Source organism: Microcoleus harperi Pol14_C6, assembly GCF_036701295.1.
In the GTDB taxonomy this organism is placed as follows: domain Bacteria; phylum Cyanobacteriota; class Cyanobacteriia; order Cyanobacteriales; family Microcoleaceae; genus Microcoleus.
Genome location: NZ_JAUBQN010000003.1, coordinates 230687 through 288357, shown reverse-complemented (window position 1 = coordinate 288357; position 57671 = coordinate 230687). Strand labels below are relative to the sequence as shown.

At 45.2% G+C, this 57671-nt stretch carries 47 protein-coding genes and 3 pseudogenes (2 of these 50 running past the window's edge); 27 read left to right on the top strand and 23 right to left on the bottom strand.

What is annotated here, in order from left to right; genetic code table 11:
- A protein-coding gene (locus tag QUA27_RS04510; protein WP_333066614.1) for a translocation/assembly module TamB domain-containing protein crosses the window boundary here: on the bottom strand, positions 1 to 4663 show its 5' portion. The gene continues 2009 nt to the left of window position 1, outside the view; the window shows 4663 of its 6672 coding nt (coding positions 1-4663); the start codon lies at positions 4661 to 4663; its stop codon lies off the left edge, out of view.
- A gap of 458 nt (positions 4664 to 5121) precedes the next feature.
- Here QUA27_RS04510 and QUA27_RS04505 point away from each other — a divergent pair, with 458 nt between their 5' ends.
- Together QUA27_RS04505 and murQ are read left to right on the top strand one after the other, a co-directional pair.
- Positions 5122 to 5496 (top strand): DUF3110 domain-containing protein, encoded by a 375-nt coding sequence (locus tag QUA27_RS04505; RefSeq protein ID WP_333066613.1) that lies wholly within the window; start codon positions 5122 to 5124, stop codon positions 5494 to 5496.
- A gap of 181 nt (positions 5497 to 5677) precedes the next feature.
- Complete coding sequence (gene murQ, locus QUA27_RS04500) at positions 5678 to 6592, top strand: N-acetylmuramic acid 6-phosphate etherase (protein ID WP_333066647.1); 915 nt, start codon at positions 5678 to 5680, stop codon at positions 6590 to 6592.
- A 99-nt stretch (positions 6593 to 6691) separates the two neighbouring features.
- Here the strand turns inward: murQ and QUA27_RS04495 are convergent, their stop codons facing one another.
- Positions 6692 to 7219, bottom strand: coding sequence for a P-loop NTPase family protein (locus QUA27_RS04495; protein ID WP_333066612.1), 528 nt, complete (start codon positions 7217 to 7219; stop codon positions 6692 to 6694).
- 363 nt (positions 7220 to 7582) lie between these two features.
- On the opposite strand from QUA27_RS04495, the gene QUA27_RS04490 reads away from it, so the two are divergent.
- Positions 7583 to 9304 (top strand): putative bifunctional diguanylate cyclase/phosphodiesterase, encoded by a 1722-nt coding sequence (locus tag QUA27_RS04490; RefSeq protein ID WP_333066610.1) that lies wholly within the window; start codon positions 7583 to 7585, stop codon positions 9302 to 9304.
- Positions 9305 to 9527: 223 nt separating this feature from the next.
- On the opposite strand, the gene QUA27_RS04485 is transcribed toward QUA27_RS04490, so the two are convergent.
- From QUA27_RS04485 to QUA27_RS04470, 4 genes are all read right to left on the bottom strand, one after another.
- Positions 9528 to 10787: a CAP domain-containing protein gene (locus tag QUA27_RS04485; RefSeq protein ID WP_333066608.1), complete on the bottom strand. Its 1260-nt coding sequence runs from the start codon at positions 10785 to 10787 to the stop codon at positions 9528 to 9530.
- Positions 10788 to 10862: 75 nt separating this feature from the next.
- Positions 10863 to 11039, bottom strand: a complete 177-nt coding sequence (locus tag QUA27_RS04480; RefSeq protein ID WP_333066607.1) for a hypothetical protein — start codon at positions 11037 to 11039, stop codon at positions 10863 to 10865.
- Positions 11040 to 11298: 259 nt separating this feature from the next.
- Positions 11299 to 11973 carry a phycobilisome degradation protein NblB gene (nblB, locus tag QUA27_RS04475; RefSeq protein ID WP_333066606.1) on the bottom strand — a complete coding sequence of 225 codons (675 nt, stop codon included), beginning with the start codon at positions 11971 to 11973 and terminating at the stop codon, positions 11299 to 11301.
- Positions 11974 to 12187: 214 nt separating this feature from the next.
- Positions 12188 to 12649 carry a CBS domain-containing protein gene (locus QUA27_RS04470; protein WP_333066604.1) on the bottom strand — a complete coding sequence of 154 codons (462 nt, stop codon included), beginning with the start codon at positions 12647 to 12649 and terminating at the stop codon, positions 12188 to 12190.
- 245 nt (positions 12650 to 12894) lie between these two features.
- Here QUA27_RS04470 and QUA27_RS04465 point away from each other — a divergent pair, with 245 nt between their 5' ends.
- The 3 genes from QUA27_RS04465 to QUA27_RS04455 all read left to right on the top strand — a co-directional run bounded on the left by QUA27_RS04465 (position 12895) and on the right by QUA27_RS04455 (position 15859).
- Positions 12895 to 13221: a (2Fe-2S) ferredoxin domain-containing protein gene (locus tag QUA27_RS04465; protein ID WP_333066603.1), complete on the top strand. Its 327-nt coding sequence runs from the start codon at positions 12895 to 12897 to the stop codon at positions 13219 to 13221.
- Between the two features lie 81 nt (positions 13222 to 13302).
- Positions 13303 to 14745 (top strand): D-alanyl-D-alanine carboxypeptidase/D-alanyl-D-alanine endopeptidase, encoded by a 1443-nt coding sequence (gene dacB, locus QUA27_RS04460; RefSeq protein ID WP_445251472.1) that lies wholly within the window; start codon positions 13303 to 13305, stop codon positions 14743 to 14745.
- Between the two features lie 217 nt (positions 14746 to 14962).
- Entirely contained in the window at positions 14963 to 15859 is an 897-nt protein-coding gene (locus QUA27_RS04455) for an alpha/beta fold hydrolase (protein WP_333066601.1), read from the top strand.
- 149 nt (positions 15860 to 16008) lie between these two features.
- On the opposite strand, the gene QUA27_RS04450 is transcribed toward QUA27_RS04455, so the two are convergent.
- Positions 16009 to 16233: a response regulator transcription factor gene (locus QUA27_RS04450; RefSeq protein WP_333036912.1), complete on the bottom strand. Its 225-nt coding sequence runs from the start codon at positions 16231 to 16233 to the stop codon at positions 16009 to 16011.
- A 29-nt stretch (positions 16234 to 16262) separates the two neighbouring features.
- The gene (locus QUA27_RS04445; protein ID WP_333066600.1) at positions 16263 to 16736 is read right to left on the bottom strand and encodes a Coq4 family protein; all 474 of its coding nucleotides are present in this window, start codon (positions 16734 to 16736) and stop codon (positions 16263 to 16265) included.
- Between the two features lie 560 nt (positions 16737 to 17296).
- Between QUA27_RS04445 and QUA27_RS04440 the strand changes: the two genes are divergently transcribed.
- Positions 17297 to 18016, top strand: a complete 720-nt coding sequence (locus tag QUA27_RS04440; RefSeq protein ID WP_333066599.1) for a hypothetical protein — start codon at positions 17297 to 17299, stop codon at positions 18014 to 18016.
- A gap of 119 nt (positions 18017 to 18135) precedes the next feature.
- On the opposite strand, the gene QUA27_RS04435 is transcribed toward QUA27_RS04440, so the two are convergent.
- Positions 18136 to 19620, bottom strand: a complete 1485-nt coding sequence (locus tag QUA27_RS04435) for a NarK family nitrate/nitrite MFS transporter (protein ID WP_333066598.1) — start codon at positions 19618 to 19620, stop codon at positions 18136 to 18138.
- Positions 19621 to 19925: 305 nt separating this feature from the next.
- Here QUA27_RS04435 and QUA27_RS04430 point away from each other — a divergent pair, with 305 nt between their 5' ends.
- Positions 19926 to 20363, top strand: coding sequence for a hypothetical protein (locus QUA27_RS04430; RefSeq protein WP_333066597.1), 438 nt, complete (start codon positions 19926 to 19928; stop codon positions 20361 to 20363).
- Between the two features lie 168 nt (positions 20364 to 20531).
- Here QUA27_RS04430 and recA read toward each other — a convergent pair whose 3' ends face one another.
- Positions 20532 to 21671, bottom strand: a complete 1140-nt coding sequence (gene recA, locus QUA27_RS04425; protein WP_333066595.1) for a recombinase RecA — start codon at positions 21669 to 21671, stop codon at positions 20532 to 20534.
- 313 nt (positions 21672 to 21984) lie between these two features.
- On the opposite strand from recA, the gene QUA27_RS04420 reads away from it, so the two are divergent.
- Both QUA27_RS04420 and QUA27_RS04415 read left to right on the top strand, forming a co-directional pair.
- Positions 21985 to 23601 (top strand): glycosyltransferase family 39 protein, encoded by a 1617-nt coding sequence (locus tag QUA27_RS04420; protein WP_333066593.1) that lies wholly within the window; start codon positions 21985 to 21987, stop codon positions 23599 to 23601.
- 365 nt (positions 23602 to 23966) lie between these two features.
- The gene (locus QUA27_RS04415; RefSeq protein WP_333066592.1) at positions 23967 to 25502 is read left to right on the top strand and encodes a peptide ligase PGM1-related protein; all 1536 of its coding nucleotides are present in this window, start codon (positions 23967 to 23969) and stop codon (positions 25500 to 25502) included.
- Between the two features lie 186 nt (positions 25503 to 25688).
- Here the strand turns inward: QUA27_RS04415 and lepB are convergent, their stop codons facing one another.
- A complete protein-coding gene (gene lepB, locus QUA27_RS04410) occupies positions 25689 to 26297 on the bottom strand; it encodes a signal peptidase I (RefSeq protein ID WP_333066591.1) in 609 nt (202 codons plus the stop codon).
- An 89-nt stretch (positions 26298 to 26386) separates the two neighbouring features.
- On the opposite strand from lepB, the gene QUA27_RS04405 reads away from it, so the two are divergent.
- From QUA27_RS04405 to QUA27_RS04395, 3 genes are all read left to right on the top strand, one after another.
- Positions 26387 to 27709 (top strand): dihydroorotase, encoded by a 1323-nt coding sequence (locus QUA27_RS04405; protein WP_333066590.1) that lies wholly within the window; start codon positions 26387 to 26389, stop codon positions 27707 to 27709.
- Positions 27710 to 27770: 61 nt separating this feature from the next.
- Complete coding sequence (locus QUA27_RS04400) at positions 27771 to 28112, top strand: DUF433 domain-containing protein (protein WP_333066589.1); 342 nt, start codon at positions 27771 to 27773, stop codon at positions 28110 to 28112.
- 3 nt (positions 28113 to 28115) lie between these two features.
- The gene (locus QUA27_RS04395; protein ID WP_333066588.1) at positions 28116 to 28412 is read left to right on the top strand and encodes a DUF5615 family PIN-like protein; all 297 of its coding nucleotides are present in this window, start codon (positions 28116 to 28118) and stop codon (positions 28410 to 28412) included.
- Positions 28413 to 28454: 42 nt separating this feature from the next.
- On the opposite strand, the gene tsaE is transcribed toward QUA27_RS04395, so the two are convergent.
- Positions 28455 to 28904 carry a tRNA (adenosine(37)-N6)-threonylcarbamoyltransferase complex ATPase subunit type 1 TsaE gene (tsaE, locus tag QUA27_RS04390; protein WP_333066587.1) on the bottom strand — a complete coding sequence of 150 codons (450 nt, stop codon included), beginning with the start codon at positions 28902 to 28904 and terminating at the stop codon, positions 28455 to 28457.
- Positions 28905 to 29025: 121 nt separating this feature from the next.
- Positions 29026 to 30426 carry a gluconeogenesis factor YvcK family protein gene (locus QUA27_RS04385; RefSeq protein ID WP_333066586.1) on the bottom strand — a complete coding sequence of 467 codons (1401 nt, stop codon included), beginning with the start codon at positions 30424 to 30426 and terminating at the stop codon, positions 29026 to 29028.
- A 164-nt stretch (positions 30427 to 30590) separates the two neighbouring features.
- Between QUA27_RS04385 and QUA27_RS04380 the strand changes: the two genes are divergently transcribed.
- The 3 genes from QUA27_RS04380 (at position 30591) to QUA27_RS04370 (ending at position 33369) form a co-directional block, all read left to right on the top strand.
- Entirely contained in the window at positions 30591 to 31373 is a 783-nt protein-coding gene (locus QUA27_RS04380; protein WP_333066584.1) for an ABC transporter ATP-binding protein, read from the top strand.
- A 93-nt stretch (positions 31374 to 31466) separates the two neighbouring features.
- On the top strand, positions 31467 to 32945 hold the full coding sequence (locus QUA27_RS04375) for an MlaD family protein (RefSeq protein WP_333066583.1): 1479 nt from the start codon (positions 31467 to 31469) through the stop codon (positions 32943 to 32945).
- 217 nt (positions 32946 to 33162) lie between these two features.
- A complete protein-coding gene (locus tag QUA27_RS04370; protein ID WP_333066648.1) occupies positions 33163 to 33369 on the top strand; it encodes a hypothetical protein in 207 nt (68 codons plus the stop codon).
- Here QUA27_RS04370 and QUA27_RS04365 read toward each other — a convergent pair.
- A protein-coding gene (locus QUA27_RS04365) for an IS630 family transposase (RefSeq protein ID WP_333066582.1) occupies positions 33335 to 34290 on the bottom strand; the annotation gives its coding sequence in 2 pieces (ribosomal slippage) (positions 33335 to 33966 and positions 33966 to 34290; 957 coding nt in all). The genes QUA27_RS04370 and QUA27_RS04365 overlap by 35 nt on opposite strands.
- Positions 34291 to 34451: 161 nt before the next feature.
- On the opposite strand from QUA27_RS04365, the gene QUA27_RS04360 reads away from it, so the two are divergent.
- From QUA27_RS04360 to QUA27_RS04335, 6 genes are all read left to right on the top strand, one after another.
- On the top strand, positions 34452 to 34787 hold the full coding sequence (locus QUA27_RS04360; protein WP_333066581.1) for a hypothetical protein: 336 nt from the start codon (positions 34452 to 34454) through the stop codon (positions 34785 to 34787).
- 21 nt (positions 34788 to 34808) lie between these two features.
- Positions 34809 to 35090: a hypothetical protein gene (locus tag QUA27_RS04355; RefSeq protein WP_333066580.1), complete on the top strand. Its 282-nt coding sequence runs from the start codon at positions 34809 to 34811 to the stop codon at positions 35088 to 35090.
- A gap of 115 nt (positions 35091 to 35205) precedes the next feature.
- Positions 35206 to 35817, top strand: coding sequence for a Uma2 family endonuclease (locus QUA27_RS04350; RefSeq protein ID WP_333066578.1), 612 nt, complete (start codon positions 35206 to 35208; stop codon positions 35815 to 35817).
- Between the two features lie 419 nt (positions 35818 to 36236).
- The gene (locus QUA27_RS04345) at positions 36237 to 36650 is read left to right on the top strand and encodes a tetratricopeptide repeat protein (RefSeq protein ID WP_333066577.1); all 414 of its coding nucleotides are present in this window, start codon (positions 36237 to 36239) and stop codon (positions 36648 to 36650) included.
- Positions 36651 to 36683: 33 nt separating this feature from the next.
- Positions 36684 to 40577 carry an FkbM family methyltransferase gene (locus QUA27_RS04340; protein WP_333066575.1) on the top strand — a complete coding sequence of 1298 codons (3894 nt, stop codon included), beginning with the start codon at positions 36684 to 36686 and terminating at the stop codon, positions 40575 to 40577.
- 631 nt (positions 40578 to 41208) lie between these two features.
- A complete protein-coding gene (locus tag QUA27_RS04335; protein ID WP_333066573.1) occupies positions 41209 to 42201 on the top strand; it encodes a hypothetical protein in 993 nt (330 codons plus the stop codon).
- 64 nt (positions 42202 to 42265) lie between these two features.
- Here the strand turns inward: QUA27_RS04335 and QUA27_RS04330 are convergent, their stop codons facing one another.
- The 3 genes and pseudogenes from QUA27_RS04330 to QUA27_RS04320 form a co-directional block, all read right to left on the bottom strand.
- Positions 42266 to 44500: an O-linked N-acetylglucosamine transferase, SPINDLY family protein gene (locus QUA27_RS04330; protein ID WP_333066572.1), complete on the bottom strand. Its 2235-nt coding sequence runs from the start codon at positions 44498 to 44500 to the stop codon at positions 42266 to 42268.
- A gap of 103 nt (positions 44501 to 44603) precedes the next feature.
- Positions 44604 to 45119 (bottom strand): type IV pilin-like G/H family protein, encoded by a 516-nt coding sequence (locus QUA27_RS04325; protein ID WP_333066571.1) that lies wholly within the window; start codon positions 45117 to 45119, stop codon positions 44604 to 44606.
- 113 nt (positions 45120 to 45232) lie between these two features.
- Positions 45233 to 46541: pseudogene (locus QUA27_RS04320) on the bottom strand (class I SAM-dependent methyltransferase).
- A gap of 51 nt (positions 46542 to 46592) precedes the next feature.
- Between QUA27_RS04320 and QUA27_RS04315 the strand changes: the two are divergent.
- The 4 genes from QUA27_RS04315 (at position 46593) to QUA27_RS04300 (ending at position 51186) form a co-directional block, all read left to right on the top strand.
- Positions 46593 to 46826: a hypothetical protein gene (locus QUA27_RS04315; protein WP_333066570.1), complete on the top strand. Its 234-nt coding sequence runs from the start codon at positions 46593 to 46595 to the stop codon at positions 46824 to 46826.
- A gap of 77 nt (positions 46827 to 46903) precedes the next feature.
- Positions 46904 to 49078, top strand: a complete 2175-nt coding sequence (locus QUA27_RS04310) for an O-linked N-acetylglucosamine transferase, SPINDLY family protein (RefSeq protein WP_333066568.1) — start codon at positions 46904 to 46906, stop codon at positions 49076 to 49078.
- Positions 49079 to 49213: 135 nt separating this feature from the next.
- Positions 49214 to 49831, top strand: a complete 618-nt coding sequence (locus tag QUA27_RS04305) for a Uma2 family endonuclease (protein WP_333066567.1) — start codon at positions 49214 to 49216, stop codon at positions 49829 to 49831.
- A 179-nt stretch (positions 49832 to 50010) separates the two neighbouring features.
- Positions 50011 to 51186, top strand: coding sequence for an AI-2E family transporter (locus QUA27_RS04300; protein WP_333066566.1), 1176 nt, complete (start codon positions 50011 to 50013; stop codon positions 51184 to 51186).
- 138 nt (positions 51187 to 51324) lie between these two features.
- On the opposite strand, the pseudogene QUA27_RS27300 reads toward QUA27_RS04300, so the two are convergent.
- Positions 51325 to 51934 (bottom strand): annotated as a pseudogene (locus QUA27_RS27300) (Uma2 family endonuclease); the annotation flags it as partial.
- Between the two features lie 188 nt (positions 51935 to 52122).
- Between QUA27_RS27300 and QUA27_RS04285 the strand changes: the two are divergent.
- A complete protein-coding gene (locus QUA27_RS04285) occupies positions 52123 to 53298 on the top strand; it encodes a homocysteine biosynthesis protein (protein WP_333066563.1) in 1176 nt (391 codons plus the stop codon).
- Positions 53299 to 53363: 65 nt separating this feature from the next.
- Here QUA27_RS04285 and QUA27_RS27295 read toward each other — a convergent pair.
- From QUA27_RS27295 to QUA27_RS04265, 5 genes and pseudogenes are all read right to left on the bottom strand, one after another.
- Positions 53364 to 53443, bottom strand: a pseudogene (locus QUA27_RS27295) (IS1 family transposase); the annotation flags it as partial.
- A gap of 339 nt (positions 53444 to 53782) precedes the next feature.
- Entirely contained in the window at positions 53783 to 54592 is an 810-nt protein-coding gene (gene cobA / locus QUA27_RS04280; RefSeq protein WP_333066562.1) for a uroporphyrinogen-III C-methyltransferase, read from the bottom strand.
- On the bottom strand, positions 54589 to 55332 hold the full coding sequence (locus QUA27_RS04275; protein WP_333066561.1) for a sirohydrochlorin chelatase: 744 nt from the start codon (positions 55330 to 55332) through the stop codon (positions 54589 to 54591). The genes cobA and QUA27_RS04275 overlap by 4 nt, the downstream gene beginning before the upstream one ends.
- A 240-nt stretch (positions 55333 to 55572) precedes the next feature.
- Complete coding sequence (locus tag QUA27_RS04270; RefSeq protein WP_333066559.1) at positions 55573 to 56256, bottom strand: manganese catalase family protein; 684 nt, start codon at positions 56254 to 56256, stop codon at positions 55573 to 55575.
- 197 nt (positions 56257 to 56453) lie between these two features.
- Positions 56454 to 57671 carry the 3' portion of a protein kinase domain-containing protein gene (locus QUA27_RS04265; protein ID WP_333066557.1) on the bottom strand. It continues 309 nt past the right edge of the window, so 1218 of the gene's 1527 nt are visible here — the last part of the coding sequence; its start codon lies beyond the right edge, outside the window; its stop codon occupies positions 56454 to 56456.

Here is a 57671-nt window from a genome sequence, read left to right as displayed (position 1 = left end):
AACCGGCGACAGCAATTTCGGCGCCAAAAGTGCCTTGCAATTGAGATAAGGGAGGCAATTTTTCTGATGCTTTTACTGCCTGCTGCTGCTGCAAAATTGTTTCAATTTCTGCCAAGCGGCGCAACTGTTCGATTAGCGGGGCATCCGGTTCTCCCACTGCTACAGTTTGCACGTCACCACTGTCGCCGTAAACCGGAGGTTTTAAGCCTCTCGCCAAGTCGCCTAAATTGAAATATTGCAAAGCGGCTAAAACCTGCTGCAAATTGCCTTGCTGGACGTTAACTTTCCCGGCAAATTGTGGGTTTGCGCCTGTTTGAACATTGCCGGAAATTAAGTATTGACCGCTGCCTTGGCGGAATATGCCATTTGTGAGAGTGGCGCTGCCGTTAGCGTAGCTGAATTCGGCTTGGAAACTGTCACCTTTAATGTAGCCGATCGCCGGTTGGGCGATCGCAATTTGTCCGCTTGCTTGCAAAGTCGCCGGATTTAACGGCATCTTCCAACCGGGCACATTTACTTGTCCCGAAACCGTACCGGTTATCGGCCCCAAACCGACCTCTTTACCGGGTGATAGATTCAAAGCCGCGAGGGGAAAATCGCTTAAATTAACTCGCAAAGTTTCTCCCTCGGTTTGGCCGCTAGCCACAGATTCCCCGCGTTGAATTAAGAAAGATGTCGGCAGAAAAGATTGATTTAAAGCTACTTCAATTTTGTCGCTGGCGCCGGCCAAACGCAAATCTACACTTTTCCCAGCATCCGCATTCACAGTCCCCGCCAGTACCGGGTCAAAAGCGATTTGATTTACCGCTAAATCCCGCACTTCCACGTCGCCAACTAAGCTGAGGGCGGCGAGGGTTCCGGTGAGGCTGCCGGTAAAATCGACATTGCCGCGCAGGGGCTGGTTTTGCTGTGAGGAATTTTTGTCCGCAATTCTAGACAAAAATCCTAGTTGTTCTGCTGGTAAAGCTTCCAGGTTAAAGTTGGCGAGTCTGACATCCAAATCTAAGTTGGAAATTGAGGGCCCTCCTTTACCTGTGAGTTCAACGTTAACAAAGCCGTTTGCTGTCAAACCCGGAGTTGTGGCGTTCTCAATTTCCACCCGTTTGCCGTCCCAATTAAATACTGCCTCAAAAGGTTGTTTCAAAAACGGCAATTCCGAAATGCGGAAACTGCCGCCGGCGCGAACTGTTTGTGGGGAAGCGGCAATCGGGCCGGATAAATTGATATTGCCGTTAAACAGTCCTCTAAGCTGGGGGAGATTTTGGGCACCAGAGGCTACACCTTGGGCTTGCAAGCTTTGTCGCTGCGACTCAAAGGCTTGCTGGAAGCGACTTAGAGCAATTTGCTCCCCCTCAATAGACGCGCGCCAATTCCCCGATGCCGCGCTGCCTTTAGCATTGACAATTCCTCCGCCGTTGGCGAGTCGAATTTGTCCGTCGCCGTTGGCGGTAATGCCGTTGGCGGTTAGATTATCTACTGTTCCCAAAATGCGGACTTTTCCGTCGAGGGTTCCGTTAATTTCTGGCGGTAAATCCGCTGTCAGCAAACCTGTTTGTTTGAGGGTTTGTTCTAAATTACTGACGGCAATTCCGTTTGTTTCCAGCAATGCTTGCAAGTTGCCGTTTTCTAATTTGGCAGTAGTATCGATCGCCCCGAGTCGATCAACCAAAATCCGTCCTTCTCCGCTACCACTAATTCCCTTGGCTGTCAAGTTATCCAAACTGCCCGCTGCTTGGAATTCGCCGTTAACTCTGCCGTCAAATCCTTTCGGCAAAGTCGCCGTCAGCGGAAACAGTTGGAGATTGCGAACAGTTTGTTCTAAGCGACTGAGAATAACTCGATCGGCATCGGCGAAAGCTTGCCAGCGTCTGTCTTCTAATTTACCTCTAAAAGCAACAGTACCGTCCCCTATATTGAGTTTGCCGCTGCTGCTGACGCCTATGTCAGCGGCGGTTGAATTATCCAGACTGCCCCTAGCTTGAATTTGATTAGATATTTGTCCGTCAAGCGATTGGAGATTTTGGATTTTGGATTTTAGATTGTTGATATTGGCGACTGTTTGGGGATTGTCAGCAGCGAAAGCTAAGCCAACATCTAACAGGGGCAATCCTAAATCTCCTAAGCGCCTGATGGAAGTGCGATCGGTTTCTGCCGTTCCCTGCCACTTTCCGGCTACCAATTCTCCTTTTAAATTAACATTGCTGCCAGCAAGATTGAGTCTGCCGCTGCCACTGGCATTGATGCTGCTAGCAGTCAAATTGTCAAGACTTCCCGATGCTGTAATTTGACTCGATAGCAGTCCGTCGATTGATTTTAGATTTTGGATTTTGGATTTGAGATTGTTGAGATTGGCAGATTGCTGATTTTCGGGATTGAATGCTGAAACCACATCTAAAATCGGCCATCCTAAATCTACTAAGCGGCTGATGGAAGTGCGATCTGTTTGTGCTGTTGCTTGCCAGTTTCCCGCTACCAATTCTCCGTTTAAATTGACATTGCTGTCGGCCAAATTTAGCCTACCGTTGGCATTAACATTGATTCCGCCAGCAGTCAAATTGTCAACATTTCCCGCGACTTGAAATTCACCTGCTAGCTGTCCGCCGAGCGATTTGAGGTTTTGGATTTTGGATTTTAGATTGTCTTGATTGGCGGTCATTTCCCGTCTTAAAAACGGCAAGCCAATATCAATCAATTGATTGACAGCTACTTTTTCAGTGTTGCCAACAACTTGCCAGTTCCCCGATTCTAGTTCGCCATTAACATCAACAATACTGTCAGCAATATTCAGCGTTCCTTTGCCCGTCGCAGCGATCGCATTTAAACTCAAATCGTCCAGAGTTCCCGCAGCTTCGACGGTTCCGCTGAACAAACCCGCTACTTCAGGAGGCAAATTAAGCCCCGGCAGAACTTGCTGCAAACTGTTGAGGGCCACGCGATCGCCCTCAATCATAGCTTGCCACTGACGGTCTTTTAGCGCAGCATCTACGTTAACAGAAGCGTTGCCAATTTTCACAACTGTATTTTGCAAATCTGCCAAATTCCTTGTGGCTCGAATTTCGCCCGCTGCGGGGAAAGTTCCTTGCGGTGCTTGCCATTGAACTCTACCTTGAATGTTGTCTAACGGACCGAAAATTTGAGCTTTTGCGGAGACATTGCCAATATTAACACCAGCAGGAATTGGGAGAGCGTAAATTTGGGCGATCGCGTCTCCGGGTACATTTTCAACTTGGAAGTCAAACACCAAACCTGATGGCGAATTCTTACTTTTCAAAGCAATATCGAGTTCACCTTTACCGCCAATTTTACCCCCCGCCGCCGGCACTACCAAAATATCGCTCAAAGTCAAACCTAAAGAGGAAAACGGGGGAATAGAAGATTGAGAATTAGGAGTTGGGGTTTGAGCCATTCTCCCCCGTTCCAATTTGAAATTAGTGCTAATATTATTTAATTGAAGCCGATCGACCGTAGCGGGTTTTGTCGAGGCGATCGCACCTGTCAGCACCGGCATTGCAACTGTTCCAGTCAGCTTGGCATCCGCCTTCACTTCCCCCGCCACAGCCACGGGTAATACTACTTTCTTCCCTAACTCTGTCTCCACCGCACTGACAACACTTGCCAAGGCGACTGGTTGCACGTTCGTTGTCAGATTGAAGCTAGCGTTCTCCAAATTAAAATTGGTTCCAGTGGCAACTGTTCCTGCTATTCTAAGCGGAATTAAACCGTAATTAGCCGTTAGACTATCGACAATCACATTAGTTCCCTGAAACCGCAACTGACCGCTGCTATTTTGTACGATCTGTTTCAGCGGAGAAATACTCGCTTGCACTCCTCCAAAACTAGCGGTTCCGGTAATTTCCGATACTTTATTGTCTCGCAATTTTACGGTCAAATTGCCATTTGCCAGACCTTTTTGTAAATAAATGCGGGGAAGTTTCAGCAAGCGAGCAAGGTCGGGCAAAGGCAAATTTTGACCTTGCAACTGCACGTTAGTTTGAGCGGCAGGTAACAGAGAATCTGCTTTTACTATAAAATTATCGCTGTTAGTAAACTGACCGTTTAGTTCGTAGAGAACGCGCTGATTTTGGTCGCGAAAGAGAGCGCTGCCATTTTTCAAGCTTACAGAAATCGGAGCCGAAGTTTTCTGTCCGACTGCGGGACTCGGCACCAAAACTGCGGCGACATTTTCAGCTCGAATTGCCTCAACTTCAGTTTTAAATAAACCCGGAGATTTCCGCTCTGCAGTTGGAATATTAACCCAGCGGCCTTGAGCATCCTGTTCGATATAAGCGCTAGGTTTAACTAGGGTAATATCTAATTTGAGAGTGCGGTTGAACAGCAGTGGCAAAACCGAAAACTGCACTTCCACTGCTTCAGTAGAAGCGTAATCGGGATCGGTAGGAGTTGCAGGTAAAGTCGATCGGCCAAACCGCAAACCTGTCAGAGAAAATCCCTCCAAACGTCCGAGTTGCACAGGTCGCTTCAGCAACTGACTGACTTCCGTTTCCACCAAAGGAGCTAACTTTTCCCGCACCCACTGGTATCCTACCGCCGCCCCCACCAAGGCGAGAATACCTAATCCCGTACCGCTAAGCAGCAGCAGACGCCACCACCGGCGATGGGGACGGGGTGCGAGTTGATTTTTGTTATCGTCCGAGTTAGTCATGGGTGTTTCTCAAAAATCAGAGAATTCAGGAATTATAGGAAATCAGCCGATTCTAGACAGGTATAATCTCTGTGATTCGCCAGGGTGCCTTCTGTCTTTGGTAGACTCAAAAGTGAGGTCGGAAGTGCCGATCCCCAGATCAAACGCACGCAAAAGGCACGCCCCCACTCCAGAGTAGACTCCAGAAACCTTTACCGAACTTAATCAAAACACGCAACACCACCTAAAACCAAGTCGTCCAGCTCCCCCAAATCCCCTAGATTCCCCCCGCTGTGCGGGATGGGTGGTCAATCTCAAATCTCAAATATCAAACCAAGGCGTCCAAATGCCCCAATTCCTTTCGATCCCGCCAGTGCAGGATCGGTGGTCAATCTAAAATCTAAAATATAAAATTTAAAATCGGTTGCCCGATCGCTCCTAAGATAAAAAAACGGTGGTTAAGAAGGTCTTTAAAACTTATGCGAGTGTTCGTCTTACTCTTCAATGCCCGCACCGAGAATGAGGGAATTCATACCATTCAACTCGGCGATCGCAATAAAGTTCTGATGTTTGAGTCAGAAGACGACGCCACCCGCTTTGGCGTGATGTTGGAAGCTCAGGATTTCCCAGAGCCCACGGTTGAGGCGATCGACGAGGAGGAAATTAAGGAGTTCTGCGACAGTGTTGATTATGATTGGGAACTGGTGCCTGCCGGCGCGCTGGCGATCCCGCCAGAAGACAATGTAACACAGACTCAGTGGCAGCCGGAGCCCGAACCCGATCCAGATCCAGATTCTGACGTTTCCCAAAACGAACTGGATTCTATTCGCCGCCGACTCGAAGGACTTTTGTGAGAGTCAGCAGTCATTAGTCAGCAGTCATTAGTAGAGTCTAATTGCAAAAATAGCTCTGTAATCTTGAAAAGCATCTGCGTTTATCTGCGTTTATCTGCGGTTTCCCTCTAAATCAATGACCAATGACCCATAACCCATGACCCATGACCCATGACCCATGACCAATAACGCAGAAAAAATTATGAAGAATTTGGAAGAACGGGGCCATCTGCTGACGGAACAGGTGAATGTCAACAGCGAGAATTTAGACCAACTCAGTTCGATCGAATTAGTGGACTTGTTCAACCGGGAAGACGCCCAAACCTTAAGCGCGATCGCCCGTGCCCGCAAAGAGTTAGCCCAAGCCATCGACATTGCAGCCGAGTCTCTGCGTCTAGGAGGCCGCCTGTTTTACGTCGGTGCGGGTACTTCCGGGCGTTTGGGGGTGCTGGATGCGGCCGAGTGTCCCCCCACCTTCTGCACGCCGCCCGAACTCGTACAGGGCATAATTGCCGGGGGTGCGGGGGCTTTGGTGCGGAGTTCGGAGGATTTGGAGGATCGGGCTGAGGATGGGGCCGAGGCGATCGCCCACCGTCACATTACCAACTTAGATGTGGTTGTCGGGATTACGGCTGGAGGTACAACCCCGTTTGTCGCGGGCGCTTTGCAGGCGGCACGCCAGCGGGGGGCGAAAACTGTGTTTATGGCCTGCGTACCCGTCGAACAAGTCAATTTTGAGGCTGATGTTGATATTCGGTTGTTGGTTGGCCCGGAGGTAGTGGCCGGTTCGACGCGCTTGAAAGCGGGTACAGTCACAAAAATGGCTTTAAATATCATTTCGACTGGGGTAATGGTAAAGCTGGGGAAGGTTTACGGCAATCGGATGGTTGATGTGGCAGTGACTAATAAGAAATTGCGCGATCGGGCTGTGCGGATGTTGCAAGATTTGACTGATTTAAACCGGGATGAGGCGGGTTTTTTGCTCGAAAAAAGCGGCAAGTCTGTTAAATTAGCTTTGATGATGCACTGGACTAATTTAGAGAAGGAAGAGTGCGATCGCATTTTGGGAGAATTTCAAGGGAATTTGCGATCGGCTGTGGCATCAATTCGTCAATAGTCATCAGTCATTAGTGATTAGTGAGTGGTGATTTGTTAGCACAATGCCTTTCGCCGATCATGCCCCATGCCCCATGCGCCATTCCCCATTCCCAAGTCATTAGTGATTAGTCATTTGCAAGATCGAGTCAAAAAATTGTGAAATCTCTTCAGCGGATCTGATGTGATAAACACTTTTGGTATTTTGAGCGCGATCGACATACTCGCGATATCTGGGAGTCAAATACTTGTGACACAACCAAAGAGCGCGGTAACTATTAATTGAACTCTTTAATATCGGACTGTTTTCAGGCCAGCCTTCTGGCGGTATAAAACTACCTGAAATCAGCCGTTTAGTCACCCACCAAAAATGCACGTATAGCGGTAAATCGACAAAAACCAGACTATCCGCCTCATTGAGTCGCGGCCAGAGGGTTTCCATGCAACCAAACCCGTCTATAATCCATCGGTCAGTCGCCAAAATTTTTTCATGCGTATGCTTATATTCTTCATTGGGAACCTCAGCGCCCCCAGATTGATATTGAATTTTATCCAAGGGGTAAAGTGGCAAACCAGTGATTTCCGATAATCTCTTGCTGAGAGTTGATTTACCACCTCCAGCGTTGCCAAACACCGCTACTTTTTTCATAGTTACCCTTTTAGTAATTTAGTTATTAGTTATTAGTTATTAGTTATTATTAGCAGACTAAAAGCTGAAGCTCGCTCTAATTTATAGCTTTCAAAAAACTCTATTTCGGTAATTTTTGGCGCGGATCATTGACGTTCTTGAGAAAGGCGATTAGGGTCAGTATATATATTGGTTGTTTGGCGATCGCTTGGAGATTTTATCACACAAGCGGTCGCGGTTCGGTATTGTCGATCGATTTGTAAAATATCGGTCAAATCTAAGGCGCTCGCTCCTTAGTTAAAAAAGCCGTTTCTGAAGCCAACGCACCTAGTACCAGACTGCTGGATACTCTACCCACTTTGAAATTTCAAACCGAGTCCTATTATGCAACCAAAGCCTAACCTTAACCTATACTCATTCTTGGGGCATCTCCCCTGGCTGAAAAAAAGCTACACTGCCAAAATTATGGTGGTTGCATTTTTAGGCACGCACGTTCCTTTGCTAACCTTAATGGTCTGGTTTCTTACCTCAAATGCTTACTCTGTAGAGACATCAGTCCGGGTTCTGCTGATTGCTCTGCTGGCGACATTAGCGGGTACGGCAGCAACGCTTTATACGCTACGCTACCTCCTGGTTCCAGTAATCTTAACCTCGGAGGCTCTACAAAACTACCTCGATACAAGAACATTGCCGAACTTACCCACAGAGTTTGCTGATGAAGTCGGTACGCTGATGGCAAATTCCTCACAAACGCTTTACAAACTAGATGAATTGATTCATTACATTACCCACTACGATGAACTGACTGGATTGCCCAATCGTGACTTATTCTGCGATCGCCTGAATCAAACCCGATCTCAAAATCACTCACCCCTAGTCGCAGTGCTGGTATTGGGTATCGACGATTTCACGGGAATGCGCCATGGGTTGGAGCCTGGGATATGGGACTTACTAATTAGAGCCGTTTCCCAACGGGTGGTAAACTGCATGAATCGGTCAGATGTCTTGGCGCGTTTGGGCGACGGTGAGTTTGCGATCGCTCGCAGCGAACTCCCCTCGCTGGAGAGTGTGGTCAAGCTATCCCAACTGCTGCTGAGTACGCTAGCAAAACCTTTCTCTATAGAGGGCCAACCGATCCACCTCACCGCCAGTCTTGGCATTACATTGAACCATCTAGAAAATACCAATTCTGCAGAGCAACTTCTTCAGCAAGCTCACTTCGCACTTCATCAGGCAAACCAGCAAGGGCGGAGTCACTATCAGTTTTATTCACCCGAAATGAACGTTCAGTTACAGGAGCGACTGATCTTAGAAAATAGCCTGCGCGGAGCGCTGGAGCGTAACGAACTACTGGTTTTCTATCAACCGCTGATCGACCTCGACAGCGGACAGGTGACAGCAACGGAGGCGCTGGTTCGCTGGCAGCATTCTACAGAGGGTTTGGTCTCTCCGGCACAATTTATTCCGATCGCCGAAGCCAATGGCGAGATCGTGCCCATTGGTGAATGGATCTTGCGAACGGCTTGCGCTCAAACCCGTAGCTGGCAACTGGCTGGGCTGCCAGCCCTGCGGATTTCGGTGAATCTGTCGGCTCGACAATTTGAGCAAACGAATCTGGTTGAGATGGTTCGCCAAATTTTGGCCCAGACCGAACTCGAAGCTGCGTATTTAGAACTGGAAGTGACTGAAACTGCCTTGATGACTGACATTGAGCGATCGGTCAAAGTCTTGACGCAACTGCGAGAACTTGGCGTGTCCCTCGCCCTAGACGACTTTGGCACAGGTTATTCTTCCCTCAACTACCTGCAACGGTTTCCGGTTAATATGCTCAAGATCGATCGATCGTTTGTCCGAGATGTACTGTCTAACCCGAACAGCGCTACCATTACTGATGCCATCATTGCTCTTGCAAAAAGTCTGCGGTTAACGATCACCGCAGAAGGCATTGAAACCAAGGAGCAGCGTGACTACCTGCAAGCGCGAGGCTGCGATGAAGGTCAAGGGTTTTACTTCTGTCGCCCTGCTAACGCTGATACAATCACCAAACTGCTAAACGAGTCGTTTCAGTCTGATGCAGCATCTATGCCTCTTGCCAGCCACTGTTAAGCTGCACCATTGGCTTTCACTGGGAGTGCGATCGTAAACTCAGTACCCATGCCTGCGGTTAAGTTAACGGCGATCGTACCGCCGTGTTTTTCCGTCCAGGACTGTTAACAACCAATCTCTCAAAACAGCCACCCCGATGATACTCTTAAAATTAAACCTAAAGCGCTCTTGTTTTTAGATTCCCGACTTCTTGGAGAAGTCGGGAATCTCGATATGCTGTTTTTTAGGCGTTGACAAAAACAGAAGATGTAAGCTGACTTTGACTGACACCCTGCACGATTCCCAAATAATTACTACCAGACTTAATCGCCGTAGAAGCAACGCTTGCACCTCCATCCAACTGCAAACTCACCGCTTCAAAAGTCAAGTTTGCAAACCCGATACCGTCCGTCAAACCAATTTTATCCCCAGCCCCAAAATCGACAATTACATCGGCACTAATTAAAGTAGCCGAAGCAGACAAACCTCCTGCTAAGATAAACGTATCATTTCCGCCGCCGCCCGTCAGCATATCTTGCCCGCGATCGCCCGCCAACACATCGTCGCTGTTACCGCCAACCAAGACATCATCTTCTTTGCCGCCGCGAATAGTATTGTTACCGTCAGATCCGATTAGTCGATCGTTATCGTTATTGCCGCTGATAAAATCATTGCCAACACCGCCATCAATTGAATCGGATTCTTTGCCGCCCGATAAGCTGTCATTGCCGCCTGCGCCATTAATTGTATCCGCACCTTGCATTCCATTAATGCTATCAGCACCTTCTCCACCGGTGAGATTGTCTTTACCGGAAAGGGCAAAAATTGGCAATCCCGCAGCATTTGTCGGTATTTGACTATCGGCACTATCTGATAGGAAATAATTGCCGTCGCTGGCTGTATTTTTGGGTGCTGTCGTCGGGCTGCCGTCCCCTGTAGCATTGGGTATTGGCGAAGTAATAGATATAGTGTTTGGTGTGGGTGTCGGTGCGGGATTGACACTACCGTCAAGAGAAGTCGCAAAAACTTGTGTCCAATAGTGATTCCAATTTTCTGTGCCAGTATCGTCGGCTAAGAAATAGTAACCGATGCCAATTTCTTTGAGATTGGGGTTAAGAATGTTAGCGCGGTGGCCGCTGCTGTTCATCCAAGATGATACAACTTGTTCGGGTGTAGAAGAACCCGCAGCAATATTTTCTGCTGCAGTTGAGAATTGATAGCCTGTTGCAGAAATCCGACTTCCTAATGACGAACCATCTTTCCCGGTATGCGAAAAGAAGTCTTGCAGTGCCATATTTTGGCTGTGATTTTCCGCCGCATTTAGTAACTGAGTATTTAAGGTTAGCGGGGACAAACCTAATTTACTGCGTTCTAGGTTCGTAAGTTCTAAAACTCTATAAATAAAGTTTTGATTGGTTGGAGTTGGTGCGACTTGAGAGGCCGAGCGCTCTCCTGTTAAAATGTCCGAGGATTGAGAACCGGAATTTTGTAGTTGTTCAAGCATGGGGATGATCGAGAGTTTTAAGACTTGGTTTTGCAGGTAGATGGCTTACCGTCTTAACGATAGTTTCCCCGATCGCTAGTTGGCGGGGCACAATTCAATAATTGTGTTAATTCCTGCCGCTACTGTATTTGTTTTAATTATAGCTTTTGTTAAAGTGGGGATGTCAAGAGGCAGAATCTGGTTTGGATCGGGAAGAGTGCGATCGACTTTAAGGAGAGTTTCAAAGGAATTTGCGATCGCCATTGGCATCAATACAATTTTAGATTTTAGATTTTAGATTTTAGATTTTTCCTGATTAGTCAGGTTGGCACCTTCCACCCAGCCCGCTGGCTGGCTAGAAACCCGGTTTCTACGAGTTTTGCAGACAAAAACCAGCAATATAGGAAGAAACCGGGTTTCTGAATTCTGTGTGCGATCGCGAACGAAGTTGTTACTAGAATCCGCACAAAAAATTCTAAATGAATTCAAAATTCACAACCGCGCAGGGTTGTTCGCGATCGCCAAAGCAATCTCAAGATTTCAAACTATTTTCTTGTCCGGCTTTAGCCTCCTGAGCAACTTGTTCAACCTCATCTTTGGCGAGAATTTCCAAAGCTGTCTGTGCTTCTGCACCGCCCAACCGCCCCAGAGCTTGAGCTACTCTGTAACGGATCTGCCAATCTGCATTGGAAGCGTAGGGAAGCAGCAGCGGCAGCGCGCGTTTATCTCCCAATTCACCTAATGCGCTGATGGCAATGGTTTGGATCAATTCGTTTTCAGAAGTCAGGGCATTTTCTAACATCGGAAAGGCTTTCGGATCTCCCATTTCTCCCAAAGCCGCAACGATGCTCAGTTGCACCAACCATTCAGAGGTACTGCTATAAACTTGCTGCAAATCTTCTAAAGCCTCGGTTAATTTCAATGCGCCCAAAGCATCGGCTGCGGCTGCTTGCACGTCGGGTTCGGGGTCGTTGTTGAGGCTGTTTCGCAGTACCTCTAAAGCGTTCGGCAGATTCTGCGTACCGAGGGTTGATATTTGGCTGACTGCTGCGTAGCGAACCCGGACGTTTTTGTCTCCGATCGCAATTTGAATCAGTTTATAGGCAATCGCGGGTTCTAGTTGGCGCAGTTGGTTGACTGCTCGCAGTCTTTCGCCAAAATCCTCGGAATTCAGCAATTGTTCGACAGACTCAGGGGTAATGCTCATTCGATTTTAAATTTGATAATTGGGAATAAGGAAGAAGGAAGAAGGAAGAGGGAAGAAGGAAGAAGAAGAAGAAGCAAGAAAGAAAAAATTGCTCTGTGTCTATTCCTGACTTCCGTGTCCTCAATCTCGGTAATTGGTAATTGTCAAAAGTCAGCGAGATTGAAAGAGCGATCGACTAATTTTTTGATACAGCCCTGGAACTGCAACAGTTAATTTAAGATTCGGCAGCCATCGAGCGGATAATATCTCCCCTAGTGAGGATGCCGATTACTTTGCCCGTAGTATCGACCACTGGCAATCGGTGGATGCTGCGATCGTGCATCAGTTTGGCAGCTTCTTGGACAGATTTGTCGGGCCCGATGGTAACTGGTTCTTTACTCATCGCTTCTCCTACTGTTTGTCCTAAAGCCTTGTGCAGATCTCGCTCGTAACGAGATGGATTTTCCAAATAAATCACGCTGTCGAGCACCATAATGTAAGCGGGCGGAGTTACGCCAGTTTCCCGCCACATCAAGTCGGTTTCGGAGATAACTCCTACCAACAAGTCATTCTCATCTACGACGGGAAGACCGCTAATGCGTCGATCGGCTAAAATTTTAATTGCTTCGTTCAAGGGCATTTCGGGTCGCGCCAAAATCGGCTCGCGGCTCATTACATCGGCTACTGTTTTTGGCATGATTAGCGGTTGATTGAGTTGTTGCTCTAAATCGATCATATAGGGAAAGCGTGACACAGACTGAAGAAAGGCAGCTCTGCTGAAGGGATTAGTTAAGAAGGTAGAACGAAGGAAAAAGTTTGAATGCCAGAATTTTGCTATTTTTTTCGATCGCACTCTAAAATTCTGCCGTTGGTCTCCCTCCAGCGGGCGATCGACCTGACAATATTGTTAAGATATATTAAACAGCGGATAAATCTTTACTAATGCCACAATCTCCCACCTCAGAACCAGACTCCCAACCAGAAGCGCGCTGTGTATTGGTTTGCCAGTATCTATCTTGCCTAAAAAATGGTTCAGCAGCAGTGCTAGCTGCTTTTGAAGCTCAACAAGTTGCAGGGGTGAAAGTGGAGGCTACTAGCTGTCAGGGACAGTGCACGACTGGCCCGACTGTACGAGTTACCCCGGACGAAATTTGGTATTGTCGAGTTAAACCGAGTGATGTACCGTTAATTGTGGAAGAACACCTCAAAGAGGGAAAACCTGTAGAGGCGCTGTTCAATCCGAGAATTCATGCGCGTTATTATTATTAATATTGACTTGATTCGGTGAAACTTCCAAGCTCGGGCGCATCTAATTTTAATAGTTATTGTTAAGGAACTGCTACTTTGAAAATCCAAGGAATTGCGCTTAGTTTGTTAGTGCTGGTGCTGGGGCGTCCGTCGGCGGTTGCTGCTCAAACGTCGGCGGTTGCTGGGGATATTTGTCCTGGGGAATTGGGAGCGCAAGTAGATGCGATCGCCAATCGTCCCGAATTTAGTCGATCGCGCTGGGGCATTTTGATTCAACCTCTATCTTCTACTACTACTCTCTACAGCCGCGATGCCCAAAAATATTTTATTCCAGCATCAAATGCCAAGCTGCTAACTACAGCCGCTGCTTTGCAGAAACTCGGTGCAGATTTTCGGATTAAGACATCTGTTTACAGCGGCGAAAATGGAAGTTTGTACGTTGCCGGCCGAGGAGATCCCAGCATTGCTGAGGCTCAGTTGAAATCTTTGGCGCAGCAGTTGAAGCAGCGGGGAATCAGTCAAGTTAACCAGTTGATTGGCGATGACAGCTATTTTCAAGGCAGTGCAGTCAATCCGAATTGGGAATGGGAAGACGCGCAAGCAGGCTACGGAGCGCCAATTAACAGTTTAATTTTCAATCAAAACGCGATCGACCTTCTATTGTCCCCACAGGCAATCGGGCAACCTCTGAAAGTTACTTTTGCCGAACCAAAGCTGGCAAATCAGTGGCAACTTCAGAACAATTCAGTAACAGTCGCCCAAAGCGAATCTGAGTTTATTGAAGTTGGTCGGGAGTTCGATCGACCTATAATTCGAGTAAGCGGACAGTTGAAAGTTGGTGGCGAACCTGAATCAGCTTATGTCGCAGTTGTCAACCCCGCTAATAATTTTTTGCAGCAGTTTCAGCAAGTTCTGGCGGCTGAGGGGATTTCTGTTAAACAGGCTTTAGTTGCCTCGGCTTCTCGCAATTTAAATCAAGAATTAGCGACCGTTGAATCGCCGCCGCTGGCCCAATTGGTGAGAGAAACTAATCGCGAAAGCAACAATGTTTATGCAGAAGTTTTATTGAGATTGCTGGGAAAAGTTACAGACAAGATGCCCCAGCAGCAAGAGGATGCAGGTGAAATGGGTTTGAAAGAGTTAAAAACAGTTTTAACTCAATTAGGAGTAAATCCAAACAGCTACATATTAGCAGACGGTTCGGGCTTGTCCCGCCACAATTTAATTAGTCCAGAAGCTTTGGTCCAAACTTTGAGATTTATGGCCAATTCACCTGCTGCATCTATTTACCGCCAGTCACTGCCGATCGCTGGCGAGAACGGCACTTTGAAAAATCGCTTCAATAATACACCAAGCCGCGTAATTTTGCAAGCAAAAACAGGAACTTTGAGCGGAGTTTCGGCGCTGTCGGGATATATCGAAGTTCCCAATTACGAGCCGCTGGTGTTTAGCATTATCGTCAATCAATCTGACCTATCGGCTGCAAAAATGCGATCGGCAACGGACGAAATTGTGCTATTATTGAATCGCCTGCGCCGCTGTTAAAACAGTACATTTAAGGTAAAAAACGTCCGGTCAGTAATTACGCCTAAAAAACCGGACACCCAACAACCCTACAAGTTTTAAGTTTCATTAGATTGCAGCGGCGGGTATCGAAAAGCAGCTACAATAAAAGTAGAAAAATTAACACCATTGGGACGTTTTAGCCTGCTACCAGTCGGCGGGTTCTGTACTTCCCGAAAATAAGTCTAACTTTCCAACTATGAATTCTTTCGATTCCGAACAGCAACACATCTTTGTCGAAACCAATAACATCCGCCTGCACTGCGTTTCTCAAGGAGAAGGCGAGCTCGTTCTCCTCCTGCATGGGTTTCCAGAGTTTTGGTACTCTTGGCGTCATCAAATCCCTGCTTTAGCGCGTCATTTCAAGGTGGTAGTGCCGGATTTGCGGGGTTACAACGATTCTGACAAGCCGGAAAGCGGTTATGATTTAGATACGCTGAGCGCGGATATTCGCGGTTTGATTGCGAGCCTCGGTTATACAAAAGCTCACGTTGTAGGTCATGATTGGGGAGGGGCGATTGCGTGGCACTTAGCTCAAAAATTCCCCGAACAACTCAACCGCTTGGCAATTTTAAACGCTCCGCACCCGCAGCGATTCGTGCAGGAAATGGCGAGCAATTTAGATCAAATCCGCCGCAGTTGGTACGTTTTGGCGTTTCAGGTTCCCGGCATTCCGGAATGGTTGATCCGGCAAAACTTGAAAGATTTTGTGCACAATGTTTTCCAAGGACAAGCTGTTCGCAAAGGATCTTTTAGCGCTGAGGAAACTAAGATTTATCAGACTGCTTTAGAAAAGCCGGGAGTATTAGCCGCCGCTATCAATTATTACCGGCAGATGTTTCACCCGCAGAGGCTTTGGAATTTGGCGGAGAAATTAGAACCTGTGACAGTACCTACTTTGGTGCTATGGGGAGAAGAAGATGCGTTTTTGAGCCACAAACTTGTAGAAGGTTTAGACAGATTAATTACGGCTCCGTTTAAGTTGAAATTAGTTCCTCACTGCGGTCACTGGATTCAGCAGGAAGCGCCACAAACGGTGAATCGAGAATTGCTGAGTTTTCTGAGAAATTCTTCTCGTTCTGTGGCTTTGGCATAGAAGGTTTTAAACATTGCAAATTAAAACCCGGTTTTACAGCTAAACCGGGTTTTAATCTGTCTAGGGATAGGTTTTTTTTAGGGTGCGTCGTGGATAGAGTTTCTGGATTACCAGAGAATTCAAGCTAGCTGACGCACCCTACTTATTTATTAGTCCCAGAGCAAATTTTCTTGGATCAGCAGTGCAATCATCGCAGTTCTGGAACAAACACCGAGTTTGATAAAAATCCGCCTCACGTAAGTAGCAACCGTCCAGTGACTGATATTTAAATTTTTGGCAATACATTTGTTGGGCAGCCCTTGGGCTACTAATTGCGCGATCGCTCTTTCGCGTGGACTCAGGCTAATTTCCGGTTTGTAACTTTTGCTTTGCATACTTTTGCAATGAGGTAACGAGTTAAAATCTAATCAATTAAGGGTAGAATTCCGAGTTTTTCTCGAACTTCAGATAAAGGAGTTTCCCAATCAGATGCAACGTCCCAATTAATTAACCGAGTGGCTAATTTTCCGTGTTTTAAGCCTTTGATAATTTGTCCGATCTCGCATTTGCCGCCGATCAGTCCAACTAACACTAAAATCGCACAAGAAGGACGAAATACTTGAGCGCGAGTAAACGCTTGAAGTACCAATTCATCTTCTGTTGAAGCTGAAAGACCGGTCAGCACGTGCCAAATGTCGTGGTTTCGCTGAATCCAGTCTCCCGATGCGATCGGCTCAAAGCCTTGTTCGTCTAGAAATCGCGCCACTTCGCACCCTAATGTTCCTGCTGGCAGTTGGCGCAATTTTGCCAAGTCTATTTCCAAGTGTCGATCGCTCTCAATTTGAGGATTAATTGTTTGAGCCATCTTTAATATAACTCCTAATTGACCGTCAGCCATAATTTATTCTCCTTTCAACAATGCTTTAAGTTTCGAGCAAATTAATTTGTGTTTGTCAAGTTCATTTTTGCGACGAATAAATACGATTTTTTTACCAACTCAGCTTAGAAACCGTACTTTCTGTCCCAGCAATTGGCTTTCAGGAGCTTTTACATTTCTTTACAAACAGCCTCAGAGGTGAAATCTGGCAGTTGCCAAAATCTGGCTAGTGTTACTTGCGGCAACTTGACCCACCCGGAAGTAGCCGTAAAATCCACAGTATCTAGCGGTGATTTGAACTCCTCTACTTACGTATATAAATTTATTCTGCTGCTAATTATTGGAACCTGCAATGAGTCAGAAGTTGAACAGTGTAAACCAAGCGATGCGGGTGCTAACAAGTGAAGAGAGTTGAAAGGATCTGAAGTAAGGTGAAGTTATTCGGAGTTGATGCCGGGGATAGTCCGCGCCCAGGATCGGACGAGTGCGCTATCGCTCAAATGAGTGACACTCATTTGAGCGACTGTTGAAGTATTTACATACTAGGTATAATAAAGTATAAATTCATAAAAGGTATTGCCATGAAACGACTTAATATTTGGTTTTATGCAGGAGTTTTGTCATTAATTTGGTGCCGTGCTGCTAGCGCTACCACTTATGTTAATCCTAACGGTAAAACTACTTTAAACTTGTCAGAAAAAGAAAACACTCGCAGCGGTTTTTACTTGACAAAAGTAGGCAATCGGGAATTTTTGGGCAATATTCAAATTACCCGTTCTGAAGGAGCAGCAGGCTCTTACTATTACAATGGGACTTTCAAAGACAGTGCGAGTGGCCCTGGCAAAAAAATAGTTTGTTCTGGAGATATCGCCATTGTCAGGCGTCAAGTTGGAAGAAGCAGCCAATTGGGAGCAGAAGTTACTTGGAAGGTGAAAGCAGGAGAAAATTGTCCTTCTGTGGGCCAGACATTTAAAGTAAATTTAGTTGAGGCTTTACCGCGTCCTAATGCAAGTGGCGACTATACTTCTAGCAATGCTAATACTTGGTCGAGTCAAACAAATGGTTTTGTAACTTGGCCTGCTTGGCGAGTCACCTCGCGAGATGGACAACTCAACTGCCGCAAGACCGCAAACGGAGCAATTCAACAAGTTTACCGCGCGGATAGAGATACAGTTGCTGCTGAACTCAGGGGAGCAAATGCTATTACGATGGCGAACGGTCAACCCTGGTTGCTGACAAGACAAGGCTGTTATGTGCGCGCTAATTCTCAATACATCGAGCCAGTTTCTTTGCCACAGTAAATGACAAAAGTGATAAATAAACTGCTGCTCATCTCCAAGCCTGACTTCTTAAATAAAGAAGTTAGGCGGCGGGGTGTTCTCTTGTTTTAAGTTGTTCTAATTAAAACTTGATTGGGGACTTAGTGGCCCAGCACCATAGCTTCTTCTGCCAAATCTTGGCTTTCAATAACCTTCGGTTCCTTCAGGATAAAAACACAAAGGAAGCACACAATTACAGCAGCAATTCCGAGTACCTCAAAGAAGCTGCGGTTGCCTGCCACTGTTTGGGGCAGAAAGCTATAAAGGGTAGCATAAATTACAGAGCCGACACTGCCGTAAGCACCGATATTTCCGGCAATTTGACCAGTTACTTCTCGTTTAATTAAGGAGGCGATGCCAAAAGTTGCACCTGCTGCGGCGAAGACAAAGAAGGCACATAACATGGTCATGATAATTACAATTACTAAATGCCAGTTGGCGCTAATTTGGCTCATAATTAAATACCCCAATCCCACTCCGCCCGTCATGACTGTCAGCGTCCACTTGCGGCTGCCGATTTTATCAGAAATTAAGCCTCCCGCTGGACGGCTGACCAAGTTCATCAGCGGATAGGTAGCAGCTATAGGTCCGGCGATCGCATGATTTAGATTGAAGGTGTGTTCAAAAAATTCCGGTAACATGGAAACCACAGCAAGCTCTGAACCAAAGCTGACTGCATAAGCTAGTTCTAATACGAATACTTGACTGATTTTATAGCGTTCTTGAGGTGGGTAGTGCTTTTGACCGGTCACAACTTCTCGGTTAACTTCCCAGGCTTTGTAAGCCTGGATTAAATACAGTGCTGTCAAACTAATCCAAATAGCGTACATCACATTTGCAGTCAGAAAATTTGCTTTCTGCAAGCGCCACACAATCAAAGCTAAGGCACCAAATAGAGGAATATTGGTCATCGACAGTGCCCAAAAGCTTTTGGCGCTGGTGACTTCCATTGCGCCGTTGCGGGCCGGGCGCTGATAGACTTTGCCGGGAGGAGTGTCTTGAACGTTACAGTAAAAAATGACTCCGAAAACTGCTGTGGCAATTCCAGTAAGGGCGATCGCCAACCGCCAATTTGTGTGTCCGACTGAGAGAAAAGCTGTTCCTGCCGCGATCGCGGGTAACGCTGCTTCTGCGGCAAAAGAGCCAAAGTTGCCCCAGCCGCCGTAGATACCTTGAGCGAAGCCGATATCTTTTGGGGGGAACCATTCGGCAACTAAGCGAATGCCAACTACGAATCCAGCGCCGACAATTCCCATTGCCAAACGGCTCAAAACTAACTGATTGAAGTTCTGGGCAAAGGCGAATGCCAAAGTTGGAAATGCTGCATACACCAAGAGTGAAGAGAAGGTGATGCGAGGTCCGAAGCGATCGAGCAACATCCCGATAATAATACGTGCAGGAATTGCGAAAGCTAAGTTACACAAACTGATGATTCTGGCTTGCCCAACTGTCAATCCCAAATCGTGCTGCACCGTTGTGCTGAAGGGTGCGTAGTTGAACCAAACTACGAAAGTTAAGAAAAAAGCAAACCAACTTAGGTTCAGAATCCGAAAAGGTCCTCTGAACGATAAAAGCCCTTGAAGCATATATAACAACTTGTCCTAATAAATAATAGAGATTATTAATTTCGACTTGACTTTCTAACTGTTTGGGGTAACGGTTTATTTACTTTCGCGCTTTTATCCGTTGCGTTCCAATTCAAGTGGATGTCCAGAGGAAAATTTGTATACAAAGTTACTGTTTATCCTCAAAACGCCAGTTAGCGCATCGAATTGATGCGGCTATTGCATTTAAGTCTAAATTTAGTAATAAATACTTATTGCGTTAAAATTCAAAAAAATGTATATTTGAATACAGAAATTAAATTTATTATAAAAACAGGTAAGTAAAAATGCTTGTACGCTTAACCGAAACAGAAACCCAGCAAGGCGATCGCCGCTCAATCAGTGCCATGAACAACGGATTGAATGTTAAATCAAGGCTTTTTAGTTTTCTGACAGTATGTGTAGCAGTGGCTGGATGCTTGGGAACTGCTTCTGGGGCGATCGCCCAGGAAGCTCAACCGCAAGTAAAAGCACAGGCGATCGAGCAATCCAATCAGCAGCCAGTCAACAGCACGACAAGTCAACCTACTGCTGTTCCTCAATTCGATGCAGCAGCGCAAGAAGAAATTGCTCAGATGTTGCTGGGATTTATCTATTTTGTGTTGCCAGTGGGTGTCGGCTTAACTATTTTTCTGCACGACAAATATGCTCAGAAGCGCTCTGCTACTCTTAACGAGCAGATAGAAGTTTTAGAGATTTCCTTCAACCAAACTCCTCAACATTAAACGTGAAATACTCTTATTTTAGAACCCCGACTTCTTCGATGAAGTCGGGGTTCTTTGTATTGTCTCAAATGCTTTACCCATACATCTTAAAAAAACAGAATAAACAGAGCCCCGACTTCTTTAAAAAGTCGGGGCTCTAACAACTATCGGATTTATTGACTAAAAGATTTAGATTTCTTCCAAATCCTCTACATCTTCTACATTGTCTAGATCTTCTACATTGTCTAGATCTTCTGCATCCTCATCATCATTGTCAACAGGGGCAACAGAATTAGCAGAAACCACAGCACCAGTCTCAAGTTTCTTTTTAACTAGCTGCTCAATTTCATTTTTGAAGTCGGCATTTTTCTCCATGTGTTGGATCACTTTGTCTCGTCCTTGAGCTATGTTCTCGCCGTTATAGCTATACCAAGAACCTTTTTTGATAATTACTCCCATTTCGTCGGCCAAGTCAGTCAGACAGCCTAAAGTAGAAATGCCTTTGCCAAATACAATGTCAAATTCGGCAATGCGGAAAGGCGGAGCAACTTTATTCTTAGCAACTTTAACTTTCGTGCGGTTGCCGTACTCTTCTGTGCCTTTTTTCAAGGTTTGAATCCGGCGAATGTCGAGGCGCACGCTGGCGTAGAATTTGAGTGCGTTACCGCCGGTTGTGGTTTCCGGGTTACCGTAAGTTACGCCGATTTTCTGCCGCAATTGGTTGAGGAAAATGACGGTACAGCCGGATTTGCCGATGTTGCCGGTGATTTTCCGCAAAGCTTGGCTCATCAAGCGCGCTTGCAAACCCATGTGGGAGTCGCCCATGTCGCCTTCGATTTCGGCGCGGGGGACGAGGGCGGCTACGGAGTCAATTACTACGATATCGACGGCGACGGAACGCACGAGTTGATCGACAATTTCCAGGGCCATTTCGCCGGTATCCGGCTGGGAAACTAAGAGATTTTCAATATCGACGCCTAAAGCTGAGGCGTAGGTGGGATCGAGGGCGTGTTCGGCATCGACGAAGGCTGCGATACCGCCGGATTTTTGGACTTCGGCGATCGCGTGGAGGGCTAGAGTGGTTTTACCGGAACTTTCGGGCCCATAAATTTCAATGACTCGACCTTTTGGCAAACCGCCGCCCAAAGCAATGTCCAGTGTCAGGGCTCCGGTGGGAATGGTTTCTACCCTCATGCGAGTGGAGTCTCCCAATCGGACGATCGCCCCTTTGCCAAAGCTGCGCTCGATTTGGGAGAGTACGGAAGTTAGAGCTTTTTGCTTTTCTGAGTTTTCAGTGGAAGTTTTTATAGACGTATCTCTTTTTGCCATTTGCGGTACGCGGGTAGACCCCTTGCGGAGCTTGTTGATTAACTGTACAACACGTATGTTAGCAGTTATTTTTAGGGTCTGGAGGTTCTGCGGGGATTTGGTTTAAGATTCTTGATTTTGGGGGTGGTTCAGCCTGAGCCAGCTTTCACAAGGCACTGATGTAGAGGTATTCGGCATCCGGCAGAGGGTAGAATGATCGTCTGTTGGGGGATGTAGTTGGTATCGATCGCTCTGGGAGTGAGGTTATGGTCTACAGTTCCAAATTCCGTGAAGCGTAGCTATCCCGGAGGAAATCGCCACAATTAGGACAAGCATGGGATCTACAACACATCAAGACACATCTGTTAATACCCAAAATTCCCGCTGGCTGATGAACTTATTGGCGATCGGCATTTTACTAGGTATCGGATTTCGGTTTTTTGAGATCGATCGCAAACTGTACTGGCACGACGAAGCTTACACATCAATCCGCGCCGCTGGTTTCACCCGCCAAGAAATTGACGACGAACTCTTCCAAAACCGGATTTTTCCCGCACCAGAATTGCAAAAATATCAGCGGATTAAACCGGGAAGTACAGAAGCAGACACAATTCGTTCTTTAGCACTAGAAGACCCGCAGCATCCGCCTTTATACTTTCTCATGGCTCGTTGGTGGATGCAGCAATTTGGCAGTTCTCTAACAGCATCCCGCAGTTTGCCAGCACTATTGAGTTTGCTGTCGTTGCCTTTGATGTACGCTTTAGCTCAGGAACTTTTCGCCTCGAATTTGGCGGCGTTATTAGCAACAGCACTTTTGGCTTTATCTCCCTTTGACATATTGTTTGCTCAGACAGCAAGGCAGTACAGTTTGCTGACAGCAACAGTTATTGGCAGCAGTTGGCTGCTGCTAAGAGCAGTGAGGTTGCGGGGTTGGCAAGATTGGGTATTTTACTCGCTGGCGATCGCCTTTGGTTTCTACACTCACCCTTTCTTCAGTTTAACACTCATTGGACACGGAGTTTTTATAATTTCTTACTGGTTGTTTGTCAAAAAAACAAAATTGCCAGGTCACGTAACTAATTCCCAATTTTTCTTAGCAGTAACAGCAGCTTTAATATTGTATATTCCCTGGATTTATGTGCTGGCGACCAACCTGGAACGAGCATCAGCGACGACAGATTGGACGCGAGTATCTCCGGGTTGGCTGTATCTTGTCAAATTGTGGACACTCAGCTTTACAGCCTTATTTTTTGACTTCGACTTCGGGTTTGATAATATCTGGACTTATCTGCTGAGATTGCCATTTTTGCTGTTAATTGCGGCAGCCCTTTACACAATCTGCCGCAGGGTTAGCACATCAACTTGGCTGTTTATTGTAACATCAATTTTTGTACCTTTTTTGATACTGGCATTACCGGATCTAATCCTAGGTGGCAAACGTTCCGCCGTCAGCCGCTATCTGATTTCCTGCTTTCCCGGAGTGCAGCTAGCAGTTGCTTACTTGCTCGCCAGTAACGTGAAAACTCAGCAGCGGTTTTGGCAAGTCATTTTAGCCTTGGTATTTACAGCAAGTGTAGCCTCTTGTACAGTTAGCGCTTTTTCTGATACTTGGTGGAGCAAAGACTTGAGCTATTTTAATGCTGAAGTTGCGAAAATTATTAACCAAGAGGCGATAGCTAATCGGTCGATTAAAGATACAATTGTAATTAGCGATCGCGGCAACGATTTTACGAACATGGGAGATTTGCTTTCTCTGAGTTATTTGCTCGACAAAGACGTGAGGCTGATGCTGCTGAGCCAGTCGCCAGATATGGAGATGCTGAACAAATATTCGGCTCCCCTGGTGTTCCGCCCTTCGGAAAAATTGCGATCGGCACTCAAGCAAAATCAACGCCGCCTGGAGCCAATTTTGCAGTATGCCAGACTTTTTCGAGCGCGGCGAGCTTCTTAGAGCAGATTGAGAGAAATGGACGATCGTCCCCGGTAGGGTACGTCAGTGGATTTTAGATTTTAGATTTTAGATTTTAGATTTATTCCACAGATGAATCTGGGAGATTAAACTTTGATCTAAAATTTTTGGACATTAACGACAGGAGTAGGTGGGACGGTATCGGTTTTTTGGGGGGGTCAGAAAAAACTGTTTGAGTTGCCTCAAATATTTCCACTGAGGCACCTTAAATCACTATTTGGGCATTTTTGTCAATATTCCCGGTAAAGTGCGTCCGACAAAAAAACTGTGTCAGTTGTCTCAAGTATTGGGGCTGACACACCCGACATCATCAGCAATAATTATTTGAATACTTAGGATTAAACACAATGCAAGAGTTAAATAAATCATCTTCCGAATCCGCGCAGAAGTTTCGCGATCTTCAGACAGAATTACGCGAACGTTGGCGAGCGATAGAAGAATTCGACAGCGGAGATTGTGACATTATTATCATTCCTTCTCTCAGCTTAGATCAGCAAGAAATGCAGAAAGTTGAGGGTGCTTACCACTACGAAGAGCGGCATTTATTTTCATTGATTCGCCTGCGAAATCCGCGCACGCGCTTAATTTACATTACCTCCGAGCCCTTGCACCCGATGATTGTGGATTATTACCTGCAATTGCTGCCGGGAATTCCATTTTCTCACGCGCGCGATCGGCTTGTGCTATTCAGTGCTTACGATGCTTCTGCCAAATCCCTCACCCAGAAAATTTTAGATCGTCCCCGCTTAATGGAGCGCATTCGTCAAGCAGTGCGGCCGACAAAATCTTATATGGTTTGTTATAACTCGACGCCCTTAGAACGCGAGTTATCTGTTCAATTGGGGATTCCTTTGTGGGCCAGCGATCCCGATCTGTTATACTGGGGAACCAAAAGCGGTAGCAGGCAAATTTTTAAAGAATGTGGCGTGCCTTATCCTGACGGTTCCGAGTTGGTTTGGAATGCGGAAGATTTAGCGGAAGCTGCGGCGGATTTGTGGGCACGGCAGCCGCATTTGCAACGGATCGTAATTAAGTTAAATGAAGGTTTTTCGGGGGAAGGAAATGCAATTTTAGATCTGAAGTCCCTCGCAGGTAAAGCGCCTAAAGAAAGAGCGAAGGCAATTGGCGAGCACTTCCATAATTTGCGCTTTCAAGCAACGGGGGAAACCTGGGAAAACTTTAGCAGCCGCATTCCCGAATTAGGGGTAATTGCCGAAGCATTTATCGAAGGAGAAGAAAAGTTCTCGCCCAGCGTTCAAGGCAGAATTGTCCCCAGCGGCGAAGTAGAAATTCTCTCCACCCACGACCAAATTTTAGGAGGCCCAGACGGTCAAATTTTCTTGGGTTGCCAATTTCCGGCGGACGAATCTTATCGAATAGCGTTGCAGGAATTGGGATGGAAAGTAGGGCAAAACTTAGCTAAAAAAGGGGCTTTAGAGAGATTTGGAGTAGATTTTCTCGCGGTAAAGCAATCCGATGGGAAATGGGATATGCAAGCAATAGAAATTAACTTGCGGAAAGGAGGCACAACTCATCCGTTTATGGCTTTGAAGCTGTTAACAAACGGTCGGTACGAGCGTACTAACGGATTATTTTACAGCCAGCAGGGCCGTCCGAAATATTATGTCGCTTCGGACAATTTGAAAAAAGATCGCTATCGGGGGTTATTACCGAACGATTTGATGGATATTATTGCTGACAATCAACTGCACTTTGACAGCGGTACAGAGACGGGCAGTGTGTTTCATTTAATGGGTTGTTTGTCGGAGTTTGGCAAATTGGGAGTGACGAGTATCGGCAATTCGCCGCAAGAAGCTGAGGAGATGTATAACAAAGTTGTGAAAGTTCTCGATCGCGAAACATCAGGCGATTTTAGATTTTAAATTTTAGATTTGAGAACTGATCCAATGAGTCAGCTTAGATCCGCGGCTTCTTCAAGAAGTCGGGGATCTAATATCCCTCGCGTTTTGTATAGCAACAGACAAGACGATTAGGATGTTATTAATCACCCAAACGATTGCTATTATTGAACTTGCCTTCTTGCTTCTGGCTTCTTCCTTCCGCTAGAGCTAATTTTTAGCAGGATAAAGGGGCGTGGGGTCGATCGAACCTGTGCGGTTGAGTGGCCAAAAACGCACAACTGCCCTACCGATGATGTTTTGCTTGGGTACAAAGCCCCAATAATGACTGTCACAGCTTGCGTTGCGGTTGTCGCCGAGCACCAAGTAAGAATTTGGAGCTACAACTACAGGCCCGTAGGGATACTGCGGAATTTCTTCAATATATTTTTCCTGTAGCGGCTGCTTGTTAATAAAAACTTTTCCGTCTTTGACTTCCACAGTGTCCCCTGGAAGTCCGATCACTCGCTTGATATAGGCATCTTTGATCGGTGGCGGCTGTCCCGTACACAAACTAGCCGGGTCTGGAGGCATAAATACGATAATATCTCCTCGGTGGGGGTCTTGGAATCGATAGCTGACCTTATCTATAATTAATCGATCGTTAATTTGTAAGGTTGGGAGCATCGAGCCGGTGGGAATGTAGCGAGCTTCGGCAACCAGGGTGCGGATACCAAAGGCTAAAAATGCTGCTAAGCCGATCGTCTTAATTCCTTCGATCCAAGGATTTTCGGTGTCTTGCGGAGGTTTTTCGTCGGCTGACTTGTCTAGACGAGTCATAGGGTATTGTAGTGACTGAGCTGGATACGAATTATAAACTTAATAATGCTTCCATGCTAGCACGCTGTTTACTCAATTAATGATATCTTATGACTACCAAATCAAGTTTGTTAATCCGTCGCGCTCGCATTCTTTTGCCCAATGGTGAGTTTTTGGTAGGAGATGTGCAAATCTGCGAGGGCAAAATTGTCAAGGTTGCTGCGGAAATTGTCGAATCTGGCGATCGAGAAATAGATGCCAAAGGCTTCACTCTGTTACCCGGAGTAATTGATCCCCAGGTACACTTCCGGGAACCGGGTTTAGAACACAAGGAAGACTTGTTTACGGCTAGCTGTGCTTGCGCTAAAGGCGGCGTGACATCGTTTCTGGAAATGCCGAATACGCGACCGCTGACCACAACCCAAGCTGCCTTAGATGATAAACTAAGTCGCGCTGCCGAGAAGTGTTTGGTGAATTACGGCTTTTTTATTGGTGCAACGCCAGAGAATTTGCCGGATTTGTTGACTGCGAATCCGACTCCAGGAATTAAGGTGTTTATGGGTTCGATGCACGGTCAGCTTTTGGTCGATGGAGAAGCAACTTTAGAGCAGATTTTTGCCAAAGGCGATCGACTAATTGCCGTGCACGCAGAAGACCAAGCTAGAATCAACCAGAGGCGTCAGGAATTTGCTGGCATTTCCGATGTTGCCGTACACTCGCAAATTCAAGACAATCAAGCAGCTTTATTGGCAACTCAGCTAGCATTAAAGCTTTCTAATAAATATCAGCGGCGTCTGCACATTCTGCACCTTTCAACTGGAGATGAAGCGGAGTTGTTGCGTCAGGCAAAACCGAGTTGGGTAACAGCAGAAGTTACGCCGCAGCATTTGTTGTTAAATACCAGCGCCTATCAAAAAATTGGCAGTTTAGCTCAGATGAATCCGCCTTTGCGCGAACCCCGCGATAACGAAATACTTTGGCAAGCTTTACTCGACGGCGTAATTGATTTTATCGCCACCGATCACGCGCCGCACACATTAGCAGAAAAAGCTCAAGAATATCCAAATACGCCGTCGGGAATGCCGGGAGTCGAAACTTCTTTGCCTTTGATGCTGACGCAAGCACTAGAGGGAAGATGTACAGTGGCACAAGTTGCTAATTGGATGTCGGCGGCCGTTGCTAAGGCTTATAATATTCCCAACAAAGGGGCGATTTCTCCGGGTTTTGATGCCGATTTGGTATTAGTAGATTTGGAGAATTATCGACCTGTCGTGCGAGAAGAAATGGTAACAAAGTGCGGCTGGAGTCCCTTTGAAGGTTGGAGTTTGACTGGGTGGCCAGTTGTGACTGTTGTGGGAGGAAAAGTTGTTTTTGAGAATGGTAAATTGGATACAAATGTGAGGGGAGAAGCCTTGAGATTTGACGCTGAGTAAGCATGATTTTAACTCAAGTGTTATAATTGGGTATTCCTGCATCGCCAAGGCGATTTTACCCATGCTCCTCGAAGAACTAGAAACACAACTCCTGGCCTTAACTCCGACTGAGAAAGCTGAAGCCATCCGGCTTTTAACCCAAAGTTTAAACAATAGTTGGCCAGGAATTACCAAAACTCCCGACGTGTGTGGCGGCGATGCTTGCATTGCCAAAACTCGCATCCCTGTTTGGCTGTTCGTGAGTTTGCGCCGTCAAGGTTCAAGTGATGCTGAACTTCTACAATTTTATCCCCAGTTGAATGCTGCAAACTTAGTAAATGTCTGGACTTATGCTGAGGCTAACTCCGAAGAAATTGAAACAGCAATCCTAGAAGAAGCAGCAGCAATGATGCAGGAAGTATAATTTATGGCACGTCTCTATGCAGATGAACAGTTCCCGTTTCCTATTGTGGCATTGCTGCGAAACTTAGGTCACGATGCCCTGACTATTCAGGAAGCAGGAAATGCCGAAGATGATGACCCGGAAGTATTAGCCTTTGCTGTGAATAATGATCGGGCAGTTATGACGCAAAATCGTCGGCATTTCATTCGCTTGCACACTCAACAACCAAATCATGCTGGTATTATCGTGTGTACAGACGATAAAAATCTAGAAAGGTTGGCAACACGCATCAATGATGCTATTGCTGGTGAGGAAAATTGATTCGAGTCAACCGGCCGCCGCAGTAAGTTTGATCGCCCTTTGTCACTTTTCCCATTGCCAATCCAATAACTCGCCATTACCAATTACTTCAGCTTGCCGCCCGTTATCTAAATAACTTAAAGAAATTTGCAAATAATTTTCGGGTTTGTACTGCAATCTTTCCGCCCATTCGATCGCCACAATTCCCAAATCCCTTTCTAGTCCGTCCCAATAACTTTCTAAGTGCAAAGCCTCGGCTTCTTCGGGTTCCAGTCGATACAAATCTAGATGATACAGCGGAACTCGCCCTGTAAAATACTCGTTAATTAGCGTGAAAGTAGGACTTTCGATTGAGTCTGAGATTCCTAAGCCTTCAGCGATGCCTTGAACCAAGGTAGTTTTGCCCGCACCTAAATCTCCTTGTAATAAGATTACAGTGCCTGGGGGGAGCGATCGACCTAACGCAACACCAAACTTGCGCGTAGCCTCAGAATCGGGAAGCAAAGTTTTCATTTCAATAATTAGGTCATGAGTCCTTAGTCATTTGTTATTTGTTACTCGCTGGCGGCGGCCAATAACCAATAACCAATAATATTAGTCAACAGTCAACAGTCAACAGTCAACAGTCTCCAGCTTAAATATTCTGGGCGCGGCCGTACCAACGCAGCAGCATCCCCGCCAACCTTTGAGAATTGTGGCGAATTAAACCCGTATTTTCATCTTCATCCATGACATTGGCGATGACAACTCGCCGCCCCAATTGCGTTACGGCTTCTCGATCGAGTACAACCGGATAAGAATCCTCCTGAGAATAGCGGATCAAAGCCTTTGCAGAAGGGACTTTTCCCTGAACGACTACAGCATCGAACAGCGGCCTGCCGCAAGCGCGGTCGATCGCCCGAATGTGGTCTGCAACACTGTATCCGTCAGTTTCCCCCGGCTGAGTCATAATATTGCAAACATAAATGCGCGGAACTTCGCTGCTGGCGATCGCATCAGCAATTTCCGGCACCAACAAATTCGGAATAACACTCGTATAAAGACTCCCCGGCCCAATAATAATAAAATCCGCTTCCCGAAGACCTTCCACAGCCCTAGGTAATGCCGGAGGATTAGCAGGATTACAGCCTATTTTGAGGATTTTCCCGTTAGCTTTTGTAATGCTGGACTCCCCCTCAATCCTGCGGCCATCAGCCAGTTCAGCCCACAAAGACACGTCGCTCAGAGTAGCAGGCAGCACCTCTCCCCTAACGGCTAAAACTTTAGAACTCGCCGCGATCGCCTGTTCCAAATCTCCAGCAATATCGCTCATCGCCGTCAAAAACAAATTCCCAAAACTGTGACCCACTAAACCGTCACCAGCCCGGAAACGATATTGAAATAACTCAGTCAATAACTTTTCCTCATCTGCCAAAGCAGCCAAACAATTGCGAATGTCTCCCGGTGGCAATACCCCAATTTCCCGCCGCAGCCGCCCGGAAGACCCCCCATCATCCGCCACCGTGACAATAGCAGTGATTTTTGCGCTGTAATCCTTCAATCCCCTGAGCAAATTAGAAAGGCCCGTACCGCCCCCTATTGCCACAATTTTTGGGCCGCGGTGCAAGCGACGGTGGTTGAGGAGTCGATCTACCAGTTCCTCGTTCCCTTCGGGCATCAGCACTTGGGTAATAGAGTTCAAACTGCGAGTTTGTCCCCACAGAATTAACAAAATCCCGCCAGCAATGATGATCGGCCCCGACACGTAATTAGGAACAACTTCCGCAATCCACGCCAAAAAATTTCTCAACAATTGCAATAAGAAGAAAATGGGAGTCATCCCAGTCCAAATCGCTAAACCCAAAGTGGCAAGTACCACGCCACTAGCACTAATCAGCAGCCACCGTTTCACTAACAGTCCGGGGGCTAACCACTTAAACCACTGGTGAACTCGCCCGTTCCGCAAAGAAGGGGGGTAAGGATTTCTGGATTGGGCAAAAACCTGCTTGGCTTTAGCCAAGACGCGGAGGGCTTTAGGAAGTGAACTAATTGACATGGTTAATTAGTCTTAAGGGTATTGGAACAGCTCGAGCTGACAAATTTACAATACAAGAGAGTTTTGATTCTGGCAGTCAATTTAAGTAATTGGTGATTAGTCATGAGTCATGAGTCATTAGGTAGACTGATGACTGAGGACTGACAACTTATTGATAACATCCTATGGCTGAGCCACTAATCGAACTCAAGGGGGTAAGTAAGTCCTTCGGCCAGAACCCGATCCTCGATCGAGTCGATCTGAGGATTTATCGGGGAGAGGCCCTGGCAATTATTGGCCCTTCCGGGACGGGGAAATCTACGATTCTGCGGATAATTGCGGGTTTGTTGGCCCCGGATGCCGGTGAGGTTTTTGTTCAGGGACAGCGCAGGGTCGGATGGGTGGACGACGTGGCAGATCCGATCGGAATTGGGATGGTGTTTCAGCAAGCGGCTTTGTTTGATTCGCTGACGGTGGAGGAGAATGTCGGTTTTTTACTTTACCAGCATTCTAAGCTGCCGCGCCGCCGCATTCGGGAATTGGTGGAGGAAAAGTTGGAGATGGTGGGTTTGCCGCGAATTGGCGAACGCTATCCGGCGCAGTTGTCTGGGGGAATGCGAAAGCGAGTAAGTTTTGCCCGCGCTATCATGGCGAATCCTGATAATGACAGGGATAATCCAGAGGTTTTGCTGTACGACGAACCGACGGCGGGTTTAGATCCGATTGCTTCGACGGTAATTGAAGATTTAATCAGGGACTTGCAGGCTGCCCAAGGTGTTTGCAGCACTTATGCGATCGTCACTCACCAAGACAGCACCATCCGCCGCACTGCCGATCGCATCGTGTTTCTCTATCGAGGCAAAGTGCAGTGGGAGGGAACTGTCAATGACATTGCATCGACAGATAATTTACTGATCCGACAATTTTTTAGTGGCAGTGTTACTGGGCCAATTCAAGCGCTTGGATAGTCAGCCAATTTTAGATTTTAGATTTTAGATTTTAGATTGAAATGACCGATGATGAATGACTAATAACCAATGACCAATGACTGAGGAGAAAATATGCGATCGCGAACTGTAAGAGAAGGTTCTGTCGGGTTCTTAATTTTAGTAGGAATCGGTTTATTTGGGGGCTTAGTGCTCTGGCTGCGGGGCGTGCAGGTAGGGAACCGCAGCTACAAATTCGCCGTAGAATTTGCCAGTGCCCAAGGAATGCAAATAGGCACGCCCATCAGGTATCGCGGGGTTGCAGTCGGTAAAATTACCGCCCTCAAACCGGGTTCCAACGGCGTAGACGTGATGCTGGAGATTGCCCCCGGTACTTTGGTGATTCCCCGGGATGTTACGATCGAAGCGAATAAATCCGGTTTAATTGGCGAATCGTCGATCGACATTACCCCCAACTCGATTTTGCCAGAATCATTACTTACCGCCAATCCCGTTAGTGCCGACTGTCCCCCAGAGATTATCTGCCAAAATTCGCGCTTAAAAGGTCAAGCTGGAGTCACTATCGACGAACTAATTCGCTCCACAGTGCGCCTAGCTAATTTCTACACTGACCCCGCGCTGTTCAACAATATTAAATCACTTGCAGAAAATACAGCCAGCACAGCTAAAGGTGCCGCTAAACTCACTCAAGATTTATCTAATTTAACTCAAACTGCCCAAGCGGAAATAAAAAATTTAAATCAAGCTGTAAGGGGAGACATTGGAAGCTTAAATCAATCTCTAAAAACCGAAATAGCAAGTTTAAATCAATCATTAAAGGGAGAAGCAAGCAGTTTAAATAAATCATTAAAGGGAGAAGCGACCAGTTTAAATCAATCGCTAAAAGGGGAAATAGCAGGAGTCGCCGCTAATGTTTCTAAAGTCGCAGCTACGGCGGACACTTCCACAAAAGCCGTATCTGCCGCTGCGATCAATTCTGCTAATTCAGTAACTCAAGCAGCCAATCAAGTTACATTAACAGCCAATCAACTCAATTCTTTAGTCGCAACCAACCGCGCCAGTTTAGTCTCAACTCTGAATAACATCAATCAAAGCAGTCAGGAACTGCGGGTAGCTGTCAGCAGTTTGAGTCCGACAATTAATCGCATCAACCAAGGACAATTGCTGAACAATTTAGAAGTTTTATCAGCGAATGCTGCCCAAGCTTCTGGTAGTTTGCGAGATTTATCCAACCAGGTAAACAATCCCGCCACTTTGCTATTATTGCAGCAAACTCTAGATTCTGCACGAGCTACATTTCAGAACGTCCAAAAAATTACTTCCGACGTAGATGATTTGACCGGAGATCCGGCTTTCCGCAACAATATTCGCAGGTTATTCAACGGATTAGGAGGTTTGTTGGGTTCGACCGAACAACTGCGACAGCAAGTTAAAGTTACTCAAACATTAGCTCCACTTTCTGATAAAATAAATGCCAGTACACCTGCCAGAAATAAATCAGGAGAGCCTGGATTTCCTCGCTTGCAAAAACAGCCAAAATTGCCTGTTATACCTTCTCAAACTGCAAGGTCAGTAGAACAAGTTGCTCCATAAAATACCCCTTAAAACATGGTATCGTTGAATAGCCGCAATTATTGCAAGATTTGCGAGTTCATATGTTTCTTAACTCTGCATTCTCTGCGTTAAACAGGGGTAAGGTGCGCATTGCGTACCCTATAGTTAGTAAGGTGCGCAGTCCGCACCCCCGCCTTAAAGTTATTGACCAAATCCTATTAACAAAAAACTATTTCAATCTAAACAAGGAAAAGCAATGACGCAAACATTATCGAAACCGGACGCAACCAAAACTCAGTATACTGTAACTTGGGAAAAATTGCCAGATGACTTTAAATTACCCGACGAGCCCGTGGAAAACATCGACCAACCACTTTTAGCCGCCGCTCTGCGAGAAGCTTTGGATCTGGCAGGATTTATAGCCTTTCTCACAAAGATGAGGTACAATAACAGCAGTGTGTAAACCAGTTAAAAATATTTGATGATGTAACTTGTCCGAAGGCAAATTCTAGGGCTTTTCCTAATTCTTTGTAATTAGTAGTCTTCCTAGAACGGAGAATAATTTTAACTTTTGACCACAGATTTTCAAGTGGCGAAAAATCCGGTGAATAAGGTGATAAGTATATTAATTTTGCCCCTGTTTTTTCGATGGCTTTTTTGACTTCTTCTCCCAGATGAATGGGACAATTATCCATGACTACACAAGCACCTTTCCATAATTTTGGTACCAGTTTTCTTACAATAAAAGCTTCAAATGTAATTGCATCAATCCCGCCTATTAAATTAACCGATGTTAAGATATCATTGACAGACATTGCTCCAATTATTGAGACATTTTTGCCACGTTTAGTTGGTTTTGAACCCTTAGCTCTTTCGCCTTTTAAAGACCGAGCATATAACCTAACCATTGCCAGGTTTACTCCTGATTCATCAATGAATATTAAGTCTTTAAAACTGATTTTTTTAATTTTTTCCCAGAAATCACATCGGAGGAGTTGAACTCTGTCAGTGCCTTTAGCTGAGGGGAAGAGAGTTTTTTTTTCACCGTTATATTTAAGAATTTTATCATTCTTCCTATTGTTGCTCTACTAACGGAAAATCCAATTTTCCCATAAAGTAAATAACGGAGTTCTTCAAGAGTTGCATCATTATTTTTTTCTATCAATTCTGCTAAGATGAGTAGTTGCTCCGCATTCAGTTTGCATTTAACTCCGCATCTGTCAGTTCTCGGAGTAATATTTTTGGTTTCACGATACTGTTTAAGCAATTTTTGTACAAAGCTCAAAGCTACAGAAAAACGCTTAGCTATTGCTTTTTGTGAGATAGGCTCAGCATGATAAGTATCAAGGATTTTTTGCCGAAAATCAATCGAATAAGCTTTCATTTTTAATAATCTATGATGAGGAGTACAAGTAAACGTGTTGTGAGTGAAGTCTCGCGTGCTGTCAAACAAAAGTGCTGTGAGTCAGTTATCGCAGGCAAGGCTGTGACTGCTCATAGAATTATAGTTCATTTTATCTTCTGTTCTGTATTTTACCGTCACTCATGAGTGTCAGTAACATGATACCTCATCTTTCTGAGAAAGGCTATATCCTAGCTTCAATGCTAATAGCTTCCAATTTTGGACTCGGTGCCAAAGTTAACGACAAAACAGTAGTAAAAGCCCCTGATTGGGTGTTTTTTCCCTCGGTATGGCCAGCAGAACGAGGAGAAGTTCGCCGCAGTTATACGCCCAATTCTGAGGGAGAAGTACCTGCTGTAGTGATGGAATTTTTATCGGATACTGACGGTAGTGAATATTCAAATAAACCGACATATCCTTACGGAAAATTGCGGTTTTATGAGCGAATTTTGCAGACACCAATTTATGTAATATTTTAACCATAATCGGGAGTATTGGAAGTGTACAGACTCTCGACATCGGGAGAATACGAATTGCAAGAACCGGATGCTAATCAGCGATTATGGATAGAATCAATGGGTTTATTTATGGGGGTTTTGGAAGGTGAAAAATCTCACAGAACCGGTTATTGGTTGCGCTGGTGGGATGAGGATGGCAATTTGCTGCTGTGGGGTGCCGAACGGGTGGAACAGGAACGACACAGGGCCGAAGAGGAACGCCAGAGGGCCGATCGACTAATGGCATACTTGAGAAGCCAGGGCGTCAATCCTGATGGCATCTGAAGGTGTGGGAGGTCGATCGACCTTTCGGCCTTTAATGCAATCCCATTTTGATTGCACAATCAAGTCAGCAAGGAAGTTTGATATTTAAAATAACCACAATTAAGGAGCGATGGGGATGACTGCAACAACATTAGAAGAAAAATTAGATCGGCCGTTGCTATTTCCAGGGTTAACGTGGGAACAATTCAAAACCTTAGAACCGATGCTGGATATTCCAGGGGTTCGGCTGTCATTTTTAGATGGGATACTGGAGATTCAGAAAATGCCTGGAAGAAAACACGAAACAGCGAAGGGACATATCGGTGCATTGGTAGAAACTTACATGATGGCGGCAGGAATCGATTTCACCCCTACGGAGTCTCTGACATTAGAAAATGAATTGCGACTGGTGAAGTGTGAAGCCGACAAGTCTTACGAATTGGGTACTGATAGAGAACGTCCAGATTTAGCGATCGAAGTTGTCGTCACTAGCGGCGGAATTGATAAGCTAGAGGCTTACAAACGGCTGCAAATCCCTGAAGTCTGGTTTTGGCAATACAGCCGACGGTCTCTCTATGCTCTCAGAGAGCAAGGATACGAAGAGATTGCGAGTTCCCAATTGCTCCCAGAACTCGATATTGGTTTACTCGTCAGGTGTGTTAATATGCCGAGTCATGTTGAGGCAATTAAGCAATTCCAAAGGGCGATCGATCTCAATACTACCAACAGGAATATAGCTATAAATTAATTACTAAAAGTCGCCGTGAAGTGCTGCAACGGCGTTTAGAAATAGGTGAAAAACTCATCTGTTTTTATCGGGAAGATAATGGATAAAAATTACTGCTTCCTGATGAATTACCCTCAACACTAAAAGCGGAACGCCAGCGTGCTGCTGAACTCGATTCTTTGCTAGCGCGTTACCGAGATCGGTTTGGCCAATTGCCTGAGACTAACGGCTAAAAAGTCAGGGTGCGATCGCGCTTCACCCATTTCGATCGCCCGCGTGTTATTGTTACCTAAATGTCCTTGACAAATCTCATGTTTTGTGGAGCGAGAAGTGGTCTTAAATTTTAAATGGCGGAGGCGATCGTTTTGCGATCGAACTTGGGCAATCTAGAGATAGGTGCTTCGTGAGTGCCTGGAAAACAGCGAGGTCAAGAGTTAGCAATGGAAAGTACACAGAAAAAATCTAGCCCTCGTCCAGTTAATAAGGGCGATCGAATTAAGCAGATTTTTGCGCTAGTGTCGATGGTGTCGTTTGGTGGTTCTGCGATTTTTGGGATTGTGAGCCTGTTCAGCAGCGGTTTGAGCAGTCAGCACCAACAAAAACAGGCGACTGCGACTGTTTCTCAGGAGTCTCTGCTGGCGACGCAGGAACGGGGATATGAGACGGTTTTACGGCGGGAACCTCAGAATCAGACGGCTCTGGAGGGGTTGGCTAATGTGCGGTTGGAGATGAATAATGGCAAAGGGGCGATCGAGCCTTTGGAAAAGTTGGTGAAGCTGCATCCTGACAGAGCTGATTATCAGGCGCTGTTGGCGCAGGCGAAGGGGAAAAAGTGGGGAAAGGGCGAGCGGTGAAGAAATTAAAAACTTAAAGAGTAGATGCAGAAAATGGAAAATAACATTTCAAACTCTGAACTAAATCGTCTCATTCCTCCTGAAATAAAAAATGATGAATTCTACCGGATCATCCAAAAACTAGCAAGAGAAGAAGATATTAAAACTGTTTTAGAAATAGGTTCATCTTCTGGACAAGGTAGCACAGAAGCTTTTGTTACAGGTTTGCGGGAAAACCCCTATCAGCCAACCCTCTTCTGCATGGAGGTTTCAAAGGTGCGGTTTGCTGAACTTCAACATACTTATCGAAACGATAGTTTCGTTCATTGCTATAATGTTTCATCCGTTTCTATACAACAGTTCGCTAGTGAAGACGAAGTTATTAAATTTTACAAAAACAATCAAACAAATCTCAACTACTATCCCCTAGATCAGGTTTTAGGATGGCTGTGCCAAGATCTTGAATACGTAAAAAAATCAGGAGTTTTAGTAAATGGTATTAAGGAAATTAAAAAACAAAATGATATAGATATTTTTGATGCTGTATTAATTGACGGTTCAGAATTTACCGGAAGTGCTGAATTAGAAGAAACTTATGGAGCGAAAATAATTATTCTTGATGACATTAATACTTTCAAAAACTACCGGAATCATAACAAACTACTGACCGATCCTAATTATGCCCTAGTGGCTAGGAATTATTTCATTAGGAATGGGTATGCCATATTTAAAAAAAATACTTTTATTTCTGTCAGCAAATCACCCACCCAGTCCCCTGTTAAGTCTGATGTTAACTATACTCACGAGCCAACAATTGTATCTTTTAAGTTTGACTCAGAAAAATTAGAACAACAATTGGTTAAAAATATTCTGCGCCCTGGTATGGTGGTTTTTGATGTTGGAGCGAACATCGGTGACTATTCAATCTTATTTAGCCTGCTAGTTGGAAATTGCGGAAAAGTCTATTCATTTGAACCGACGGGTAACATTTTCATACAACTACAAGAACGAGTCAAAAAATATGGATGCCAGAATATATTTTTATTTCAAAATGCAATTTTCTCTCAAAATCAACTGATTGAATTTAATCAGTTTCCCGATGAATACTCTGTCTGGAATAGTATCGGAAAACCTCAAATGTTGAATCCAGAGAATCAAAATCAATATGTTCCTATCGTTAAAACAGAAATGATAGAAGCTATGACTATTGACTCTTTTTGTCAACAATACCAAATTGAGTTTATAGATTACCTAAAGCTGGATGTTGAAGGAGCTGAAACCGATGCTTTGCAAGGCTCGATAGGACTTTTAACAAAAAAAGCTATTCGGTTCATTCAGTTTGAAATATCTCAAAAGATGCTTGAAGGCTTAAATCGACAAGCCAAAGAAACATTTGACCTACTGATTAATATAGGTTACGAATGCAATCGGATCGATGACAACGGTAATATAGGAGAACAAGTTGTAGAATCTACATCTTTTTATGAAAATTATATTGCTTTTCCAGCGCTACCGATTAACTTTTTTACTATTGTTCTCAACGGTGAACCATTCATAAAATATCACATAGAAGTCTTCAAAAAACTACCATTTCAATGGCATTGGCACATAATTGAAGGCGTTGCAGATTTGAAACATGATACAGCGTGGTCTTTGCGAAATGGCGGACGCATTACTGACGAAATTCACTCCAAGGGACGCAGCAATGACGGCACATCAGAATACCTAGACGAATTGGCACAGCTATATCCAGAAAATGTCACGGTTTATCGTAAACCGGAAGGTATTTTCTGGGAAGGCAAACGTGAAATGATTAATGCACCATTGGAAAATATTAATCACGAATGTTTGCTATGGCAAGTAGATGTGGATGAATTGTGGACTGTCGAGCAAATCTGCACAGCGCGACAGATGTTCATCTATAATCCTGAAAAAACAGCGGCTTTCTATTGGTGCTGGTATTTTGTCGGAGAAAAGCTGGTGATTAGCAGTCGCAATTGTTACGCTCAGAATCCAGCACAAGAATGGTTGCGAACCTGGAGGTTTAAACCTGGCTGTGTCTGGGTAGCTCACGAACCTCCAAGATTGGCTGAACCTTTATCCGATGGCGAATTTAGGGATGTTGCAGCAGTAAATCCTTTTGTGCATGAGGAGACAGAAACGCGGGGTTTGGTATTTCAACACTTTGCCTACGCGATCGCAAAACAGTTGCAATTTAAAGAGCTATATTATGGCTATGCAAATGCAGTTTCAGAATGGAGCTTATTGCAAGCTCAGACTAAATTTCCTCTGCGCCTGAACCAATATTTTTCATGGGTTCAAGATGGCACGATGGTTGATACCGCTAATTCCTGTGGTGTCACACCCATAGCGAAAAGAGAAAAAAATACTGATATATGGGAGTTTTTGTCCCCCGATGAATCCCCAAATCAAACCGCAATAACTAATCCCATAGCCACTCCAAAGATCGTGATTGATGGCGTGTTTTTCCAGCTTTACAGAACAGGAATTGCTCGTGTCTGGCACTCGTTGCTAGAAGAATGGGTAAAAGATGATTTTTCTCAACATATTATCATTCTTGATAGGGCGGGAACCGCTCCAAAAATTGCGGGGATTAGATACCTTACTATTCCAGCTTACAATTACGATACAACCGACGCTGACCGGGAAATGCTACAGCAAGTATGCGATGAAACAGGCGCTGACTTATTTATCTCTACTTACTACACAACACCCCTATCAACTCCGTCTGTATTCATGGCTTATGACATGATTCCAGAAGTATTACGGGCCAATTTGAATGAACCAATGTGGAGGGAAAAGCATCATGCTATTAGCCATGCTTCTGGATATATTTCAATTTCAAAAAATACAGCGCGGGACTTGACAAAATTTTTCCCAGAAATTCCCCTAGAATCTGTAACGGTAGCTCATTGTGGAGTAGACAATCTTTTCGTGCCAGCGAGTCAAGAAGAAATTAATAGTTTTAAAACAAAATACGGCATCTCAAAACCCTACTTTATTTCAGTCGGAGGTGGGTCTGATTATAAAAATACTATCTTGTTTTTTCAGGCTTTTGGAAAACTTGCCAGTAAACAAGGATTTGAGATTGTTTGTACAGGGACTGGAATTCTATTAGAAGAAGAGTTGAGAAATTATACTTTGGGAAGTGTTGTGCATAAGCTACACGTCAGCGATGACGAATTGAGATTAGCTTATGCCGGTGCTGTAGCTCTGATTTATCCGTCAAAGTATGAAGGTTTTGGGATGCCTGTGTTAGAGGCAATGTCCTGCGGTTGTCCAGTCATCACTTGTCCCAATGCCTCTATACCTGAAGTTGCGGGGGAAGCAGCTTTATATGTGAATGATGAGGATGTTGAGGGTTTAGCCGATGCACTTTGTGAGGTACAAAAACCGAAAATTCGCAATTCATTGATTGCGGCTGGTTTGCAACGGGCGCAAAATTTTTCTTGGTCAAAAATGGCGCAAACTATGAGCGCTGCATTGATTAATGGGACTCTCTTACCTTTGAATTTGAGAGATATTAATTTGATCGTTTTCCCAGATTGGTCGCAACCAGAAGAGTCTTTGGGTTTAGAATTAGAAGGAGTTGTCAGGGCGATCGCAACTCACCCAGACAAAAGTAACATAACTCTTTTGGTAGACACGAGCAATATTTCTGATGAAGATGCTAATCTCGCTTTATCTAGCGTAGCGATGAACCTTTTAATGGAAGAAGATTTAGATGTTTCCGATGGGCCGGAAATTTCCCTGATTGGACAGTTGAGTAAAATTCAGTGGGAAGCGCTCATGCTTCACATTCACGGTAGAGTTGTATTGGAACAGGATAACAAAGAAGCGATCGCAGGATTAGGAGCAGAAGAAATCCCATTGTACTCGCTAGATAGTTTGACAAATATGCACTATTGGCAGTCAGGAGTAACATAACTTGTATAGTTGCAACTATTATGAACAGCTATATGTCAACAGAAAAATATACTCGGAAGTTTATGTTAGACAAACCAATATTTTTTTATTGCACTGAAAATGAATTTTCCCATTTGAGTATATGTTTAGCTGAAGGGTTCAAGGAACTGGGAATACCATTTTATTCAAATATAAACCATTGGCAGATATCACCCGATAGAGAAAAATATCTTTTCTGTTATGACCCAATGGTGACTTATAAGGACTGCTCTGTTGTCATACTGGACTTTAGAGTGGTGTTCAACTCGATCCCCGTACCACTGCCTGAAAATCTATTTCACTCAGCACGAAAATATGTCACTGTCTATCTAGATGATATGGATGGTTTTACAGTTTGGAATCCACAATTAAATAACTTTGACTTCAGGTTGAGAACTCATTGCAATACAAAGTCTGAATATCCTTCAAACTGTATACCGTGGGTTTTTGGGCTTTCTAACCGCATTCTCCAAGAGACCAGAGAAATCCCCAAAAAATCGAAAAAAAAAAAATACGCTTACTCGTCAATTTCCGAGTTAACCAAGATGAGTTGATATATTCTAACGGTTGGTTGAGAGTTCCCCAGGGATATATCAGAATTGACAATGGGTCAATGATACTTGACCGCCCTCTGAGGAAGATTGTTTGGGAACATTTTTTCCCACTAATTCAAAATATTTTACCCCTAGATGATACGGTTGATAATTTTGATCAAACTCCCTCAGACAGCTACCATTACTTGCAATGGAAGCAAACAGGTCAACGTCACAATCCCAGTTACTACCAACGTTTGAAAGAATCGGCTGCTTGTGCTAGCTTTGGGGGTTCTGTTACCTCAAGCTATTTCACAGGAGAACCAATTGTAGAATGGTGGGACAGTTGGCGCTTTTGGGAGTCATTGGCGGCTGGGTGCGTAACGTTTCACGTAGATTTCGATAAGTATGGAGTAAAACTGCCAGTAATGCCCGAAAACTGGCGGCACTATATAGGAATCGATTTAGACAATATGCAGGATACTGTCGATCGCATTGCTGACGATCCAGGGAGGTTAGAGAAAATCTCTATAGAAGGTCGGCATTGGGCTATTGACAATTACGGGCCAGTTCCTACAGCTTTGCGGTTTCTTGAAATGCTAGGTTATTACACCCCACCAATGGAGAAATGCCAGGAACATGAATACGAGGTGGCGATGGATTCACTGTTGCTTCAGTTGAGAGAAATTACCTTGATTGTTTTCCCCGATTGGTCGCAGCCAGAAGAGTCTTTGGGTTTAGAATTAGAAGGAGTTGTCAGGGCGATCGCAACTCACCCAGACAAAAGTAACATAACTCTTTTGGTAGACACGAGCAATATTTCTGATGAAGATGCTAATCTCGCTTTATCTAGCGTGGTGATGAACCTTTTAATGGAAGAAGATTTAGATGTTTCCGATGGGCCGGAAATTTCCCTGATTGGACAGTTGAGTAAAATTCAGTGGGAAGCTTTGATACCTCGACTTCACAGTCGGATTGTCTTGGAGAATGAGAACACAGAGGCGATCGCACAAGCTAAATGCGAGAACATTTCCTCCTTTGAACTAGACCGTTTTATACAGGAGACTAACTGATGAATGTAGCGAGTTTCTGTGTATAGCAACTCGCTGCACGCACTACTCATGGGGAGTAGCACCATCAATGATTTTTGTCAACATATATCTGCCACATTTGCTCGTAAGCTTTTTCCATCTCTCGCGTAAATTGCTTGCCATTCCACAGCGGAGCAGTTTGTCGTGACTGCCGCAATTTCCAAGATATTTGCTGCCGCAAAACAGCATCTTTTCCTAAACGAATCCCCCATTCTACATACTCTTCGTCAGTCCAAGCAATCCCTTCTGAAATACCTGCATTCATCATCATCGTGTAGCTGTTGCGCGCAGCAAACTGCTCTCCAACGCGCGTTACTATCGGAACGCCCATCCACAGCGTTTCCATAGTTGTTGTAGCTCCGTTGTAGGGGTAAGTATCGAGTACCACATCTGCAATGCCCAAATTAGCTCGGTGTTCTGCCTCCGCTCCTGCCATTGGTAAAAATCGCAGCCTGTCGCCCTCCACCCCCTCTGATTCTGCAATTTCGACAAAAAACTTTTTGATTGATTGTTGATCCGCCAAACCTTTAATTAAGAAATAGCTATTCGGTACAGCTTTAATAATTTGCATTTGCAGCCGTGCTGTATTCGGGTGATACTTATATCCCCTCTGAGCGCTAAGATAAATCACAGCATCACTGCCGATGTCTAAACTATCGCGCCGTAAAGTTGGCGCCCCAACTTCAAAACCATCGACTGCTATGTAAGTTTGAGGCAAACGCCAAATTTTTTCCGTATAGTATTCCTGAGCTGATTCTGGTAAAACATAAGGATCGGCAATATAGTAATCAATAGTTGGCACGCTAGACGCATCCCAACCCAGCCAAGTCACTTGAATTGGTGCTGGTTTGATAGCCATAGTTTCACAAGTATCACTCAGCGTCATACTATCGAGATCGACTAAAATATCAATTTCATCTTCGTAAATTTTCTCAGCAGCTTCGTGACTATCTAATCCTAATTTATAAGCTTTATCAACTTTGCTAATGTACCAATCTTCTAACTTGTCGCGGTTCATTTCAGAGCCAAGCAGGTAAGCATTTAATTCAAAGCGAGATGGATCGCGGTACTCAAACACCCACCTGGCCAACCACCCCACAGAATGGCTGCGTAAACAATGAGAAATATATCCAATCTTCAAACGTTTACCAGGAGGATCTACCTGGAGAAGGGGCGATCGCCGCTGGCGACATTTCTCCACTTTCTCCTTTGCATAATTTTCAACATTTAACTGAGCAAGCTGAGCTATTTGACTGCGAATTTGTATATTTTCCCGTGGGAGATCCTGAAAGTATGGCAAAAAAAACACAGAAATAAATAAACGAACAGTTGCAGCCTGAGCCAGGGATGTCGGTTGCTCTTCTATCAAAGACGCTAACAGGGATTTCTGCGTTTCCAAGGCTAAACAAAATTCATCCCAATAGCCACCAGCTCCCATCAAACTGCGTACAAGCAAGAAATTAGCATAAACTTTATTTGCTAAGCCTTCCATAACTGAATAGCACAACTTAGCAGTTTCTATTCCTTTAGAGTGCTCGCTAATATCTTGATAAAAAGAAGACAAAGTACCCAATAATTCTGGATTTAGAGGCTCCACACGCAATGCTAATTCAGTAAATCGTGCTGCCAACTCAACTTGCTTTGCAGAGTAGGAAATCTTATAAACAAATGGTATTAAAATACTAAAAAAAGTTAGGGGCTCTTTGACGTAGGCTATACTAGCATCCGTCAACTCAAAGGATGATGGATGGAAAGGAGCCCGGTCTAAAACATTCTTCAACACTTGCATCAATAGCTCAAAGTCTACCGTGTTCGATTCTTCTGACTTGAGCAGCTCAATGACGCCTGTATCTGCCAATTCCTCTCCGGTATATACCTCCAGCATGGTGGACAGCCCGATCGAATGCAGCAGGTTGTTGATATCTGTAGGATTAATTTCCCTGATATGCTGCCGAATTGCCCAAGCCACCGCATAGTCACCCAGATCCCGCTGTCTATCTGCCTCTGTTTGCAGAACCTGTATTAGTTCCTCAGTCCACCGATCTATTTCTTCAGGCTCTCCCTCCGCCACTCCCAACAGCCAAGTAGTCTGAGCTTCTACCTCTTGTCCCTGCAACATCAACATCAACCCTAACTGCCAGTAATTAGACTTAATGCCAGGTTCGTCTTCAATTGCCTGTTCGTAAAGCTTTGCAGCCTGAACGTAATCTCTTTTCAGCAAAAATTGATCGGTTTCTTGCTGCCAATCAGATCCTAAAGCCGGTAAATCACTAGAAACCATATATCAAAATGTTCAAAACAGTTTTTATATAAAAAATTAGAGCAGGTAGCACCCAGAGTCCTACCCGCCCCCCTTAACAAGCCATGCTGGTTATGTTCAGCAATTACTTGGTAACAACTATCATGCCTGATCCACAACTGACTTCAGTCGAACTAGTAAATACAGCGGCAGTAGGAGCACCAAAACCACTCGTCTCACAAAGTACGCTCTGCGTGGTTTTTGCCTCGCCTGCATCAACCAATCCTACTCCCCCTGCATATCCTTTGAGAGTATTAGAAATGGGGGTTGCCAGGGCGCTAGCCGAGCCTGTCGTACCTGTTACAGAGTATTGATAGTTAGTAGTTTGAGTTTTGAGACCCAGACCCAAAATGGCAACATTACTCCCAAAGCTTGGATTCTCTGCGTAGTAAGCCTGCTGACCCTTGTTTATCGAGGCGACATACTGCTTGGCTTCTGATTGCTTGGCTTTGTTAGCTTGGCTGAGGAACGCGGGCAAAGCGATAGCAGAAAGAATACCGATGATGATGATAACAACTAGCAGTTCAATCAGGGTGAAACCTTGATCCTGTCTTCTTTTGTTGATGTGTTGCAGGAACTTGGCTTTAAATTCAGTCTTCATAATTTGTTTCTCCTTGAGGGGGTGGAATGCTCGATTTCTAACTCTTATATGTAACTTACCCAGTTTCCCCGGCTTTGCTATCATCCCGTCCAATTTTTTTTTATGTCTGGTGGCTAACGCTCCAAAAGCACGTACAGAAGGACTTCCAGCCAACTCAACAGTTCCTTGAGTTGATCGAAGGCTGTCTCCAGGGCTGCGGGTTCTAGATTAACAGCAGACTTGGCTCGGCTCTGCAACCACTTTTCCGCTAGCGACACCGCAGACTGCAGCCCATCCCACAGAGGTAACAAGCAAGCTGCGATTCTACTATCGATCGCCACTGGCCCTAGAGTTGCCACAGTAATATAACAACTAATCTCAAACGGCATATCACTGGCAATGCAATTACTCAAGTCTTCCCTCGCCTCGGAAGTCCTGAGTTGAGGATGCAAGTGCACCCGCGCCGACTGCCAGTCAGCCTCCGTCCATTCTGCAACGGGGACAAAAGCCTGAGTTCCGGGATTTCCGCACCAGAAATCAAACAGCCGATGCTGGGGATGTAGCAGTTCAAATAAATGCAGCCGCTCTTCCACAGAAGTTTCTGGCAGACTCATCGCCAAAAACGGAGGCAAATCATCTCGATCTTTGAACAAATCCATCAACTCCCAGCGGCGCCATGCGACCATGCTGATAAACTCTAGATCGGCGGCTCTCAAAAGTGCAAACAGTTGAGCACGCTACAGCCTTTGTCACCCAGCAATAAATAGTTTGACAGAATCCACCCCTCATCCTTTGCGCGATCGGCATTCCAACTTACTGCTTTGATCCATATTTCATCTTGCAGCGCTTCCATAGTCTCCCGGACTATTTCAATCTCCAACTCGCCTGGGGTGCCATTCATTAATCCCATTGTTTTGAAAGCAGCTTGAGCGCGAAATACTCCCGCTCTACCAATGGAACTGTGCAGGTTAGTCCGAATAATGCCATCTGGTTTGAGAACCGATTTCATTGCCTGCATTCCTGCAACTGCATCGGCCAATAAATAAAGCACTTCGTCAGCATTAATGTAGTCGAAGTGCAAACCTAAACTGGGTAATTCTTCTATTTTTATCGCATAAAATTCAGCATTCTCAAAGCCGTGATATTGCAAACGGTGGCGGGCTAACTAAACAGATTCTTCTGATAAATCAATTCCCACAATTTTAGCTCCCGGATTAGCTGTAGCCAAAACTAAGGATTTGTAGCCGCTACCGCATCCAGAATCAGTTTGCCTTCAGTATTGACAACTTTCCGATTTCTGAAGTAGTAAGCAGTTACAAGGTTGTGAAGGTAAAGCAACTCATACTCATACTCAGGAGATTTTTCGATAGGAATTCTGGGAAAAGGGGCATAGTCAAATTGCTGGGGAATTTGGTCTATTAAATCAGATTCTTGATTTTCCATTATGAATTACTCTTGATGCTGTTAAAATGCTGTGACACTTCCTATTATAAAATGGAAAGGCATTTCATCCAACCGATCGCCCAACCAGCCCCTTTCATGAACACCAACATCAGCCCCATCCTCAAAGTATTCTCCCTCTCCGCCACCCTCTCCCTTGCCATCAAGTACGCAGGCCCCACCTTATCCATACCCTCAACCGACCTCAACGCCCTCATCGCCGTCTTTTCTCCCAGTATCATCCTAGCTGCCATCCTCGGCTGGCGATCGCGCCAACAGCCAAGATAAGGGATGGAGGGCGATCGCGCCCAAACACGAGTTAAATTAAACCAGGGGCGATCGAACATTCACAGCACAACCCCTCCATGCCCAGCAATATAGATGAGACAGACAATCACATGGATCTAGCCACCTTAAATCTGAAACCCTTAAATTTGCTGATTTTTCCTGATTGGGACCAACCCGAAGAATCTCTTTATTTAGAGTTAGAACTAATTATTAGGAGTCTGGTAAGTCATCCGGAGCGCGATTTCCTCACTCTTTTAATAGATGTGAGCGAAACTTTAGAAAAATCCGAGTTAGATGCCAGTTTTATAGTCTCAGGGATTGTGATGAATCTTTTGATGGAAGAAGATTTAGAGATTAACGGAGAACCGGAAATTATTTTATTGGAAAACCTCAATCGTAGCCAGTGGAGCGATATTTTGCCACAGATTCAATATCGAATTAAGCTGAATGTGGAAAATCACCAAGCAATAGCAGAATCTGGAACCGCACAAATTCCCGTAATGGAACAGGGACAACTTAGCGATATAACCCTTGACTCCCAAGCATTAATATTGAGAGAATTTGGCAACAAACTCTACATTCAAGGAAGATACGAAGCCGCCATTAAGCACTATCAAAGGTTTTTAGTATCCCAGACAGGAGATATAGAACTGTATGGTAACTTAAGCGAGTGTTTAAGAAACCTCAACAGAATCGAAGAAGCGATCGCGATTCTTGACTCAGGCATCTACCATTATCCGACAGCAGGACAACTGCACTTTCAACTTATCAAAATTTTTCAGCAAAACGGACGCACTCAAGAAGCTATATCAAGTGCAGTAAAAGCAACGCAAATACTGCCCAATGAATATGTTTTTAAACTTTTCAAACACTTAACATTGCCGATTGTTTATAATACATCCGATGAAATACAATTTTACAAGAAAAGATTTGTTCAACAATTAAACAACTTAATTCAGCAAACATCCCTAAAAACTCCAGAAGATAAAATTAATGCTTTGCGGGGTTTTAGTAGTTTCACTAATTTTTACCTAGCATATCAGGCTCACAATGTTGTGGAATCGCAATCAAAGTATGCTAATTTAGTACATCAAGTTATGACAGCCAACTATCCGCAGTGGGTGCAACCGCAATCAATGCCTCCACTGCTGGAAAATGGCAAAATTAGAGTCGGTTATATTTCGAGTTACTTGCATTCTTACAGCGGCACTTTGTGGTTGACTGGCTGGTTGCGTTATTGCAACCACGAACAATTTGAAATTTACTGTTACTATACGGGGAACGATCCCGATCTAATTACAGAACAATTTCGCCAATACAGCGATAAATTTCGCCACATTCCTCACAACCTAGAAGGCGTATGCCAACAAATTATTGATGATAAATTGCATATTCTTGTCTTCCCGGAAATTGGCATGGACGCACCAACTATACAAATAGCAGCTTTGCGCCTTGCCTCCGTGCAATGTTCGGCGTGGGGGCATCCTGTCACCTCGGGTTTACCGACGATTGATTATTTTATTTCTAGTGAATTGATGGAACCAGAAAATGCACAATTGCACTACTCAGAAACCTTAATTAAGTTGCCGAATATTGGCGTTGCTTACCCCAAACCGATTGTTGGTGAATTAACCCACAGTCGCTCAGATTTTGACCTCCGAGAAGATGCAGTAATTTATTTATGCTGCCAAGCCCCTTTCAAATACTTACCACAATATGATTTTATTTTAGCAGAAATTGCCCGCCGCGTTCCGCAAGCTCAGTTTATTTTTCCGCGCGGCGAATTGCTGCGGGAACGGTTAAAGCGTGCTTTTGCTGCTGTGAATCTCGACAGTGAAGATTACTGTCTGTTCCGAACTATTCCAACTCGGCAAGATTACATAGCACTTAACTTTCTCTCTGATGTTTTTTTAGATACTTTTACTTGGTCGGGGGGGAATACGTCTTTGGAGGCGATCGCTTGCAATTTACCCATAGTAACTTGTCCGGGAGAATTTATGCGGGGACTTCATGCTTATAGCTTTCTCAAAAGGCTGGGAGTAACAGACACAATCGCCAAAAATGAAGAAGAATATATTCAAATAGCTGTCAAGTTGGGTATAGATTCAAAGTGGCGCCGAGACATTGCACAACGCATGAGTCAACGACAAGGTGATCTGTTTGACGATAAAGTTTGCGTGACAGCTTTAGAGACTTTTTATCAAGAAGTTGTTCGAGAAAGACTTGAAGGTAACAAGAATTCTATAGGTTAGGGCGATCGCGCCAACAGCAGCAGTAGAGAGGCTATCAAAAAGTGCGATCAATCTACACTAGGTCTAAAGACTGTGTTTTTGCCAAAATATTAATTCCCCGTACAGCTTATCAAAACCCAAGTTGAGCCATTCACCATGATTCAAATCATACCTGAATTAGTAACATTCGATGAATTCATTGACTGGTATCCAGAAAAATCAGAACACCGCTACGAACTGCACAATGGAGAAATTATTGAAATACCAAAAGCAACAGATAAACATTCTAAAGTGGCCGATTTTGCCGCACTGAAAGTCGGAATAGAGATTGAGCGTCTCAATTTGCCCTACTTCATCCCCAAAGAATGTGTCATCAAACCCATCAGCGAGGAATCTGGGTATGAGCCAGATATCATTGTACTTAACGAACAAACCATTTGCAACGAGCCGCGATGGGAGAAATCATCAATTATCACAATGGGTTCATTAATCCCCCTAATTGTCGAGGTAACTAGCACTAATTGGGGTGATGATTATGCCCTAAAGCTTGAGGCATATGAGTCAATGGGTATTCAAGAATATTGGATTATAGACTATCTAGGATTGGGCGGCAGACGATTTATTGGCAACCCCAAACAACCCACTTTTTCGATTTACCAACTAATTGACGGGGAATACCAAGTCAAACTGTTCAGAGGCGGCGAGGGTATTGAGTCCCCAACTTTCCCAGAATTGAAGCTGACAGCGCAGCAGGTGTTCGCCAAAGGGAATTGAGGAGGCTGCTTATACTGATGTCCCAGTAGGGGTATCCGATTAAAGATGCGATCGCGCCCATCTGCTGTATCTTGTATAGAGGCGATTCATCGCTTCTGGGCTGCTGAACAATTAACAAGCAGCCATTCCCAATACCGTATTCCTCAATCTAAAATCTAAAATCTAAAATCTAAAATCTAATGAAGCTAGGACAGTGGATGGGCTTATTAGCCCTCATCGCATCTTGTTACATCCTGTGGCAAATCAGGCAGGCCTTACTGCTGCTGTTTGCCGCCGTCGTCTTAGCCACAGCCTTAAACAGACTAGCACGCTACTTGCAAAAATTCGGACTCAAAAGATCGATCGCTGTACTCTTATCAGTTAGCTTCCTAATCCTGGTATTCGTAGGCTTATTCCTGATAATTGTACCGCCCTTTACCCAACAGTTTCAACAACTTACCCAAAGAGCCCCTCAAGGAATAGAAAGATTAAATCAGTGGATAGATCAATTTGAGGGTCGCTTTTCAGGACAATTGGGCCAGCGGCTACCCAATCTTGATGTTAACGACATCATGCAACAACTGCAACCTTTATTCAACCAACTCGTCGGCGGTGCAGGAGCTTTTGTCGGCAACACATTAGGCGTTATCCTCAGCTTTTTGCTCGTCATAGTTTTGACTTTGATGACATTAGCCGAACCTCTATCTTACCGCAAAGCATTCATCCAACTATTTCCCTCTTTTTATCGGCGACGAGTCGATGGAATCTTAGATGAATGCGAAATCGCTCTCGGTCGATGGGTAATCGGCGCTTTAATTAGCATGAGTGTCATCACTTTTCTGAGTTTAATTGGTTTGTCAGTATTGCAGGTTCCGCTAGCTCTAGCTCACGCTGTTTTAGCGGGCTTGCTGAATCTAATACCAAATATAGGGCCTGGTTTGAGCGTCATTCCCCCAATGACGATCGCACTTTTAGACTCTCCCTTAAAATCCGGTTTTGTGCTAATCCTCTACTTTCTAATTCAACAATTTGAAAGCAACCTTCTCACCCCCTACGTCATGGCACAGCAAGTATCATTGCTGCCAGCAGTAACATTAATAGCTCAAGTATTCTTCGCCACCTTCTTTGGATTTTTAGGCTTATTGCTAGCTCTCCCCCTCACCGTTGTAGCTCAAGTTTGGATTAGGGAAGCCCTCATTAAAGATATTCTAAACCAGTGGAGTGCCAGTCCTAAAACCTTAGCTGCAATCGATTCTGCTATCCATGAAAAGCATGAATATATAGGAGTCGTCGAAAGCCTGCAAGAAAAATATTTACCAGAACCGAAACCAGACATCCCCGATCACGCTGAAAATGAGGATACTGAAAATCAATAGTTAAGGTTCATAATGACTTCCGTTCTGATTTATTCTCAGTTATAGGACATAATGATTAACTAGAAACTTAGGAAAATTGTGGTACGAAATCCCCAAATAACTGTCTTCAAGCCTCGAATTTTTTACCGTATTTATGGCAGCGATAAGAATATGTTGAGCACTCAAATTCAACTGCCCAAATGTGGGTAACACAACCCTATCACTCCCCCGATACATACTGACTTGATACTAGCAGTCAACCAACTGGTAAACAGAAAAAGTAGGTTGTTTCGGATTGCCAATATAGCGTCTGCCACCAAATCCCAAATAGTCAGCAATCCAGTATTGAGAAATGCCGAAAGCTTCGTAATCAACCAATTTGTAGCCGTAATCATCCCACCAATTGGTACTGACAACTTCGACAATTAGCGGGACAGAACTACCCATTGTAATGATAGATTCCTTTTTCCATCTCGGTTCGCTGTCCCTCCCTTGCGTGTCCAAAACGATCGCATCCGGTTCGTAACCAGATAGCTCGTTATCAGCTTAGACCACGCAATTCTTTGGGGACGAAGTAGGGAAGTCCTAGTCGTCGGATTTCAAAGTTGAGCTCAGCGACTAGGAATCCAGCTAATTCTGAAGGTTCTCCGGTTGCTTTAGGCATCTCAACAATAGTTCCATTGTGCAGTTCGTAACGGTTTTCAGAATTTTCAGGATACCAGTCAATAAATTCATCGAAGGTGACTGGTTTTAATATCGGTTGAGTCAGGGCGAGCGCTCTTTATTTTATTTATAATATAATCCTGATCTCTGTTATAGCATTTTGCGGTGTTATCAAACCCAGGTCGATCGCAAAAACAGCATTCGCTCGATCGACATTCCATCAATCCAAAGTCAATCCAAAATCAAAATCAATCAATTCAAAATCTAAAATCTCAAATCCAAAATCTAAAATATATGAGATCTATCGACGAAATCAACGATAAAATCAGCCAGGGCAAAGCCACAGTCTGGACAATCGAAGAACTCAAAACTAGAGTTCAAGAAACCAGCATTACCCAAGCAGCCAAAGAAGTCGATGTGATTACCGCCGGCACCTTCGAGCCGATGGAATCCTCGGGTGCAATCATCAACCTCGGCCATACCGACCCGCCGATCAAAATCCGCCAATGTTGGCTGGACGGCGTTTTAGCCTACTCGGGCTTCGGGGCAGTAGACCTGTACCTGGGAGCCACCCAAGTAGCCGAAGACGGCGAAGAATCCCGCGAGCGGGGCGGCGGACACGTCATCGAAGATTTAATAGCAGGCAAACCCGTACAATTGCGCGCCCTCGGACAAGTAACAGACTGCTACCCCCGCGCTTCCTTTGAAACCACGATTACCCGCGATACAATCAACCAGTTTTATTTATTCAATCCCCGCAACGCATATCAAAACTTTATTGTTGGAGTCAACGGGGGCGATCGCCCGCTGTTCACCTACCTCGGCCCCCTGCAACCAAACCTCGGCAACGCCGTCTACTCGAACCTTGGAGCCATGTCTCCCCTGCTCAACGATCCCGACCTCGAAACCATCGGCATCGGCACCCGCATCTTTCTAGGAGGCGCTCAGGGCTACATCACCTGGGAAGGAACCCAGCACTTCCCGCTGCAAAAACGCCAGCCCAACCGCACCCCCATCGGCCCGGCGGCCACCCTCGCACTCATCGGCGACGCCAAACAGATGAACTCGAAATGGGTGCGCGGCTGCTACTTCAAAAACTACGGCCCATCCCTGATGCTGGGAGTCGGCATCCCGTTTCCAGTCTTAAACGAAACAGTGGTCGCCCACTGTGCAGTATCCGACAAAAAAATAGTAGCGCCGGTGGTAGATTTCTCTATCCCCCGGCGCGTTCGTCCCACCTTCGGTTTAGTCAGCTATGCTCAATTAAAGACTGGCCGCATCCTCATCGAGGGCAAACCAGTACGGGCCGCCCCCCTTGCGAGTATGTTTCTCTCCCGGCAAGTAGCATTGGAATTGAAGCAGCAAATTGAAGCGGGTCAATTTACCCTCACGGCCCCAGTTGCTCCCCTACCCACCGACAGAGTATTTCTCCCGCAAGATTTGTGGGGGGCCCAAGTGAGGCTGGAATAGACAGTCCCTGGACTAAAGTGACGGATTATAACTTTAATGAACCACAAGAGGATATTCAAAGATATTCGACACAGATAGCTCTGTTTACCTTGGCGGTGTCGATTTTTGACCACTTTGGAACTTTGACTGTGGGAGGGCAAGGCATTGGCATATTTCATCACATCATTCTCCATGATGCAACACCAGACTTTATATTATTCCAAGTCCGTTGATATGTTGTACAAGTCAGTACGCTTGCTGATCTAGTATCTTAAGTACGGGCGGATTCCTCTGTTCTCTTAATCATTCAACTTTGTCCAACACCCATAATAGAGCGCGAAAGCTAAAACTCAAGAGTGAGCAATGACATTTTTATGTCATTTATGCGTCCAGGAATGACATCGGAATGACATCGAGCGGGCCCTCGTCCCCGCTGGCGAGCCACCTCAAAGGGAGCGAAATCAAAGCGATCGAAATTAGATCGCTTCTGACCCAATTTTTCAGCTTATTCTACAGTCGGAGAAACTGGCCGACAGCCAGACAATATTGAGTGCAAATTGACGACGTTTCCGATGACTGCGATCGCAGGTGCTGCAAATCCGGCTGCCTCAACTTGCTCTACAATTGTACCCAAAGTTCCGATCAATTCTTCTTGTTCCGGCCGCGTTCCCCAGCGCACTAACGCTATGGGCGTTTCTGCACTCAATTCGGCTGCGGTCAACTGACCGATAATGTAAGGCAAATTGTGGATTCCCATGTATACTACAATGGTTTCGGAACCCCGGGCGATCGCCTGCCAATTTACCTCCGGTCGATATTTTCCCGCTGATTCGTGACCGGTGACAAAGGTGACAGATGAACTGTACGATCGGTGTGTTAAAGGAATTCCCGCATAAGCAGGGGCAGCAATCCCAGAAGTTACGCCGGGGACGACTTCTACTGACACTCCAGCTTTTACCAACTCTTCCATTTCTTCGCCGCCGCGGCCGAAGATAAACGGATCGCCGCCTTTGAGACGAACTACGATCGCATTATCTCCCGCTTTTTCTATCATTAACTGAGTTGTTTCATCTTGCATTAACGAGTGACGGCCTTTGCGTTTTCCGGCATCGATTCGTTCTGCTTGGGGGTTGATTGCTGCCAAAATTTGAGGGCTGACTAAAGCGTCGTAAATCACCACATCCGCGCACTCTAACAAAGCTTTTCCCTTCAAGGTCATCAAACCCGGATCTCCGGGCCCCGCACCTACTAAATACACTTTTCCTAAAGACATTTTTCTTTCTTCCTTTACCTCTTCTGCGCCTCTGCGGTTCATTTTTGAATTAAATCCCTAATTAAGTCTGCTAATTCTACACTTGGGCCTAGAGGATTTGCGAGATGAAGTTCCGCCGCAGGAAATTGCTGCTTTAGCTGTGCGACATTTTTGGCGATCGCATCTGTAATTCCTCCATTAAATAAGAAGTATGGCACAATCCCTATTTGCTGCTGTCCACCACGAACCAAACTCTCAATTTGCTCTGACAAACTCGGCTTTACCGACCAATACGCTGTTTGTACACCGAGTTTGCTGGCAATTTGCTCAACAATCGAGTTACCTCCGGGGCGACGGCTGCCGTGAGATAATAAAATCCATTTTGGCAATAGCAGATTGGGGAGAAAAGTCACCTCTTGCATCTGACTTTTTACCAATTGTGTTAAGCCTGCTTCCTGGGAACCTAAATGCGGGCGCAATTCAATTTTTAGCTTGTCACCAAAAGTTTTTTGGGCAATTTCCACCTCTGCCGGTATGTCTTCGGCGACGTGAACTCCCGGCAATAAAAATACAGGCAGGATTTGCAATTCTGTTAGGCCCAGCGACAGGGTACGTTCGCCAAAACTGCAAATTTGTTCGTGTAGCGGTGCGGGCCCGAGTTCTAAGGTGGCGGTTGCTACTGCGGGGAAGGAGTCAGCCAATTTTTGAGACAGCAGTTGAGCTAGGTTTTCCAAAGCTAGTTGAGGTCTGGGGTCGCGGCTGCCGTGAGAAACTAATAAATAGGTGGATGAGCGCAATTTCAATATGGATTTGATGTTAATGTTCTATCCGGATTTCAAATAATTATAACACCCTGGGGCGCGGGACTTAAAAATTACTCAATACAAAAGTTCGATATCCTAGGGCGCGCGGCTTAAAAATTACTCAACATTGGGCTTAAAGTTTCTAAGCCGCACACCTTACAAAAGAAGGTGCGCGGCTTAAAAATTACTTAACACTGGGCTTAAATCTTCACTCGCCACCCAGATTACACAAATCTCAAATTAAGCTTTGGGAGCGGGATCGGCAATGTATTGGAAAGTAGGTTCCGAGTTCCAAGGCCCCCGTTCATCCTTGCCATTTGTGGACAAGTTAAAGTAGAGATCCACAGTGGAATCCGGCGGAATATTGCCGAACATGGGATCGGTGAGTTTGCCCAGCGCTTCCAGAGCTTTCATGAACATTTGAGTGTGAGAAATTTCGCGAGTCAACAGAAACTGCAACGTCTTTTTCGTTCCCATATCCGGTGCTAGTTTAATCAACTCTTCGTAGGTTTGGCGAGCTCCTGCTTCCGCACCGATATTAGCACGCAAATCGCGCACCACATCTCCGCCTTCGTTGACATAAGCTGCCGTCCAAGCTTGACCTTGGCTGTCTAACAAGTGTGGGCCTACGCCGCGCACCGCAAACAAAGTGCTTTTGTAAGCTTCTGTTTGGTCAACGTTTTTGGTGTGTATTTCTATGAGTTGGCCCACCATTTCTAAGTGGCTGAATTCTTCTATTGCAATATCTTGGAGCATATCCTTAATCCCTGCATCTTCACAGTGAAAGGACTGCACCCAGTATTGCAGAGCTGCTGTCAGTTCTCCGGTTGCTCCGCCAAACTGTTCTAGCAGCAATTGGGCAAAACGGGGGTTGGGTTGGTCTACAGTCACCGCAGCCATTAATTGCTTTTTGTGAAAAAACATGGATTGATACCTCTCTTTAATTCTGTTGATACAGTCTCAGGATTGCAGACTTGTAGCTGTGTTCACCTTTCACAATCCATTGTGCGACAAGCGATCGCACCGAACCTCGGTCGCTAGTTACATCTAACGCGACAAATTTCTCTACTTTCAGGTAGAGTTTAAATATGAAATTTTACTTAGTGAGTCGGTAGACCAAATTACAATTTAGGAGCAAGATTATTGTCGCACTCGGTTAATTTTGCTGCCAGGGCATCGAGATGCCGCAGCCACTGAATGCCACCAACCCAATTGCGAGAGGGGAGGTGTCCGATTGGTGCTTGCTGACTAAATTTAATCTGTCCTAAAGTAGTAGCAGAATTGTAGGTTTGCCAGTTGACCAGATCGCAAAATCTGATATAGTCTCCCTTAACGCTTTCATAAATCTGCTTTTGGACGCTGAAACCAAACCGACCTTGACTGTAGCGCAACCAAAGGCGATCGAGTGTTTGCAAATCTTCGCAGGGGATCTGGTAAATTTGGCTAATTTCTAGCTGAGTTCCCGGTGGCTGGGAAAGAGATTGACACATCAAGCCCCAAGTTTCGCGATCGGCTTCTTTCCATTTTTTGTTACACAAAAAATCGCGCAGTTTGGTATAGTCAACTCCCCCTGCACAAATTAGGGCTTGATCGAGGTTTGAAGTAACAGATAAGGAAAAAGTTTCTGCGGAATTGGCGACGTATTTTGTCGGTAAAATGGGAGAATCAGAAGTTTGTAGCGCGCTGATATCGGTTGAGTTGTCGCTATTACCGAGAGCAGGAGCTATCGGCATTTTGGGCGAAAGCAAATTTTGATAACGAATATCTAAAGCTGCTTTGATATCTTGCAAAACTTCCATAGCAAAACTGTACCGCTGAGTGAGACGAGTTTGCAGCAATTTATCTAAAATTTCACCTAACTCCTCGCTAATACTCGTGGCTTTGGGGAGAAACTCGCGCCACCACCAGCGCTCGTGGTTGCAGTCGTACATATCCAAGGGAGGAACTTGCGTCATTAGGCGAATGCAAGTAACACCTAAACTGTAAAGGTCGCTAGCAGGAAATACTTTGCCGCGCATTTGTTCGGGAGCTACATAATCTTGACTGCCAATGAGCGTTGCTGGACGAAGCATGGCTGAATCAGTCAGCAGTTTGGCAATGCCGAAATCGATCAAGACGAGTTTGTTGTCCGATTGGCGGCGGATAATATTTTCGGGTTTGATGTCGCGGTGAATGACGCGCTTGTCGTGGATAAATTGCAGCACTGGCAATAAGTCTTGCAGCAGTTGCCAAATTTTCTCTTCATCGTATACACTCTTGTCTAATTCTTGTTTAAGAGTCGCTCCCTCGATAAACTCTTGAACTAAATAAATATGACCTTCTTGTTCAAATCCCGCTAA

Excerpts from the sequence above, each read along its gene's own strand:
- QUA27_RS04505 (WP_333066613.1), top strand. The coding sequence starts at position 5,122 with ATGCGAGTGTTCGTCTTACTCTTCAATGCCCGCACCGAGAATGAGGGA.
- murQ (WP_333066647.1), top strand. The coding sequence starts at position 5,678 with ATGAAGAATTTGGAAGAACGGGGCCATCTGCTGACGGAACAGGTGAAT.
- QUA27_RS04495 (WP_333066612.1), bottom strand. The coding sequence starts at position 7,219 with ATGAAAAAAGTAGCGGTGTTTGGCAACGCTGGAGGTGGTAAATCAACT.
- QUA27_RS04490 (WP_333066610.1), top strand. The coding sequence starts at position 7,583 with ATGCAACCAAAGCCTAACCTTAACCTATACTCATTCTTGGGGCATCTC.
- QUA27_RS04485 (WP_333066608.1), bottom strand. The coding sequence starts at position 10,787 with ATGCTTGAACAACTACAAAATTCCGGTTCTCAATCCTCGGACATTTTA.
- nblB (WP_333066606.1), bottom strand. The coding sequence starts at position 11,973 with ATGAGCATTACCCCTGAGTCTGTCGAACAATTGCTGAATTCCGAGGAT.
- QUA27_RS04470 (WP_333066604.1), bottom strand. The coding sequence starts at position 12,649 with ATGCCAAAAACAGTAGCCGATGTAATGAGCCGCGAGCCGATTTTGGCG.
- QUA27_RS04465 (WP_333066603.1), top strand. The coding sequence starts at position 12,895 with ATGCCACAATCTCCCACCTCAGAACCAGACTCCCAACCAGAAGCGCGC.
- QUA27_RS04455 (WP_333066601.1), top strand. The coding sequence starts at position 14,963 with ATGAATTCTTTCGATTCCGAACAGCAACACATCTTTGTCGAAACCAAT.
- QUA27_RS04450 (WP_333036912.1), bottom strand. The coding sequence starts at position 16,233 with ATGCAAAGCAAAAGTTACAAACCGGAAATTAGCCTGAGTCCACGCGAA.
- QUA27_RS04445 (WP_333066600.1), bottom strand. The coding sequence starts at position 16,736 with ATGGCTGACGGTCAATTAGGAGTTATATTAAAGATGGCTCAAACAATT.
- QUA27_RS04440 (WP_333066599.1), top strand. The coding sequence starts at position 17,297 with ATGAAACGACTTAATATTTGGTTTTATGCAGGAGTTTTGTCATTAATT.
- QUA27_RS04435 (WP_333066598.1), bottom strand. The coding sequence starts at position 19,620 with ATGCTTCAAGGGCTTTTATCGTTCAGAGGACCTTTTCGGATTCTGAAC.
- QUA27_RS04430 (WP_333066597.1), top strand. The coding sequence starts at position 19,926 with ATGCTTGTACGCTTAACCGAAACAGAAACCCAGCAAGGCGATCGCCGC.
- recA (WP_333066595.1), bottom strand. The coding sequence starts at position 21,671 with ATGGCAAAAAGAGATACGTCTATAAAAACTTCCACTGAAAACTCAGAA.
- QUA27_RS04420 (WP_333066593.1), top strand. The coding sequence starts at position 21,985 with ATGGGATCTACAACACATCAAGACACATCTGTTAATACCCAAAATTCC.
- QUA27_RS04415 (WP_333066592.1), top strand. The coding sequence starts at position 23,967 with ATGCAAGAGTTAAATAAATCATCTTCCGAATCCGCGCAGAAGTTTCGC.
- lepB (WP_333066591.1), bottom strand. The coding sequence starts at position 26,297 with ATGACTCGTCTAGACAAGTCAGCCGACGAAAAACCTCCGCAAGACACC.
- QUA27_RS04405 (WP_333066590.1), top strand. The coding sequence starts at position 26,387 with ATGACTACCAAATCAAGTTTGTTAATCCGTCGCGCTCGCATTCTTTTG.
- QUA27_RS04400 (WP_333066589.1), top strand. The coding sequence starts at position 27,771 with ATGCTCCTCGAAGAACTAGAAACACAACTCCTGGCCTTAACTCCGACT.
- QUA27_RS04395 (WP_333066588.1), top strand. The coding sequence starts at position 28,116 with ATGGCACGTCTCTATGCAGATGAACAGTTCCCGTTTCCTATTGTGGCA.
- tsaE (WP_333066587.1), bottom strand. The coding sequence starts at position 28,904 with ATGAAAACTTTGCTTCCCGATTCTGAGGCTACGCGCAAGTTTGGTGTT.
- QUA27_RS04385 (WP_333066586.1), bottom strand. The coding sequence starts at position 30,426 with ATGTCAATTAGTTCACTTCCTAAAGCCCTCCGCGTCTTGGCTAAAGCC.
- QUA27_RS04380 (WP_333066584.1), top strand. The coding sequence starts at position 30,591 with ATGGCTGAGCCACTAATCGAACTCAAGGGGGTAAGTAAGTCCTTCGGC.
- QUA27_RS04375 (WP_333066583.1), top strand. The coding sequence starts at position 31,467 with ATGCGATCGCGAACTGTAAGAGAAGGTTCTGTCGGGTTCTTAATTTTA.
- QUA27_RS04370 (WP_333066648.1), top strand. The coding sequence starts at position 33,163 with ATGACGCAAACATTATCGAAACCGGACGCAACCAAAACTCAGTATACT.
- QUA27_RS04360 (WP_333066581.1), top strand. The coding sequence starts at position 34,452 with ATGAGTGTCAGTAACATGATACCTCATCTTTCTGAGAAAGGCTATATC.
- QUA27_RS04350 (WP_333066578.1), top strand. The coding sequence starts at position 35,206 with ATGACTGCAACAACATTAGAAGAAAAATTAGATCGGCCGTTGCTATTT.
- QUA27_RS04345 (WP_333066577.1), top strand. The coding sequence starts at position 36,237 with ATGGAAAGTACACAGAAAAAATCTAGCCCTCGTCCAGTTAATAAGGGC.
- QUA27_RS04340 (WP_333066575.1), top strand. The coding sequence starts at position 36,684 with ATGGAAAATAACATTTCAAACTCTGAACTAAATCGTCTCATTCCTCCT.
- QUA27_RS04335 (WP_333066573.1), top strand. The coding sequence starts at position 41,209 with ATGATACTTGACCGCCCTCTGAGGAAGATTGTTTGGGAACATTTTTTC.
- QUA27_RS04330 (WP_333066572.1), bottom strand. The coding sequence starts at position 44,500 with ATGGTTTCTAGTGATTTACCGGCTTTAGGATCTGATTGGCAGCAAGAA.
- QUA27_RS04325 (WP_333066571.1), bottom strand. The coding sequence starts at position 45,119 with ATGAAGACTGAATTTAAAGCCAAGTTCCTGCAACACATCAACAAAAGA.
- QUA27_RS04315 (WP_333066570.1), top strand. The coding sequence starts at position 46,593 with ATGGAAAGGCATTTCATCCAACCGATCGCCCAACCAGCCCCTTTCATG.
- QUA27_RS04310 (WP_333066568.1), top strand. The coding sequence starts at position 46,904 with ATGCCCAGCAATATAGATGAGACAGACAATCACATGGATCTAGCCACC.
- QUA27_RS04305 (WP_333066567.1), top strand. The coding sequence starts at position 49,214 with ATGATTCAAATCATACCTGAATTAGTAACATTCGATGAATTCATTGAC.
- QUA27_RS04300 (WP_333066566.1), top strand. The coding sequence starts at position 50,011 with ATGAAGCTAGGACAGTGGATGGGCTTATTAGCCCTCATCGCATCTTGT.
- QUA27_RS04285 (WP_333066563.1), top strand. The coding sequence starts at position 52,123 with ATGAGATCTATCGACGAAATCAACGATAAAATCAGCCAGGGCAAAGCC.
- cobA (WP_333066562.1), bottom strand. The coding sequence starts at position 54,592 with ATGAACCGCAGAGGCGCAGAAGAGGTAAAGGAAGAAAGAAAAATGTCT.
- QUA27_RS04270 (WP_333066559.1), bottom strand. The coding sequence starts at position 56,256 with ATGTTTTTTCACAAAAAGCAATTAATGGCTGCGGTGACTGTAGACCAA.